General features: G+C 70.0%; 57 protein-coding genes, 4 pseudogenes and 1 other annotated feature (1 of these 62 running past the window's edge). Of the genes and pseudogenes, 33 read left to right on the top strand and 28 right to left on the bottom strand.

All coding sequences use genetic code 11. The features are described from left to right. The 7 genes from JN535_RS18790 to JN535_RS18820 form a co-directional block, all read right to left on the bottom strand. Positions 1-186: hypothetical protein (locus JN535_RS18790; RefSeq protein WP_205207339.1), on the bottom strand; the 186-nt coding region annotated here is incomplete at its 3' end. 134 nt (positions 187-320) lie between these two features. Then, entirely contained in the window at positions 321-2,270 is a 1,950-nt protein-coding gene (locus tag JN535_RS18795; protein ID WP_205207340.1) for an acyltransferase family protein, read from the bottom strand. Further along, positions 2,267-3,898, bottom strand: coding sequence for a glycan biosynthesis hexose transferase WsfD (wsfD, locus tag JN535_RS18800; protein ID WP_205207341.1), 1,632 nt, complete (start codon positions 3,896-3,898; stop codon positions 2,267-2,269). The genes JN535_RS18795 and wsfD overlap by 4 nt, the downstream gene beginning before the upstream one ends. Positions 3,899-3,961: 63 nt before the next feature. Further along, positions 3,962-5,311: a glycosyltransferase gene (locus JN535_RS18805; RefSeq protein WP_240201462.1), complete on the bottom strand. Its 1,350-nt coding sequence runs from the start codon at positions 5,309-5,311 to the stop codon at positions 3,962-3,964. After that, the gene (locus tag JN535_RS18810; RefSeq protein ID WP_205207342.1) at positions 5,311-5,913 is read right to left on the bottom strand and encodes an exosortase/archaeosortase family protein; all 603 of its coding nucleotides are present in this window, start codon (positions 5,911-5,913) and stop codon (positions 5,311-5,313) included. Before JN535_RS18810 ends, JN535_RS18805 begins: the two co-directional genes overlap by 1 nt. A gap of 3 nt (positions 5,914-5,916) precedes the next feature. Further along, positions 5,917-6,102: a hypothetical protein gene (locus tag JN535_RS18815; RefSeq protein ID WP_205207343.1), complete on the bottom strand. Its 186-nt coding sequence runs from the start codon at positions 6,100-6,102 to the stop codon at positions 5,917-5,919. Between the two features lie 531 nt (positions 6,103-6,633). After that, positions 6,634-7,410: a hypothetical protein gene (locus JN535_RS18820; protein WP_205207344.1), complete on the bottom strand. Its 777-nt coding sequence runs from the start codon at positions 7,408-7,410 to the stop codon at positions 6,634-6,636. A 295-nt stretch (positions 7,411-7,705) separates the two neighbouring features. Here JN535_RS18820 and JN535_RS18825 point away from each other — a divergent pair. After that, positions 7,706-8,707: pseudogene (locus JN535_RS18825) on the top strand (magnesium and cobalt transport protein CorA). 55 nt (positions 8,708-8,762) lie between these two features. Here the strand turns inward: JN535_RS18825 and JN535_RS21655 are convergent. Both JN535_RS21655 and JN535_RS18835 read right to left on the bottom strand, forming a co-directional pair. Next, a complete protein-coding gene (locus JN535_RS21655; protein ID WP_205207345.1) occupies positions 8,763-11,039 on the bottom strand; it encodes a LuxR C-terminal-related transcriptional regulator in 2,277 nt (758 codons plus the stop codon). Positions 11,040-11,650: 611 nt separating this feature from the next. Next, a pseudogene (locus JN535_RS18835) lies at positions 11,651-11,923 on the bottom strand (transposase); the annotation flags it as partial. A 70-nt stretch (positions 11,924-11,993) separates the two neighbouring features. Here JN535_RS18835 and JN535_RS18840 point away from each other — a divergent pair. Continuing rightward, a complete protein-coding gene (locus tag JN535_RS18840; protein WP_043657873.1) occupies positions 11,994-12,302 on the top strand; it encodes an IS3 family transposase in 309 nt (102 codons plus the stop codon). Between the two features lie 85 nt (positions 12,303-12,387). Here JN535_RS18840 and JN535_RS18845 read toward each other — a convergent pair. Then, positions 12,388-13,631, bottom strand: a protein-coding gene (locus tag JN535_RS18845) for an IS3 family transposase (RefSeq protein ID WP_445082672.1) whose coding sequence is annotated in 2 segments (ribosomal slippage) — positions 12,388-13,343 and positions 13,343-13,631 — 1,245 coding nt in all. Because the reading frame shifts where the segments join, the coding sequence is not laid out codon by codon here. Beyond that, positions 13,231-13,344, bottom strand: a sequence feature (AL1L pseudoknot). It overlaps the preceding gene by 114 nt. 47 nt (positions 13,632-13,678) lie before the next feature. Here JN535_RS18845 and JN535_RS18850 point away from each other — a divergent pair. After that, positions 13,679-14,479: pseudogene (locus JN535_RS18850) on the top strand (IS3 family transposase); the annotation flags it as partial. 147 nt (positions 14,480-14,626) lie between these two features. Here JN535_RS18850 and JN535_RS21660 read toward each other — a convergent pair. The 6 genes from JN535_RS21660 to JN535_RS18880 all read right to left on the bottom strand — a co-directional run bounded on the left by JN535_RS21660 (position 14,627) and on the right by JN535_RS18880 (position 20,651). After that, complete coding sequence (locus tag JN535_RS21660) at positions 14,627-16,522, bottom strand: GmrSD restriction endonuclease domain-containing protein (RefSeq protein WP_307868979.1); 1,896 nt, start codon at positions 16,520-16,522, stop codon at positions 14,627-14,629. Positions 16,523-16,757: 235 nt separating this feature from the next. Beyond that, the gene (locus tag JN535_RS18860; RefSeq protein WP_205207347.1) at positions 16,758-17,081 is read right to left on the bottom strand and encodes a hypothetical protein; all 324 of its coding nucleotides are present in this window, start codon (positions 17,079-17,081) and stop codon (positions 16,758-16,760) included. A gap of 71 nt (positions 17,082-17,152) precedes the next feature. Beyond that, complete coding sequence (locus tag JN535_RS18865) at positions 17,153-17,371, bottom strand: hypothetical protein (RefSeq protein WP_205207348.1); 219 nt, start codon at positions 17,369-17,371, stop codon at positions 17,153-17,155. Between the two features lie 106 nt (positions 17,372-17,477). Beyond that, positions 17,478-18,116, bottom strand: a complete 639-nt coding sequence (locus tag JN535_RS18870) for an Abi family protein (RefSeq protein WP_205207349.1) — start codon at positions 18,114-18,116, stop codon at positions 17,478-17,480. A gap of 245 nt (positions 18,117-18,361) precedes the next feature. After that, positions 18,362-19,897, bottom strand: a complete 1,536-nt coding sequence (locus JN535_RS21020) for an SOS response-associated peptidase (protein ID WP_240201455.1) — start codon at positions 19,895-19,897, stop codon at positions 18,362-18,364. A 412-nt stretch (positions 19,898-20,309) separates the two neighbouring features. Beyond that, entirely contained in the window at positions 20,310-20,651 is a 342-nt protein-coding gene (locus JN535_RS18880) for a hypothetical protein (protein ID WP_205207350.1), read from the bottom strand. A 256-nt stretch (positions 20,652-20,907) separates the two neighbouring features. Between JN535_RS18880 and JN535_RS18885 the strand changes: the two genes are divergently transcribed. The 7 genes from JN535_RS18885 (at position 20,908) to JN535_RS18915 (ending at position 28,247) form a co-directional block, all read left to right on the top strand. Then, complete coding sequence (locus JN535_RS18885) at positions 20,908-21,306, top strand: MobC family plasmid mobilization relaxosome protein (RefSeq protein ID WP_024841857.1); 399 nt, start codon at positions 20,908-20,910, stop codon at positions 21,304-21,306. Continuing rightward, positions 21,303-23,015, top strand: a complete 1,713-nt coding sequence (locus JN535_RS18890) for a relaxase/mobilization nuclease domain-containing protein (RefSeq protein ID WP_205207351.1) — start codon at positions 21,303-21,305, stop codon at positions 23,013-23,015. The genes JN535_RS18885 and JN535_RS18890 overlap by 4 nt, the downstream gene beginning before the upstream one ends. Positions 23,016-23,031: 16 nt before the next feature. Then, complete coding sequence (locus tag JN535_RS21025) at positions 23,032-24,099, top strand: hypothetical protein (protein WP_240201457.1); 1,068 nt, start codon at positions 23,032-23,034, stop codon at positions 24,097-24,099. An 87-nt stretch (positions 24,100-24,186) separates the two neighbouring features. After that, positions 24,187-25,755 carry a hypothetical protein gene (locus tag JN535_RS18900; RefSeq protein WP_205207352.1) on the top strand — a complete coding sequence of 523 codons (1,569 nt, stop codon included), beginning with the start codon at positions 24,187-24,189 and terminating at the stop codon, positions 25,753-25,755. 26 nt (positions 25,756-25,781) lie between these two features. Next, on the top strand, positions 25,782-26,663 hold the full coding sequence (locus tag JN535_RS18905) for an HIRAN domain-containing protein (protein ID WP_205207353.1): 882 nt from the start codon (positions 25,782-25,784) through the stop codon (positions 26,661-26,663). Between the two features lie 191 nt (positions 26,664-26,854). Further along, on the top strand, positions 26,855-27,376 hold the full coding sequence (locus JN535_RS18910; protein ID WP_205207354.1) for a hypothetical protein: 522 nt from the start codon (positions 26,855-26,857) through the stop codon (positions 27,374-27,376). A 103-nt stretch (positions 27,377-27,479) separates the two neighbouring features. Next, the gene (locus tag JN535_RS18915; protein WP_205207355.1) at positions 27,480-28,247 is read left to right on the top strand and encodes a hypothetical protein; all 768 of its coding nucleotides are present in this window, start codon (positions 27,480-27,482) and stop codon (positions 28,245-28,247) included. A gap of 58 nt (positions 28,248-28,305) precedes the next feature. Here the strand turns inward: JN535_RS18915 and JN535_RS18920 are convergent, their stop codons facing one another. From JN535_RS18920 to JN535_RS21665, 8 genes are read right to left on the bottom strand one after another with little or no spacing between them, the layout of a single operon-like run. After that, entirely contained in the window at positions 28,306-29,130 is an 825-nt protein-coding gene (locus JN535_RS18920) for a DUF4913 domain-containing protein (protein ID WP_307868983.1), read from the bottom strand. Further along, entirely contained in the window at positions 29,127-30,959 is a 1,833-nt protein-coding gene (locus JN535_RS18925; RefSeq protein WP_205207356.1) for a TraM recognition domain-containing protein, read from the bottom strand. Before JN535_RS18925 ends, JN535_RS18920 begins: the two co-directional genes overlap by 4 nt. Beyond that, positions 30,959-32,485 (bottom strand): ATP/GTP-binding protein, encoded by a 1,527-nt coding sequence (locus JN535_RS18930; RefSeq protein ID WP_307868986.1) that lies wholly within the window; start codon positions 32,483-32,485, stop codon positions 30,959-30,961. Before JN535_RS18930 ends, JN535_RS18925 begins: the two co-directional genes overlap by 1 nt. Continuing rightward, complete coding sequence (locus JN535_RS18935) at positions 32,482-33,990, bottom strand: SCO6880 family protein (RefSeq protein WP_205207357.1); 1,509 nt, start codon at positions 33,988-33,990, stop codon at positions 32,482-32,484. Before JN535_RS18935 ends, JN535_RS18930 begins: the two co-directional genes overlap by 4 nt. Further along, positions 33,977-35,599, bottom strand: a complete 1,623-nt coding sequence (locus JN535_RS18940) for a hypothetical protein (protein WP_240201458.1) — start codon at positions 35,597-35,599, stop codon at positions 33,977-33,979. The genes JN535_RS18935 and JN535_RS18940 overlap by 14 nt, the downstream gene beginning before the upstream one ends. A 3-nt stretch (positions 35,600-35,602) precedes the next feature. After that, positions 35,603-36,352, bottom strand: coding sequence for a hypothetical protein (locus tag JN535_RS18945; RefSeq protein ID WP_205207358.1), 750 nt, complete (start codon positions 36,350-36,352; stop codon positions 35,603-35,605). Between the two features lie 12 nt (positions 36,353-36,364). Next, positions 36,365-36,670, bottom strand: a complete 306-nt coding sequence (locus JN535_RS18950; protein ID WP_240201459.1) for a hypothetical protein — start codon at positions 36,668-36,670, stop codon at positions 36,365-36,367. Then, a complete protein-coding gene (locus JN535_RS21665) occupies positions 36,667-37,299 on the bottom strand; it encodes a DUF6668 family protein (protein ID WP_307868987.1) in 633 nt (210 codons plus the stop codon). The genes JN535_RS18950 and JN535_RS21665 overlap by 4 nt, the downstream gene beginning before the upstream one ends. A gap of 171 nt (positions 37,300-37,470) precedes the next feature. Here JN535_RS21665 and JN535_RS18955 point away from each other — a divergent pair, with 171 nt between their 5' ends. The 11 genes from JN535_RS18955 (at position 37,471) to JN535_RS19005 (ending at position 46,601) form a co-directional block, all read left to right on the top strand. Continuing rightward, a complete protein-coding gene (locus tag JN535_RS18955; RefSeq protein WP_307868988.1) occupies positions 37,471-37,719 on the top strand; it encodes a helix-turn-helix domain-containing protein in 249 nt (82 codons plus the stop codon). 23 nt (positions 37,720-37,742) lie between these two features. Beyond that, positions 37,743-38,285, top strand: a complete 543-nt coding sequence (locus JN535_RS18960) for a hypothetical protein (RefSeq protein WP_205207360.1) — start codon at positions 37,743-37,745, stop codon at positions 38,283-38,285. A 35-nt stretch (positions 38,286-38,320) separates the two neighbouring features. Then, on the top strand, positions 38,321-39,349 hold the full coding sequence (locus JN535_RS18965) for a M23 family metallopeptidase (protein ID WP_307868989.1): 1,029 nt from the start codon (positions 38,321-38,323) through the stop codon (positions 39,347-39,349). 15 nt (positions 39,350-39,364) lie between these two features. Further along, the gene (locus tag JN535_RS18970; RefSeq protein ID WP_205207362.1) at positions 39,365-40,744 is read left to right on the top strand and encodes an ATPase; all 1,380 of its coding nucleotides are present in this window, start codon (positions 39,365-39,367) and stop codon (positions 40,742-40,744) included. 1,046 nt (positions 40,745-41,790) lie between these two features. Next, positions 41,791-43,065: a MarR family transcriptional regulator gene (locus tag JN535_RS18975; RefSeq protein WP_205207363.1), complete on the top strand. Its 1,275-nt coding sequence runs from the start codon at positions 41,791-41,793 to the stop codon at positions 43,063-43,065. Between the two features lie 259 nt (positions 43,066-43,324). Beyond that, entirely contained in the window at positions 43,325-44,212 is an 888-nt protein-coding gene (locus JN535_RS18980) for a ParA family protein (RefSeq protein WP_205207364.1), read from the top strand. Continuing rightward, positions 44,212-44,688 (top strand): hypothetical protein, encoded by a 477-nt coding sequence (locus JN535_RS18985; RefSeq protein WP_205207365.1) that lies wholly within the window; start codon positions 44,212-44,214, stop codon positions 44,686-44,688. The genes JN535_RS18980 and JN535_RS18985 overlap by 1 nt, the downstream gene beginning before the upstream one ends. 26 nt (positions 44,689-44,714) lie before the next feature. Then, positions 44,715-44,876 carry a hypothetical protein gene (locus JN535_RS18990; protein ID WP_205207366.1) on the top strand — a complete coding sequence of 54 codons (162 nt, stop codon included), beginning with the start codon at positions 44,715-44,717 and terminating at the stop codon, positions 44,874-44,876. A gap of 455 nt (positions 44,877-45,331) precedes the next feature. Continuing rightward, positions 45,332-45,760, top strand: a complete 429-nt coding sequence (locus JN535_RS18995) for a DUF6573 family protein (RefSeq protein WP_205207367.1) — start codon at positions 45,332-45,334, stop codon at positions 45,758-45,760. Between the two features lie 100 nt (positions 45,761-45,860). Next, positions 45,861-46,184, top strand: a complete 324-nt coding sequence (locus JN535_RS19000; protein WP_205207368.1) for a hypothetical protein — start codon at positions 45,861-45,863, stop codon at positions 46,182-46,184. 111 nt (positions 46,185-46,295) lie between these two features. After that, a complete protein-coding gene (locus JN535_RS19005; protein WP_205207369.1) occupies positions 46,296-46,601 on the top strand; it encodes a hypothetical protein in 306 nt (101 codons plus the stop codon). Positions 46,602-46,632: 31 nt separating this feature from the next. On the opposite strand, the gene JN535_RS19010 is transcribed toward JN535_RS19005, so the two are convergent. Further along, complete coding sequence (locus JN535_RS19010) at positions 46,633-46,923, bottom strand: hypothetical protein (protein WP_205207370.1); 291 nt, start codon at positions 46,921-46,923, stop codon at positions 46,633-46,635. A gap of 80 nt (positions 46,924-47,003) precedes the next feature. On the opposite strand from JN535_RS19010, the gene JN535_RS19015 reads away from it, so the two are divergent. The 10 genes and pseudogenes from JN535_RS19015 (at position 47,004) to JN535_RS19060 (ending at position 53,720) form a co-directional block, all read left to right on the top strand. Beyond that, positions 47,004-48,038: a hypothetical protein gene (locus JN535_RS19015; protein ID WP_205207371.1), complete on the top strand. Its 1,035-nt coding sequence runs from the start codon at positions 47,004-47,006 to the stop codon at positions 48,036-48,038. Positions 48,039-48,063: 25 nt separating this feature from the next. Continuing rightward, positions 48,064-48,606 carry a hypothetical protein gene (locus JN535_RS19020; RefSeq protein WP_205207372.1) on the top strand — a complete coding sequence of 181 codons (543 nt, stop codon included), beginning with the start codon at positions 48,064-48,066 and terminating at the stop codon, positions 48,604-48,606. A 29-nt stretch (positions 48,607-48,635) separates the two neighbouring features. Further along, positions 48,636-48,986: a hypothetical protein gene (locus JN535_RS19025; protein ID WP_205207373.1), complete on the top strand. Its 351-nt coding sequence runs from the start codon at positions 48,636-48,638 to the stop codon at positions 48,984-48,986. Between the two features lie 445 nt (positions 48,987-49,431). After that, positions 49,432-49,682: pseudogene (gene nrdH, locus JN535_RS19030) on the top strand (glutaredoxin-like protein NrdH). Position 49,683: 1 nt separating this feature from the next. Further along, positions 49,684-50,709 (top strand): toprim domain-containing protein, encoded by a 1,026-nt coding sequence (locus JN535_RS19035; protein WP_205207374.1) that lies wholly within the window; start codon positions 49,684-49,686, stop codon positions 50,707-50,709. A gap of 53 nt (positions 50,710-50,762) precedes the next feature. Further along, on the top strand, positions 50,763-50,963 hold the full coding sequence (locus JN535_RS19040) for an antitoxin VbhA family protein (RefSeq protein WP_205207375.1): 201 nt from the start codon (positions 50,763-50,765) through the stop codon (positions 50,961-50,963). Continuing rightward, entirely contained in the window at positions 50,960-51,742 is a 783-nt protein-coding gene (locus JN535_RS19045; RefSeq protein ID WP_205207376.1) for a Fic/DOC family protein, read from the top strand. Before JN535_RS19040 ends, JN535_RS19045 begins: the two co-directional genes overlap by 4 nt. After that, positions 51,739-52,170 carry a DUF192 domain-containing protein gene (locus JN535_RS19050; protein ID WP_205207377.1) on the top strand — a complete coding sequence of 144 codons (432 nt, stop codon included), beginning with the start codon at positions 51,739-51,741 and terminating at the stop codon, positions 52,168-52,170. The genes JN535_RS19045 and JN535_RS19050 overlap by 4 nt, the downstream gene beginning before the upstream one ends. 60 nt (positions 52,171-52,230) lie before the next feature. Beyond that, the gene (locus tag JN535_RS19055; RefSeq protein WP_307868992.1) at positions 52,231-52,686 is read left to right on the top strand and encodes a hypothetical protein; all 456 of its coding nucleotides are present in this window, start codon (positions 52,231-52,233) and stop codon (positions 52,684-52,686) included. 17 nt (positions 52,687-52,703) lie between these two features. Further along, on the top strand, positions 52,704-53,720 hold the full coding sequence (locus JN535_RS19060) for a zeta toxin family protein (RefSeq protein ID WP_205207379.1): 1,017 nt from the start codon (positions 52,704-52,706) through the stop codon (positions 53,718-53,720). A 277-nt stretch (positions 53,721-53,997) separates the two neighbouring features. Here the strand turns inward: JN535_RS19060 and JN535_RS19065 are convergent, their stop codons facing one another. Genes JN535_RS19065 through JN535_RS19075 form a run of 3 tightly spaced genes read right to left on the bottom strand, consistent with a single transcriptional unit; the run spans position 53,998 to position 55,091 of the window. Continuing rightward, positions 53,998-54,249, bottom strand: coding sequence for a hypothetical protein (locus JN535_RS19065; protein WP_205207380.1), 252 nt, complete (start codon positions 54,247-54,249; stop codon positions 53,998-54,000). Next, on the bottom strand, positions 54,246-54,935 hold the full coding sequence (locus JN535_RS19070) for a DUF6338 family protein (RefSeq protein ID WP_205207381.1): 690 nt from the start codon (positions 54,933-54,935) through the stop codon (positions 54,246-54,248). Before JN535_RS19070 ends, JN535_RS19065 begins: the two co-directional genes overlap by 4 nt. A gap of 6 nt (positions 54,936-54,941) precedes the next feature. Beyond that, on the bottom strand, positions 54,942-55,091 hold the full coding sequence (locus JN535_RS19075; protein WP_205207382.1) for a hypothetical protein: 150 nt from the start codon (positions 55,089-55,091) through the stop codon (positions 54,942-54,944). 189 nt (positions 55,092-55,280) lie between these two features. On the opposite strand from JN535_RS19075, the gene JN535_RS19080 reads away from it, so the two are divergent. Both JN535_RS19080 and JN535_RS19085 read left to right on the top strand, forming a co-directional pair. Further along, positions 55,281-56,147 (top strand): SMODS domain-containing nucleotidyltransferase, encoded by an 867-nt coding sequence (locus tag JN535_RS19080; protein ID WP_205207383.1) that lies wholly within the window; start codon positions 55,281-55,283, stop codon positions 56,145-56,147. Beyond that, positions 56,141-56,558 carry the 5' portion of an SLATT domain-containing protein gene (locus JN535_RS19085; protein WP_205207384.1) on the top strand. 149 nt of this gene lie beyond the right edge of the window, so 418 of the gene's 567 nt are visible here — the first part of the coding sequence; it begins with the start codon at positions 56,141-56,143; its stop codon lies beyond the right edge, outside the window. The genes JN535_RS19080 and JN535_RS19085 overlap by 7 nt, the downstream gene beginning before the upstream one ends.

Genomic DNA, 56,558 nt, shown 5'->3' on the forward strand with positions numbered 1-56,558 from the left:
GCCACGCTCGGCGGTGACGGTGTCGGTCCAGGTGGTCCCGCCGTCGACGGAGTAGAGCAGGTTGGACTGGGTCTGGTCACCGGTCGCAGGCGCGGCGATGGCCATGGCGGACCCGGAGAGCGCGAGCCCTCCACACAGACCGGCGATCACGGCAGCGCGCGCCGTCCTTCGCAGTGTGGTTCTCATCGAGTTCTCTTCCTGTCAGGCCGGGAGCACCTCGCCCCCGACGCCGTGCAACCACCGTCGGAGACGGAGGTCACACCAACAGACGGGATGCCGACCCGCCGGTGACGGGGTGAGGCAGCGGGTGAGGCAGCGCGCTACGCGTCTCCGTCTCCCTGCTCTGCCGTCACCGCGTCGATCTCCGCCGCCACCCACGGTGCGATCCACGCCATGCCGGCGCGCGTGAAGTGCACCGTGTCCAAGTACACGGCGTCGCCCTCGGGCGTCTCCTGGATGCAGGCATCATCACGACACACCTGCTCGTCGAGCTCGAGCACGTGGACGTCGGCATGGTCCTCGGCGAAAGCACGGAGCTGGGCCGTGTGACACTCCGCCCACGCCGGCGTCACGACGTTGGTGTGCCGGCGGGACGAGGTGAAGAGCACCTGGCGACCGTCGCGCCCGGAGGTGAGGACCTCGTGCGCCGCCTCCAGCTGGCGGTCGTAGTGCGCGGCGTACTCCGCCGAGCACGCGTCCATCCACCGTCCGTCCAACTGCATGCGGGTCGCGTCCCAACCCAGGGTGACGACGACGACGTCGGGGTCGTGCTCGTCGACGGCCGCGGCCCACCGCGGCTCCCACGGGTTGCAGCCCGCTCCGGGATCCTGGTCCACGTCGCTCTCCGCCGACCGGCTCGTGTCCTGACCGAAGATGCCGCACCCGTCGAACGCGGCGTCCGTCACCGTGAACTGCCCGGGCGCGTACAGCACGAGCGCGTCCGCGACGTCGTGCCCGAGCGAGTCGCCCACGACAAGCACCCGGCGCGCGCCCTCGCCCTGCGTCGAGTCCACCAGTCTCGGCACCACCGCCACTCCACCGACCACCACCACGGCCAGAGCCGTGAACACCGTGACCCCCGCCCGGCTCCACCGGCGCAGACGGGCAGGCTCGCCGATGATGTGGTGGAGGAACGCCGCGAGCACGATCGACAACGGGAGCCCGACGATCAGCAGCACGATGGGCCGCGGGTCGGGCAGACTCTTCGAGAGCGCCCAGAGCACGGGGACGTGGACGAGGTACAACGAATAGGAGAACTTCCCGATGCCGACGAGCGGCGCCGCCCCGAGCGCACGCGCGACCACGGTGTCCTCGCGCGTGAGGGACAGGACGAGCAGACCCACCAGGAGCGCGACGACCGTCAGCCCACCCGACGCGTAGAGCCACGGCTCCCGATAGCTCGGTGTGAGGACCGAGACGACGACGAGGGCCGTGAGCAGCACCGCGGAGAGCAGACCCCCACACCAAGAGGGGATCCGCCGGCGACGGGTCCGGACCCCGGCCGCGCGCCGCGCACCATCGGCGACGAGCGCCGCCACCACGGCACCGACGGCGAGCGCTGACCCGTGCGTGTGCGTGCCGAGATAGAGGGCGTCGGCGTTCGTCCCGTCGTACAGGAGCGCGGCGGCGAAGCCCGTCACCACCGCGAGGGCTCCGGCGAGCGTCCCGACGACGACGGGAACCCGACGCCGCGCGGGGACCAGCAACAGGATCAGCACGAGGAGCGGGGGCCACACGAGGTAGAACTGCTCGGTGATCGACAGGGACCACATGTGCGCGAGGGGCCCGGGCACGCCTCCGGTCGCGTCCCAGTAGGCGTCACCGCGCAGGATCTGCTCCCAGTTGGCGACGTAGAGCAGCGAGGCGAGCCCTTGGCGCGCGAACACGTCTGCGTCCGTCGCGCGCCCGAGCTGGGCGACGGCGAGGGCCGACGCCCCGAGGACGACGAGCAGCGGCACGATGAGCCGCTTCGCGCGCCTGCGGTAGAAGGCACCAAGGCCGATCCGGCCGCGACGCGACCGCTCGCGCAGGAGCGTCAGCGTGATGAGGAACCCGGAGAGCACCATGAACACGTCGACGCCGAACAGCCCGGCCTCGTACAGCCCGGTGTGGTAGACGACGACGGAGAGCACCGCGACGCCACGCAGCCCGTCGATGGCGCGGTAGTACGTCGACGCCAGCGGGACGTCGTCGTGATGCCCGGCACTCCTGCTCGGGACGACGTCGACCTCACCCGCAGGAGCGCCGACCATGCTTCGCGTGACCGTCACCGGCGCGCGCCGTCCGACCCGCGCCGTGCCGGGCTCTCCCGCAGTGCCGCGCTCGCCCCCGAGAGTGCGGTCGCACCGCGCGACGCCGCCCAGCGCAAGCCCGCGACGACAGGGGACGGACCGCTCGGGCGGGACGCCACCAGCAGCACCCCCGCAAGCAGCCCGCTCAGGACGGCGGGCACCACCGCCCGGTCGGGTGCGACGCCGACGCCGAACGCGACCGTGGCCGTCCCGAGCATGGACCCGGCGAGCAGGACGAGGGACGCCCGTGCGGCGCTCCGCGTCGACGCGACGGTGTTCGTGGACCGTGCGCGCCGGAGCCCCACCAGCGCGACGAGCGCCCAGCCGGCACCGAGGACGATGAGCCCTCCGCCCGCGAACCATCCCGTGACCGACGAGACCACCACGACACGGTTCTCCTGCGCCTTCGGCGGCATCTGCGAATCGACGGGGTAGGAACCGAGACCTGCCGGTCGAGGAGTGAGGTAGTCGCGCGCGGCGTCGTCCAGCGCGCCGACGGCCCGTCCAGGATGGGCGAGGAGGAAGGACCACACGGTCGACGGCCTGAGCACGCCGGCGTTGGCCTCTCGCTCGTCGCTGCTCTCGAACGTCGTGGGCGACGTCGTCGCGAGGTCCACCGCGCCGGGCGTCAGCCCGGTGGAACGCAGCTCCGCGGACGCCGCCTCCGGATCGAGCAGACCGCGCTGCGTCAGCATCGCCCAGGTCTCCGCGACCCGTGCCCGCTCCGACTCTCCGGCGACGGCCCAGACGGCCGGTGCGACCAGTGCGAGGACGGCGGCCACGGCCACCCCGTGGTGCAAGAAGCGCGCCGCCCACCGTCGACGGTCAACGCGGCTCCCGCGTCGCCACCACACGATCGCCACGTAGATGGCCACCGGCACCGCCAGCACCGCGGTCGTCGACCGCGCCCCGGTGACCAGGGCTGACCCGAGCACGGCGACCACCAGCCCGACCCACGCCCGCGGACCCCGGGAGTCCACCAGGACGAGCCCGGCAGCGAGCAGGAGCACGCCCAGCACCGCCGTCGACTCGGCGTAGAGCGACCCCGCGAACCCGACGAACGCCGCGTCAGCCACCACGAGCAGCAGACCCGTCGCGACGACCACCTGGCGGCGCACCGAGCCGCCGATCACGAGCAGGACGAGGGCGACGAGAAGGCCGCAGAGCGCCGCGTAGAGCAGCGAGACGAGCCGCAGGTCGACGACATCCTGGCCGAGGAGCCCGGCCACCCACCGGAACGCTCCCGCGAGCCACGTCACGCTGCTCGCGTGCGAGGGGCACCCCTCGCTCCCGGTGGCCACCTCGCCGACGGACCAGCGCAGGATCGCGAAGTCGAAGAAGCGGGAGCCGCCCGCCGTCTCTGCCGTGAGCCCGGTCTGGCAGGCGTACCGGACGGCGCCACCGTCGTCGGCAAGCCCGATCGGGCCCGGCACGAGCGCGCGGACCGCGACGAGCAGCGACACGATCCCTCCGAGGAGGACCGCGAGGACCCGGGGGCGGGCGGCCTCGACGCCGGGATCGGTGCGGACGTGCCGCCGTGAGCTCTCTGTGGTCGGGTCGGTGCTGCGTGCCTCGTCAGGCTCGATGAGGCTCCAGGTCGTCGTCATGCCCCGACTGACGGAGCGCCCGGCCGGACGTGACGGGCGGTCCTGCTCGGGCATGCCAGGCGTTCAGCCCGCGGTCGCGACGACGGGCTGAGGGCTCGGCCCGTCGACGGCGGCTGCACCTTCGCGCACGCGGGCGGTCTTGTCCCAGGACGTCTCGCCACGCAGGATGCGGGCCAACGCCTTCCAGACGCACGCGAACGACAGGTAGTTCATGAGGATGAACGAGTTGCCCATGAGCAGGCTCTTGAGCACTCCCCACCGCTTGTCCCGCCGGTAGTACACCCATCCCGTCGCGAGAGCCGGCAGGAAGGCGAAGAGGTAGAACACCGTCGCCAGCACGATCACCGCGATACTGTCACCGCCCGCGACGACGGCGATCTGGTCCCAGTTCAGCCCGAGCATGAGGAGGCAGTAGTGGAAGAGGATCGACCACGGGAGGTCGAGCACCCACGGGACCAGGCAGTACGACGTGAGCTCGAGCGCCTTCGCGTTGCTCAGGTCACGGGCGCGCCAGATCTCCGGGACACGTTTGATCGCCATCATGTGCCCCTGGTACCAGCGGGTCCGCTGCTTGACGAGCAGGGGGAGCTTCTCCACCGCCTGCTGGTCGACCGAGGCGTGCGGCGTGGTCTGCAGCTCCCACCCCTTCAGTGCGAGCGTGATCGCGAGATCGAGGTCCTCGGTGAGCGAGGCGGACCACGGCCTCTCGCCCGCGTCGTCCAACGCCGACAACCGTGCGAACTGCCCGTTGCCGCCGAGGCTGACGGTGCCCGTCGCCTGGCGCCCGAACTGCGTAACCGCGGCGATACCCCAGAACTGGTAGTCCTGGTACCGGGTGAGGAAGGAACCCCGGTTGCGGATGCGCACCTGGAGCTGCACCCCCCCGACGTTCTCGTCCTCGAACAGCGGCAGGACATGGTCGAGAGCGTGGTCCGAGAGCCGCCCGTCAGCGTCCATGACGCAGACGACGACCTTCCCGGGGTCCAGGCCCCGCGCCGCCACGTCCTCGCGCACCCATGCGATCCCGTTGTTCAGCGCCTCGCCCTTGCCCTTGCGCGCCTCCGGGAGCACGCGTCGCAGGACTCGGACCCGATCTCCCCCGGCCTCCTCGGCGCAGCGGGCCGTGTCGTCGTCGGAGCCGTCGTCGATGACAAGGGTGGTCGTGCCGTCCAGGAGCGTCAACGCCGAGACGGTCTGCCCGATCACCGCGTCCTCGTTGAGGCAGGGGACGAGGAAGTAGACATCGAGGTGCTCGTGCGCCCGCGAGTCGCGCGACCCGTAGGTCGCCTGGCCCTGCACCCCGAGGCTCGCCCGCACGCGGCGCAGCTGCACGAGTCCCGAGCCCATCAGCAGGATGAAGTAGACCATCGAGATGCTGATGACGACCCGCGCGAGGATGTCGAGCACGACCATCACGGCTGCGCACCCTGCGCCCCGCGCGTCCTGCGACCGCGCCGACCGAAGAACCCAAGCCGGAAGAAGAGCACCAGCGCGACGGTGAGTCCGCCGAGCATGAGCGCCGAACCGAGCGTGTCGTGCACCCATTGGAACACCTCAGCCCCCCAGCGGACGATCGAGAGCACCATCACCTCGACACGCACGACGTTCAACAGCTCGAGGAAGACCCCCGCCCCCAGGGTCGCGAGCACAATCCTGACGACGCTCGAACGCCCTGTAGCAAGCACGAACGCCGCGATGAGAGCGAGCGGGACCAGGAAGTACAACGCGCTGCAGTCGGGGGTGATGCGCAGCGCGAACCACGTGCCGTCGTCACCCGCGACCCGTTCGAACGCAAGGACGGGCTCGTACGTCATGACCCGCACCTCGCGCGCAAAGACGAGGCCGGTGACCTCGCCCGCGAGTTGCGCCTCGAGCTGGCGGAACGCCTGCGCATGCAGGATCACCACCACCGAACCGACGACGAGCGCCGCGGCGAGCGTCCACCGCATCACCCGGTCGAAGACACGCGAGACGCTCCCCGGCACGAGCGGTACGGTCGCCTCCGCGGCGCTCACGGGTCAGGCCTCGACCCCTGCGACTGCCTCACGTCGGCGGCGCGAGGTCCGCAGCAGCAGCATGCCTCCCACCAGAAGCGCCATGGCGAGCGCGACGTAGGCGAACGTCGTGGCACCCGTCACTGCGAGCGCACCGGCGCCAGCGGTGGCCCCGCTGATCCCGGTGGTGATTCCAGGCGTGTTGTACATGGACTGCCCTTCCGTCGAGCCGGGCGAGATGCCCTGCGCGGATTCGTGTCACGGCAGGCGCAGAGCCCGTCGCTCGCAGGTACAGACGGTCCGCCGCGAAACCCGGTGATGGGGAGTTACTGTGATGTGCATCACACAAGGGCCGCCAGTCTCAGCCTCGTCTGTCTAGGCATGGCCGAGAAGAGCTCAACAGGTGAACCAACAGCTCCCTCGCGAGAGATCGTCGCCCCCTGGTCGTGGGGCAGTGGCCCACGAACCTTCGCACCACCCACCCACGTAGTGCTGCGCGCCATCCGCACCGGCGACTACGAGGAGCTGCGCACCTGGGACGCACCGGTCGTGACATGGAAGCCTCCGACGCCTCGGCGCCAGCGGCGGACCGCACGCCTCCTCGCCGCGCTCAGCGTGTGCTGTGTCCTCGGTGGTCTGCTCGTTCTGGTCCTGCTCGTCGTCACAGCCTGGTAGGCCGGCCTCTGTCGGGCGCAACGACATCACGCCAGGCGTAGGCCGGTTCTGGGCTGCCGCACTGGTCTACCCATCGAGCAGCCTCCGCACGAGCCGTCCGAGCCCACGCGAGTCGTCCGGGAGAGCCTCGACGCTGACACGGACAGGTGCCGGCAACGGGCCCGACGGCCGGTCCGTCCATCGTGCGAGCTCCTCGCGCACTCTGGTGGCCACGGCGGTCTGGATGGCGCCCAAGCCCTCCTGAGGAAGCCGCCAGGCGACGACGAGGGCGACACCGTCGACGTAGCACGTGGGCGAGGACGGGGGGAACACCCGTCGCAGCGACTCGCCGAGGGCGAGGTCGCGCTCCCATCTATCGAAGGGGCTGGACGGTCCGGCGCGGCCGTCGACCACCACGACGATCGGCACGTCGCCCGCCCGACCATGGCGATAGGAGGTGACGACCGCACCGCAACCGCTCAGGAAGTCGTCCACCGTCCCAAGACCGCTCAAGCTCGCATGGGGCGTCGCCCCGACCAGCATGCCCGACGTCCGCTCCCAGCCGTCAGCGAGAGCCGCGCCGACGGGCCCGGGAAGACCCACGCCGTGCAGGGAGTACAGGACCGCCAGGTCCCGGATGCCGTCGGCGATACCGACCCCCGCGTTCGCGCGCGCAATGCCGAGCATCCGCGCGGGCTCGGAGACATCCCGACCCTCCAAGTGGGCAGCCGCCGTGTACACGACCGCAGGAACCGCCCAATTCGCCAGCGCGCTCCAGCCTGCAGCGAGCGTCGCCGAATGCCACCGCTCACACAGTTCGTCGAGCGGCGTCCCTCCCCCTGTTCCCGTCGTGTTCGTTCTCATCGTGGAAAGGGACGCCCGAGACGCGGAATCATGACGGATCCACGACCACAACAATGCGACTCACCCGCCGAAGCACCCTCTGCCGGCACCACACGATCCTGTCCGACAACTTGGCGCCGACGGTTCAGGAGGATCGGTGCGCGGTGCCCGGCGCGGCTCAGTACAGAAGATCCCGGCGCGTGTGGTTCGCTGGTGCGTGTGCGTTCACCCGATAGCGTACTGGGGTGGAATCTCTTGGTATCCCTTCCGAGGTTTCCGTTACCTCTGGCGGCATATTCACGGACGGATCTGCCCGATGGCACTGATCGACAACGGCGTCTACGTCGCCGGTCGACGCGTCGAGACTCCGGCCAGCCTCGATGAGACGTATGAGTTGATGCGGAAGCACGGCGGGCTCGCCTGGATCGGCCTGTATCGCCCGAGCGAGCACGAGCTCGAGTCCGTCGCCGCCGAGTTTGACTTGCACCCGCTCGCCGTGGAAGACGCGCTCACGGGGCACCAACGCTCGAAAGTCGAGCGCTACGGCGACACGCTGTTCGTGGTGCTGCGCCCTGCCCACTACCGCGATGTCGAGGAGTCCGTCGAGTTCGGCGAACTGCACGTGTTCGTCGGCCCCGACTTCGTGATGACCATCCGCCACGCGGAGTCCGCCGACCTGGGCGCTGTCCGCCGACGCATGGAACATAACCCGGAACTGCTCGCCATGGGCCCCGAAGCGTGTTGTATGCCGTGCTCGATGAGGTCGTCGACGAGTACGAGCCCGTTGTCGCGGGCTTGGAGAACGACATCGACGAGATCGAGGATCAGCTGTTCGGCGACAGCGACGATGACGCGCTGTCCCGACGCATCTATGAGCTCTCGCGGGAGGTCATCCACTTTCAGCGCGCGGTCAAGCCACTGGCTGGCATCCTCGAGTTCTTGCAGCGCGGCTCCGTGAAATACAGCGTGGACCTTGAGCTGCAACGGTCCTTACGTGACGTGCTCGACCATGCGATCCGCATCGATGACCGAATCGCATCGTTTCGAGCGATTCTCGACAACGCGCTCGCCGTCCACTCCGCGCTAGTCTCCCGCCGCCACACCGAGGCCCAGCCTTGCCCAGAACGACGAGATCAAGAAGATCTCCTCCTGGGCGGCCATCATCTTCGCTCCGACCCTGGTGGGCACCGTGTACGGCATGAACTTCGATGTCATGCCCGAACTCGGCTGGCCACTGGGGTCCCCCTTCTCCCTCGGCCTGATGCTGCTGTTCGCGCTCACTCTCTACGTGATCTTCAAAGTCAAGAAGTGGCTCTAGTCAGTTGCCAGTACGTCAGCAGCTCCCCAGTGGCGAGACGTCCAGCCACGCCGGACTATGACGTTCGTCCTGTCCCAGATGGCGCCGCACCCTGAGCACGTCTCGGCGCACTTTGGGCCGACGAGACGAGCCCGAGTTGCTTCGCACGGAGCAGGGTCTCCGCCCGGGTGTGGGTCCCCAGGCGACGATAGATCTCACGAATCTGGGACTTCACCGTGTTGTGTGAGACGTACAGGCGGCGGGCAATCTCAGGACCACTCAACCCGTCGACGATGAGCTGGAGCACGAGAAGCTGACGCTCCGGTAGCAGGATCATCTCGTCCTCAGACGATGTCCTACATCCGAGCTGTGCTACCTGTTCCACGGCGGTCCGTTCCTCGCCCTCGAGCTCAAGGAGCAGGAGGTCCAACGCCTCCGACGAGGCCCACCGAAGCTCGAGCATCGCATTCGCCCGGCGCGCGAGGCCCAGCGCTCGCCGCATCTCTGCACGGGCCTGCTCCTTCTGCCCCATCGCGATGAGAGCGCTGGCCGCGACGGCGACGCCCTCGATGCGAGTTCTCGTCTGCAGGCGACGATGCCCGGCGAACTTTGCGACGTGACGGAACGCCTCGGCTGGCTTCCCGCTCGACGCCAGGGCGTGGGCATTGACGACGTCGCGGACGGGAGCAGACCGCGGCAGCGTGTCGATGACACGGATCGCAGCCGCGCCTCGGCCCGCCGCCAGGTGCAGGCGGGCGACGTCGTGCACAACGAGGAACGGCGCCCGCCGCTCGCTCGGATCGGGCTCGATACCCAAGCCTCTCCTCGCCGCCTCCGCCAGGAGGACATCGAGCGCAAGGTCGGGGGCGCCGCGAAGTTCGGCCATCACCGCGACAACGTGCATACGCAGGAACCACAAGTCACCTGTGGGCGTCATGATATTTCTCCCGAGCGTGGCCTTGGCCTCCTCCAGGCGGTGACCCTCCAAGTGAACCAGCGCACCAATGATCAGCGAGACGTCTCCCGCGCTCTCACGCCACCACGCCGGTGGGGCCAATAGGGACCGCGACTCGTGCACCCACTCTTGAGCGGCCACCAAGTCCCCGCCGGCCGCCTCCACGACCGCCATCAATTCACACGCCGCGGCAGCGACAGAGAGCGCGCCGGCTCGACTTGCCCGCTGCAAGGCCGACTCAGCATAAGTTGCCGCCGCGTGGCCCATACCCGCGCACAGCGCGCTCATCGACGCCTGCATCTCCAGCAGTGCCATGGCGACCGCTGTCCGGGGCAAGCGCTGCCCATCTTCATCGGCGCGAAGTTCCCTGAGCGCGCCCTGGGCCACCCGCACGGACTTCTCATACAGCCCCGCGCGGCGCAGTAGGGCCGCGCGGCAGAAAGCGTCCAGCGCCTGTGCGTCCGGTAACGCCGTCGCTGCCGAGAGGGTGTCCCCCGATTGCTCGTCGTGCTCTGTCAGCAACTCGACGCGCCCGCGGGTGGGTCGTACCGCCACCCGCAGGATGCGCAGCCTGCCCGAGATGCTCACCGGAGATCGTTCAACGGCGTGATTCCACAGTTCGTCAAAGCCAGGGCCGGGCCCTCCCGCCAGCAGATCAGTCCAGGCCATGACCAGCACCCGATCCACGACGCCTGGCTCCCGGGAGTCGAGCGCCCGCAAGAGCGCCTCCCACATGTCTCCGCGCGCGACATGCGCATCGACACGCCGTTGGAATCGCCGCACGTACCCCACAGGATCCAGGTAGTGCAGATGTGAGAGCAGACTCCGCCGCATCCGCGGCTCATACTCAAGGACGCCTACTGCCCCACCGACATGTTCGTGAAGGACCCCACCCTCCACGAGACGCCGTGCTGCCTCGCGCGCGTCGGGCGTGGCCGTCAGCTCCACGAGGTCATCTGCCCGGAAGAAAGGCTCTACGCAGGTATCGAAGAGGAACGGCATCAACTCAACAGGGACAAACGATCTGAGGGCACGGGTCATCTCCCGACGCACCACGGCCAGGACCTCCTGCTGAAGATCCTGTCGATACCCGCCCGAACCCAAGGCGGCCACGGCCATGACGATCGCCGCCGGGAAGCCAGCGAGGCCATCAGCGATGACTTCCGCTACTTGCTCCGTGAGCTCGGCCCCCTTGGACTGGGCAAAGCGCACCGTCTCGTGCGCGCTCCAGGCCAAAGCCGACGCGCCCACCTCGACAAGACTCCCGTCACGCACGGCTGCTGAAGGGCGTGCGGTGCTGAGCACCACCACCCTGGCCCCGATCTCGGCCGCCGCTGCAAGAACCCCGGAGATAAGCTCTTCACGGCCCGAATGAATCTCATCGACGACGAGCGTCACAGGGCCCAAGGCTCGCAACAGGGCTCCGAGCTCTCGTGGCCCCCCACGATCGAGTTCTGCCGCAGTTGTGGACCGAAGCACGTACCTCACCTGATCGAGCACACGGCCCACCACATCCCGGACCCCGCCCTCGCCCCCACCCCGAGCAGGATCGACCACCGCAGCCGAGACCCAGATGATCACCTGACCGCGGGTGAGTTCGCCCCGCGCCCACCGCGCGACAGACACCGTCTTTCCAAAGCCGTGCGGGGCATGCACCAGAACATGCCGGGAGGTGCTCGTGAGCACATCATCCAGGAGCGGGCGCTCGATCGCCATCGCGGTCATTGCCACTCGCGGCAGAAGACCGTCCAGAGCTGCGGTCAACTCGGCCCGTCGAGACGCAGGCAACACCCCCGTACCAGTCAACACTAGGCGCTACCTACGACAGGTCGCTGACCCTTCAGCCCTACGTTCCCCCACACCATCGGGTGCCGCCATCGTCGCATGAACCCTACTGACGCGAGACAACCACCCCCACGACGGGTGATCCGTGCAACCTTGTGAGTCGCCCCGGTGAGTCCGGGTCAAGTCCCAGGGAGTGGTGTAGCGGCTGGTGATCCTTCGCGGGGTTAGGCGGTGAGTTCGAGGACGGGGTCGGTGTCTACCTCCGTTGCGGTGTTGGTCACGGTGGTCAGGCGGCAGCGGGCCAGGACTTCGAGGCCGAGGTAGCGGCGGCCTTCGGCCCATTCGTCGGTCTGCTCGGCCAGGACGGCGCCCACGAGGCGGACGATGGCGTCGCGGCTGGGGAAGATGCCGACGGCGTCGGTGCGGCGGCGGATCTCCTTGTTCAGCCGTTCGGAGGGGTTGTTGGACCAGATCTGGGACCAGACGTCCTTCGGGAAGGGGGGCTGCTGCACGGATCTGTGACATCTCAGATCGCTTGCTCGCCGAGCAGGCTGGAAGGATGTTGCTGTGCCCAGGCCCTATCCCCGTGAGTTTCGTGAGGACGTCGTGCGGGTCGCCCGGAACCGTGGTCCCGGTGTGACGCTGGCACAGATCGCCCAGGACTTCGGGGTCCATGAGATGACGATCACGAAGTGGTTGCGTGCCGCCGATGTCGAGGACGGCGTGAAGCCCGGCGTCGCCTCGGAGCACGCACGGGAGTTGCGTGAGGCTCGACGTCGGATTCGGTTGCTGGAGCAGGAGAACGAGGTCCTGCGGCGGGCGGCGGCGTACCTGTCCCAGGCTCAGCTGCCGGGAAAAGGCTCTACCCGCTCGTGAGAGAGCTCGCCGCGGCCGGTGCCCCGATCAGGGTGCCGGTCGCGGTGGCGTGCCGGGTGCTCAAGCTCCATGTCTCGTGACGGGTTTAGCGGAGACTCCGAACTGACGCGGCGACGGTAGTCGGCGCGGGGTTGTGACGGTAGTGGTGACTTTCGAACTCGGCCGGTGGGACGAGTCCAGTCTCGCCGTGCAGGCGTCGGTGGTTGAACCAGTCGATGTACTCCGCGGTGGCGATCTCGAGGTCGTCGATGTCTCGCCAGGGTCCGCGGTTGCGGACGAGTTCGGCCTTGAACAGCGAGTTGAACGCCTCGGCCAGGGCATTGTCATATGAGTCGCCCGTGGATCCGACCGAGGCGACTGCGCCGGCCTCGGCCAGGCGCTGGGTGTAGCGGATGGCGACATATTGGACGCCTTTGTCGCTGTGGTGCGTCAGGCCGGTGACGTCGTGCCCGTCGCGGGTGCGGGTCCAGATCGCCATCTCCAGGGCGTCCAGCGCGAGGTCGGTGCGCAGAGACTTGGACAGCTGCCAGCCGACCACGCGGCGGGAGTAGACGTCGGTGACGAAGGCGGCGTACGCCCAGCCGGAGAACGTGCGGCAGTAGGTGATGTCGCAGACCCACAGCTGGTTCGGGCGACTCGCAGTGAACTTTCGTTCGACCAGGTCCGGACGGGTCTCGGGTCCGGTGCCCGGCACAGTGGTGCGGGGCCCCTTGGCGCGGCTGACGCCCCGCAGGCCGGCGCCGCGCATGAGGCGGTGCACGGTGCAGCGCGCCATACGGTGCCCCTGGCGGCGCAGCTCGGCGTGGACCTTCGTGACCCCGTAGACGCCGTAGTTGTCGGCGTGGACCTGCCGGATCGTCTCCAGCCTGGCCGCGTCACTGATCGAGCGGGCCGATGGTGGCCGGGCCCTGGCCGCGTAGTACGTGCTCGGAGCGACCTGCAGCTGGCTGCAGATCGGCTCGACCCCGAACTCGTCCCGATGGGCGTCGATGTAGTCCACGATCACCGTTGTGGGCGGTCGAGCTCCGCCGCGAAGAAAGCCGATGCGCTGCGCAAGATCGCGTTCGCCCGCCGCAACTCGCGGTTCTCCCGTTCCAGCTCGGCCAGGCGCTGGGCATCGCTGGTCGTGGTGCCGGGCCGGTCACCGGCGTCGATCTCGGCCTGCGTGACCCAGTTGCGCAGCGTCTCAGGATTGATCCCGAGCTGCTCACCGACCCGCGCCAGTGCTCCCTTGCGGGTCGCCGGGTCACGCCGCAGATCGACCGCCATCCGGATCGCCCGCTCCCGGAGCTCGTCCGGGTACTTCCTCGGTGCTGCCATGACTCTCATCCTTCCGGGGAATGAGAGCCTCCAACAGACCCGTCACGAGACACCACCGCCAGCACTACTACGCCTGGCTCGCCCAGCCGGTCACCGGCGGCGAGCTCGAGGAGGCGTATCTCGCGAACGCGGTCTTCGATGCCCACCGTGAGGACCCCGAGTTCGGCTACCGGCTGCTGTTCGACGAGGTGAACGCGGCCGGGCACACGGTCAGTGAGCTCACGGTGTGGAAGATCTGCTCGGCGAACCAGTGGTGGTGCGTGTTCGGCAAGAAGCGCCGCGGGAAGAATGGGCGGCCCGGCGCGCCCGCGCACGATGACCTGGTGCGTCGCGAATTCACGGCGCCTGGCCCGAACCGGTTGTGGTTGACGGACATCACCGAGCATCCCACCGGCGAAGGCAAGGTCTACCTGTGTGCGGTCAAGGACGTGTGGTCGAACCGGATCGTGGGGTACTCCATCGCAGACCGCATGACGTCCCAGCTGGCCGTCGACGCCCTGGAATCGGCGGTTTCGCGCCGCGGGGTGCGCGTGGCCGGCTGCACCCTGCACTCGGACCGCGGCGGCCAGTTTCGAAGCCGAAAGCTGCAGCAGTCCCTCTGGCGCCACCAGATGCGCGGATCCATGGGCCAGGTCGGATCAGCCGGTGACAACGTCGCCATGGAGAGCTTCTTCAGCCTGCTTCAGCGCAACGTCCTGGACCGGCAGAGATGGACCACCCGAGAGGAGCTGCGGATCGCGATCGTGACCTGGATCGAACGGACCTACCACCGTCGCCGACGCCAGGCCAGACTCGCACGATTGACCCCGATCGAGTTCGAGATCATCATGAGCCAGGCCGCCGACCAAGCTGCCTAACCAACTGTCACGGAATCGTGCAGCAGCCCCCAGCTGTGGTCACGACATGAGTGTGCGGCTCGTATCGCCGTCAGTCGAACTGGCATGGGCAGGCGTCTCAACTTGCTCTCTCTGCTGTCGCGCGCTCAGGAACGCACCTAACGTGCGCTACTCGCATCCCACGCCGTCGCCGTCACGGTCGAGCTTGCGGGAGTATCCGGGCTGGCCTTCGTAGATGGGTGCGGCACCGGCGGCGCGCACGGCGTCGCAGTTCTTGTAGAACACGGGTGCGGGTTCTGGTTCGGGCTGCGGTGCAGGTGCTGGTGGCGGTGCCGGGGCCGGGTCGGGGACGACGACTGGTGCGGGCTCGGGTTCGGGCACGACCACCGGGTCGGGGGCGGGTGCCGGTTCGGGTGCTGGCGGCTCGGCGCTGGCCTCGGCCTGGACGTATGAGCCGACGGCGCCGTCCGGGGCGGGTAGGAGCTGGTCGGGGCAGGTGGTGAGGATGCGGGCGATGGCGTCGTGCTCGGCCTGGGTGACCCACAGCTTGTAGGTGGCCTTGACCGCGACCTGGCGGGCGACGTACTCGCACCGGAACGCCTTGTTCGGCGGCAGCCAGGTCGCGGCGTCCCCGTCGCCCTTGGCCTGGTTCGTGGGGCCGTCGACTGCGAGCAGGTTCAGCGGGTCGTTCGCGAACGCCTGGCGGGTGTCGGCGTCGAGCTGTTGGGCGCCCTTCTGCCACGCGTCCGACAGGGCGACGACGTGGTCGATCTGGACCGCGCTGGACGTGGCGTTGCCTCGCTGGAACGCGATCGTGGTCGCGGTGTACGGGTCGTCCAGCGTCCCGGTCATGACAACGCAGTCACGGGTGCCGGGCTTGAACGTCTCGGCCTCCAGGTCGCGGGCGAGGATGTCGTTGCGGGTGTCGCATCCGTTGCGGTCCACGTCCGCCCACGCCGGCCCGAACGCCTCCCGGTCGTACCCGGTCTTGGGGGCGCGGCCCTTGACCTCGAGCGTGCCCAGCGCCGCCAGGGCCGTGCTCTGCCCCGCGGTCGTGATCGCGGAGTCGAGCTCGGCAGCCTCCACGGGCTCCGCGGTCGCGGCGTCCGTGGCGGGGACCGCGGCCTCGTCGGTGTCCACCATGGCTTCGTCCACCGACCCGCCCGAATCCTCGGCCACGTCGCTGCCCAGGTTCACGCCGACCACACCAGTGGGTGCGGGCGGTGCCGCGCTGATCCCAACCGCGACCGCACCCGTCGACACCAGTGCGGTGGCCGCAACCGCGGCCACCGCCGTGCCGAGCACGCGCCGCGGCAGCGGCTTCGGACCCGCGGGCTGGGCGTGGGCCCGCGCCTGGGCAGTGGCCGCCGTGGTACGCAGCGTCTGCGCGATCTGCCCCAGCTCGTCCGGGCCGGCGCCCTGCGCCGAGCGGGTAGACCACACCAGCGCCGCGTGACCGGCCGCGTCCATCCCCGCCGGGAACGAGACACCGCAGTCCTTCACCCGCGTCGACACCGGCAGGTTCACGAACCCGGCACCAGTCTCGATGCGATTGACCGACGCCCACTTCCACACACAGGTGCGCCCGTCCGTCCCGGCGAACCGGGCCGCCTTATCCGTGAGCAGCAAAGTCCCCGTGGACACCACCGTCGGGGTCTTGGCCCCGACGCGACCGCGCGGTTCGACCAGGCGCACGTCCGAGAACCCGCCGCGGACCTTCTCCGAACCAGGCACCCGCGGGTCGGAGAACGGGGTGGTGCGCCCGTCCATCATCGACAGGACCTGTGCGGTGGCGTCATGGTCGAAGGGCGGCAACGCGTCCGGGGTCCGGTACCGCACCCACAACCACCGCACCCCTACCCCGGCGAGCACCCCGAGATAGAGGATCTCGAAGATCCACGCCAGCACCGAACGCTGGATCGAGGGCAGCCCGGCGCCCATCTCGACCGCGATCCAGGCCCCGAGCTGGTAGGGCCACGCGATCACGTAGTACGCCACCGCCACCGCGATCACCACGGCGACGATCGCACCGAACCCGCCCCCACCGCTCGACCTCTTCGCCACGCTGCGTCCTCTGCTTCTCCCCCGCGCACCGGCACCCTCCGGCACGCTCGACCTCGATCTGCGCGCTCACCGTAATGGACCGCACACCCGACGAATCAGAGGCCTACGTCCCAACCGGGAAGAAACGGCAGAATCTGGCCGATCCTCACCACGTGAACAGGGGAACTTCACCCCCTGGGGCAGACGCTCGTGGCTCCCGCCACGAGACGTGCGGGCGACGTCGCCGTAGCGACCCTCACTCGTTCGCTGCCTGTGGAGGTTTGGGTGCGCGGCCGGCGTAGATGCCGAAAGCTCCGGGCGCGATCAGCAAGACGATGCCGAGCGCGATGGCGATTACTCCCATAACGGGGTTCGCCGGACACACCTGGTCGGCGTCGGGAGAGAAGCACTGATTGTCGAAGGCGCCGGCGGCGAAGAAGAGCGATGCGAAGGCCAGCGGGAAGGCAGGTACGTACAAGAAGATCGCCACGAGCAGCCCGAACACCCCGCGACGGACGGCTTGCCCCACCGTGGGCGCGGGGCTGCCCGTCGACTGGCCGGTCGCGCCGCTTGGCTCCATGGCGACAGAGCGTAGGTCTGGTCCGAGGAGAAGCGGTGTACCGCGCGCACAGATACGGGGCCCTCCCGGGCTCAGCCGACCAGGCGCAGCGGCCCGCGCCACCTCGACATCGCCAGCCACGCCCGCCCCGCGACCGGGTCGACCAGGAGGCTGCTCGGCGTCGGGAGCGTGAGCGTCCAACGCTCCGTGACGCCGCGGGCGGTGCGGGCGACGTCGAGCTCGCACCGCCGGAGATAGTTGTCGCCAGCATCGGAGCCGGCCCGCCGGTGCGCGACAACGTCGAGTCGCACCGCATCGCAGCGCACGCGCCGACGGCGACCAGGCCGGAAACCTGCTCGCGCGCGGGCGAGCAAACGCCGGCGCTCTGACGCCTGGAAGGCCCAGCGAGTCGGCGTTCTACGGGCGCCGGGCGAGAACTGATGACAGCGAACTTGTCGCATCTATCCACCACGCGAGGCGTGGGGAGATGTACTCTGCGGTCGCCAGGATGTTGGCGTACTCAGCCTCGAGGTCGTGGTTGATGAGGGGCTCGTGGTGCGCGACTCGGTTGCGCAGCTTGCGGATCTCGTCGATCGCGTCATGCAACTTCCGGACGCGCGCGTTCTGGAATCCGTCGCGCAGTGCCGGCGCCCAGAGCGTGTTGTCGTAGCCGTCGGCGAGCAGAGACCACCAGAAGCCCAGCGTGAGTTCCGCAACGACGTGCCCGTGAGTCACCGCGTGCCCGGCTTCACTGACGAAGTGCTTGGCCGTGCTGATCTTCTTGTGCGCCTTGCTCGTCAGACCGATGTCTGTTCGGTCGAACCATGACTGGCCGGCGGAGCCGAACACTTTGGTCAGGCGCGCGTCCATCGTGTTGCGCAGCGCGACCTCGAAGTAGTGAATCGAGGGGAAGAGCGCGCCCGAGACCTCGAGATTCCACTGGTAGAGCTCGACGGCGCGCTTGATGTCACCGCCGCAGGCTGCGGTGTACGTCGACAGGCGCGGGGCGGAGAGGAGGCGGATCATCTCGTCCCGCACCGGCTGGTAGAGCGACATGGGGCATCCTCTCTGGTCAGGCGTACGGTACTCGACCGACGCTTCCGCGCGGGTCGCTGTAGACGCGACACGACGTGCTGGACCTATCAGCAGGTGTAGTGCTGAACACGTCACCCGGGGTAGACTCGTGCCACACAGAGAGCCCTGGGACTAAACGGCGTACCCACCACGGTGAGGAAAACCGCCCAGGGCCTTGTGCTGTCCGGAGTCACGGCACAGGTTACGCAAGGACGCGTGCCGCCCGTTCAGGACTTCTGCGAGAGGCCTTGCCAAGGCTTGTTGAGGGGTCCACCGAAGATGTCTTCCAGGGAGGCATCGTGGGGAGACATCGGCTTCTCTGGCTTGGCCACGACGGGTACAGCGGCGAGGTCGGCGAGGCGTGAGAGGTTGAGGCGGTAGGTGTTGCGCAGGCGTCGGAAGTCGAACGCCGTGCGCGAGGCGGAGCGGCGGCGGGCGGTGATGAGCTCGACGGCGCGCAATTCGCGCAGGCCCTTGCTGCAGGTGTCGTCGCTGAGGCCGTAGAGCTCGGTGGCTCGGTCGGGGCTGAGCCACAGGTCGGTGCTCTCTGCCGGTCGCCCAGCGAGGTTCGTCAGGAGGACCAGGAGCATCGCGAGGCCTGCCCCGGAGAGGGTGGCGAGCCACCCGGAGGTCCACAGGGTGTCCGGGAGCTGGATGTACCGGTGGGGGTTGTCCAAGCCGCGTGGCCGGGAGGCGTTGTAGACGTTGCCGGGCGGGGTGTACGGCTCGATGTTCCCGCTCTCGTTGAGGAGCAGGATCCGCCCCGGCTGCCCAGGCCGGTTCTCGACGGTCACGAGGTTGTTCGCTTCGAGAGACTTGATCGCCTGACGCACGCGACGTGCACCGCGGCCCTCGGGGTCCTCGAGATCGAGAAGCGTGGCCCAGGCGCGCGCCGGGTACGTCAGGTCATGAGGCGGGCTCACCGCGAACCACAGGAAGCTCAGCTCCAGCTTGAGCCGCACCTCTCCCCCACGTCCGCCGCGCAAGAGCCTCGCGAGCGGAGGCGCCGCACCCTGCGCACCATCGCGCTGCTCGACGAAGAGCGCGCGCACGGGCGCGGTCTCGCGGCGGCCCACCCTGGCCTTCACCACCTGCGCAGCCTCGATCGCGGCGTCGCTGGGGCGGCGCAGCTGCCCCGGGTCGTCTACACGGGGGTCCACGGTGATCGTGATGATGGTCAGTGACCACAGCCACCGGTCGGGATCGTCGGCGCCCTTGGAGGGGTCGCGCCACAGCTCGTACAAGCCGGCAGCCGCCAGCGGCGCACCGTCGGGGTCGGTGAGGTAGTAGGGCGTCTTGCGGCCCTTTCCCGACCCCGGCACCTGCCACTTGTAGTAACCGTCCATCGGGACGATGAGCCGCCGCTTCGCCGCGGCGCGGCGAAAGGCCGGCTTCTCGGTGATCGTCTCGACCCGGGCGTTGATCATGCGCGAACCGATCTTCGAGTCCTTCGCCCACGACGGCACCAGGCCCCAGCGCAGCGTGTGCAACTGGCGTACCGGATGGTCGGCCTCGACGCGCTCGAGGACCCCTCGCACGTCCTGCGTCGGGGCGACGTTCCAGGAGGGTCCGAGTTCGTCGCCTACGAGCTCGGAGACGTGGAAGCGGTGCGCGAGCTCGTCGTCGCGTCGGGCGCTGGCGTATCGTCCACACATGCGCTCAGCGTGCCCGCTCAGCGCGACCCCCGCGACCACACGCGCGGCCGTGCATTGAGTCGGCCGCGGGGATGCGGACGCTACTCGCCCTTGCGGCAGGTGCGGCATCGCCGTCGACCGTCGGAGGGGTACACGATCGTGTTCTCGGGCGAGTACTCGTGTCCTCGTGGGCAGTGGGTCTTGGCAGCTTGCCAGCCGCCGGCGCCGACACCCTCAGGAGTCCCCGACCGGTACCACCGGTCGTAGTGCATCTTGCAGAGACGACGCGCCTTCGCGCTCCGGTCGCACCCGTCAACTTCGCACGGCTGGCCGTACGACGTGCGGGCGCGGGCGGTGTCCACGAAGCGAGCGCGCACGCGATCCGCTGCCTCTAAGTCCAGCCGCCATCGACCGTCTGGGGGCGTTGGGAACGCCGCGCGGAGCCAGGCGTACACGGCGGCACGTGAGACACCGATCTCCCGTGCCAACTCGGTCGGAGTCGTGTACTCGATGTCGCTCCGCGCGGCCGTCATCGATGTCGTCAGTCGTCGCTCGTCGGGCTCTGCGCCGGGACTTCGCGCTTGGCCGCGCGGCGCCGGGTGCGGACCTTCTTATCCGGCTCGGGGAAGCCGATCTTGCGAAGTTCGTCGACGGTCCATCCGGCGCTGAGTGCTGCGTTGAACGCGCGCACATCCTCGCGCTCGGCGGTCGCGACACGCTCGGCGATCCGGCGCTGGAACTCGGCAAGTTCCCGATCGGTCTCCTCGCGGACGTCGGTGACGCTCTGCCGCGCCTCCGCGACGGCGCGAATGGCCCCCATTCGTGCTTCCTGCGCGCGCTGTGCGCGCTCCAGTGCCTCATCCACGCTCAGTGTCTTTGCCATGGTCCGAGCGTACGAGAACCACGCCCAACGAGGAACCCCAACGCGCCGGCCACGGCGCCCCTCGCGGCTCGTCGCGAGGACGCACGTCACGCGAGGCGGGATAAGGGCCAAAGGCGTCCCAGACGGAGCAAGCTATACACTTAGCACGGCTAAGTGGCTCGCCCAGTGGACGGCGTTGCCGGTCCCTGGCACACTGGGCGTGTGGTCCCCGCACGGGGCGGGGTCGCTGCGCTGGGCCGAAGGGCGGGTGGAACGCATGAGCGACGAGGCTCCTCGTCCGCGGCAGCTCGCCCGACGTCGGCGTGCCAATGTCGAGGGCGGTCGCCAGCACCGCCACGAGGTCAAGGTCACGCCCGAGGAAGAGGGCATGCTGCTCCGCCTCGCGCACGAACAGCGGGTGACTGTGCCGCGTCTTCTCGTGGAGTCGGCTCTTGCGTCGGGGACGCCGGAGACGCCGACCGAGCGGCGCAACGCGATGGCTCAGCTCTTCGGGCTGCACCGGCTCCTGGCCGCGGTGTCGAACAACGTCAATCAGATGGCGAAGGCGACCAACGCGACCGGCGAGGTGCAGGACGAGATGGTCGAGACCCTGCGGGCTGTGCGCCGTCTCGCCGAGCGGATCGACGCCACGATTGACGGGCTGAGCCGACCGTGATGCCCAATGTCGTCCGGGGTGACCGCATGGCCGGACTGATGACCTACCTCGTGGGGCCGGGACGCTCCAACGAGCACACCGAGCCGCACCTGGTCGCGGGTGACGCCGCGCTGATGGCGTGGCACAACGACGACGAGCTCGGACGCGACGCGGCCCTGCGCATCGCGCACCACCTCGACCAGCCGCGCACGGCCTACGACGTCCAGGTGCCTGGCGGTCACGTGTGGCACTGCTCCCTGTCGCTGCGCGCCGATGAGGGCGCGCTGACGGACGAGCAGTGGAATGCGATCGCGAACGACTTCGTGCGCGCGATGGGGTTCGACGACCACGAGGGCACGAAGGCGCCGTGCCGGTGGGTCGCCGTCCGTCACGGTGTCTCGGCGAACGGCAACGATCACATCCACCTAGCCGTGAACTTGGTGCGGGAGGACGGCACCAAGGCGTCGGTACACAACGACTTCCGCCGCGCCCAGACCGCGGTGCGCGCGCTCGAGGTGAAGCACGGTCTGGAGCAGCTGGAGTCGGTACGGGCCGAGCGCTCGACCCGCGGGTACGACCCCGCCGAGCGCGAGGCGCAAGCGCGTGCACGAGCGCAGGCCAAGTACGAGCGCGCGAGCCGACTCGAGGATGGTCGTGCACCAGCCTGGGCTGCTCTGCCGGGGGCGGACCGCCAGGCCCGCATTGCGGCCGAGCTGCGCACCGATCAGCCCCGCTACCTCCTCGCGCTCAAGGTGCGCGGGTGCGCCAGCGCCAGCCAGGACGAAGCCGAGTTCGTGCGACGCATGCGCCGCGCCGGACTCCTGGTTCGCGCCCGGTTCGCGGACGGGCGCACGGACGTCGTGACGGGCTACTCGGTGGCCGAGCGACCCGAGGCCGGCGAGCGACCGATCTGGTACGGCGGCGGCCACCTCGCCCGCGACCTGTCCCTGCCCCGGCTGCGTGACGGGTGGCCCGACACACCGACCGGTGCCAGCGACGCGGCGGCCGAGTGGAACGCCGCCAAGCGCGGCCGACGGGTCGTGTCCGCGGGCCGCGAGACGGCCGAGCCGGACCCCGAGGTCTGGGCCAAGCAGCACGATGAGCTGCGTGCGCTCGTCGACCGGTTGCGGTCGGTCCCGGTCGAGGACCGGGACACATGGGCGACTGTCGCGCGCCAGACCGCGGGCGCGTTCGCCGCCTGGTCGAACGCGACCGAGGAGACGCCCGGGGACCTCGCCGCGGCCGCCGACGCGCTGTCACGCTCGGCTCAGACGCACCGGCGCACCGTGCGCCCGGACAAGGCCGGCACGGTCGCCATCTCGGGTGCGGCGATGCTCCTGGCGAGCGCGGCCCGCGGCGGGCAAGGAACCGTCGCACAGGCCGCGATGATCCGCCAGCTGCTCCGGCTCACCCAGGCGGTGCACGGGGCCGCCGTCGCGGCCCAGCAGGAGCGTCATGCGCGCCTGCTCGCCGAGGACACCCGTGCACGGCTGGTGCGCGTGCGCGAGGCCCTGCCCAGCCTGACGCCGAGCGGCGGCGGCACAGCGACGGCCACCACGCCGGCGGCGACAACGACAGTGCTCGATCGGGACGCGCAGGCCGTGCTCGACCGGCTCAACGCGGGTCACACGGACGCGAGCACGCCGGCGTCGCCGCTGCCAGCCGACCTCGAGGCGGCACGCCGACGGCACACGGTCCAGCCGGGCGCAGAGCGTGGCCCGGAGCGATAGGAGGGGGCGAAGAGTCATGGCTGAGGAGAGCGACGGCATCGAGGAGGCGTTCGAGGGCCAACTGCGCGTGCTGGTCACCGCCGCCGGACAGGTCGGAGAACGCATCGCACGGATGCGCGAGGAGGCGCTGCGCCGCTCGCAGGCCCGCAACGAGCAGCAGGCCCGCGAGCTCCAGTCCCGGTTCGAGGCGGAGCGACGCGCCGCGCGCGCCGAGCTCGGCAACGTGTACCGGTCGGACTGGTGGGACCGGGCGTCCGTGGATGAGGTCGCCCAGATGTATCAGGTCGCCAGGGCGTGGGCCCGTGAGGACCCAGACGCGGTGCGTGCCGAGCAGCAAATGCGCACCGAGATGCGCACGCGCTACGGGCTGGACCCCGACGGCCTCGCAGAGCGGGCGCAGGCGGAGCGCGACGCCCGCACGCCCGGACCGTGGTTCGAGGCCCGTGACGAGCTCGATGGCTCGCAGCCGGTCCGCGAGCTCACGAAGGACGACGCGCTGGAGATGATCGACCGCCTGCCGGCCGACGCTGACCTCGGACCGATCGGACGCGGCGGACTACGTGACGTGCAGGCCTGGAAGGGCAAGGACCCCGACGTCGATCTCGCGATCGCGTCGAAGTTCCCGCACCTGATGAGCCGGGCGGAGCTCGTTGCCCTCGCTGCCGCCGAGAAGGAGCGCCACCGCGCAGCAGCGGAGCACGCCGAGACCCAACGGCTCATGCAGCAGGCCGACCGCGAGGACCGGCTGGCGGACCGAGCACGGAGCGCCGCGGAGCACGAACCAGACCCCGACGAACGCGCGCGTGCGGCTGCCGAGGCTGTGCAGCGCGACGCGCTCGGTGCCCGGACACGCGAGGACGGGCGTGCCACGTACGACAGCGCCGAACGTCGCGACGCCACCGCGAGCGAGTTGCGCGCCAAGGGCATTGCGAGCGACGTCGTCGGCACCCGGATGCGTGCCGACGTGAGCCAGGCCCGGCCGGCAACGGAGGCCGTGGTGGCTAGGACCGCGGGCCGCAGCCCGACGGCCCGCAAGTCCCACGGGCGCGGGGCCCAGGCTCAGCGCGCGGGGCTCGACCGCTGAACTCGATGGCGCGCCGACGGCCGACCGCGGGACTTGAACGGGCTCTCGTGTGCCACCATCAGCGCACACGTTCTCGAGGAGGCGCGCATGCAGACCGTCTACGCTACACACCTGGACCTGCCGCGCGGATCGGCCGGGACCGAACCGGAGAATGCGATCGCCGTACTGACTCGATGGGTCGACCGTCGGTTTCGGATCGAGGTGTCGGGCGAGGACGGGCACGATGAGCGCCACGGGACCAGCGTCACCTGGAACGTTCTGGCAGACGAGGGAACTCGGGTGTTCGGCCTGTGGGTCGACCAGCCGGACGCTTCGGGGCCAGCTTGGCGTTGGCGGACCTACGCAGATGTGGGCGTCGAGGACGGCACCTCCTGGTTCCGTGTACGGGTCGCGCTCTATGGAACGCGCCAGGGCACGGTGGCATTGCCTGCGGTACAGATTGGGCGGCCCGGGGTGGTCCGCGACGTCATCAACGACTTCGGCGTCGTCGTCGACGACCGGCGCATCGCCGACGTGATGCGTGTCGGGGTCGACGAGGCGGACGACCTGATCGCGTTCTTGGAGCACCCCGGACGTCGCCTTCCGGTGGTTGTCGTCTCCCAAGACGATCAGGGCGAGACGTTCCTGGATCCCGCCTTCGCACTGGACAGGATGCTCGGGCTGGCCCACGTCGCCGTAGTAGACAAGGCTGCCGCCTGGCGCCTCACCTCTGCGTTTACCAAGCAGCTCAGCTGCTTCGGCGGTGCAGTGCGGGTCTACTGGCCCGGCTTTTCGCGCTCCGATGACCGGCTCCGCCACCGCCTCTACATCGGTGGTGCGCTCGAGTTCCACGGCCCGATCGGGCTCGTGCACGAGATTACCGAGACCCTCGGCCGGGTCGCTGGGCTCAGCATCGACGAGCCGCCCGTGCGCCGCGAACTGAACCTTCGCCGGCGCGAGCTCGAGATCGAGCAACGCATCGAGGCGCGTTCGGCAGCGACAGCACGCGTGAACGAGGCGGCGGATTCCGCCGAGTTTGTGGACGCCGCGGAGTTCGCCGCCTTTGCAGCGGAGTACGACCAGATGGAGCGCGACCTGGCGGACATCGAGCAGGACGCCTTCGTGCTCGAGCGCGAGATCGACATTGTCCGTGCGGAACGCGACTCCGCCCGCGCGCAGGTCGCCCGGCTCGTCGAATCGAGCGGGACCCAGGACCACGCCGCGCGTCAGATTGCGGCGCTGCCGCAGTCGGTGCTGAGCGCCGTCGAGATCGCGATGGCCGAGGCGACCCACACCGTGTTCCTTGAATCGGCGCTGAAGTCGGCCGCGGCGAGCGAGTATGGCGACCCCGGCCGAGTGCTCGACGACCTGCGGCTGATCGAGCAGGTGGCGCGTGACTGGGACGCAGGCGACCTCGCGACAGGCCCGTCCGACGCGTTCAAGGAGCGCGCGAGCCACTTTCGACGCGGCATTTCTAGTACCGCCTCCACCACCTACGCGAGCGACTATCGGATCACGTGGAACGACAAGAAGGTGCTGATGGGGCCGCACCTGCGGCGAGGGGTCGGGTCGGTGGCTGCGATCCTGCGGATCTACATGTACTTCGACATGGAATCGCAGCGCGTCGTCGTGGGTCACGTCGGGCGCAAGCTGCGCGACGGCACCAACAAGAACTGACGGCACCCAGCGGAGAGGAGAAGGATGTGGGGTTCCTGTCGCGAGTCCGTAAGGCCCTGCGGCCGGCGGCGGTGCCCTCAGATGGGCAGCTGCCGACCCCGGCCCACGAACCCAGATTCCGGCTCCAGGTCCCAGCGGGCGGCAGCCCGCTCGTCGCCCTCGCCGGCACGACGACCTTAGGGCGTGACGCGATCGACGCGCTGCTCGTCCGCAGGGCTGCTCGATTGCCTGCGTACCTCGAGCTCGAAGCCGTTCTCGAGCGCGAGCCCGATAACCCCGTGGACTCGTACGCGATCGCCGTCTTGGTCGAGGGCGACCGCATTGGCTACCTCCCGGGATACCTCGCCAAGCAGGTCGATTTTCCTGTGGGCTCGAGCCTGCCGCTGCTCGTCCAGCTGTTTGCGAAGGAGCAGGACGGTCGGACCCGCGCGCTCGCGTGGGCGTGGCTGGACGAGACTCCGCCCCGGTGGGAGCACGGCCCCGACGACTGGCCGGCGATCACCCGCGAGGAGAAGCGCGCAGCGGACCACATCCGAAGCCGGACGATGGTCGCGGACGCGATCAGTGACGGTGGTCGTCGCGCGGCTCAGTTTCGCCCCGGGATGGTCGACGGCGTGCACTTCCTCGAGCTCGTCGAACCGATCAAGCAGCTCAAGCGTGAAGGGCGCAACGAGGAGGCGCTGCAACTTTGCTACGTCGCGATCGCCGGCGTCGAAGGCGAGCACGCTTCTGAGGGATTGACTCCCCCACCGTGGTACACCGAGCAGGCGGCGATCGTCCTGCGCAAGCTCAAGCGCCGCGACGAGGAGATCGCCGTCCTGCGCCGGTACCTCGCACTTCTTCCGCCGAAGTCGCGCGACGGCTCCTCGCTCGCGCAACGGCTCAGCAAGATCGAGGGCAACGCGTAGTTCCCGTGACGCGGGCCGGCGAACGCGATTAGGAGCCCTCCCCTCCCTATCAAACTGCGCTGACCATCGCCTAGCTGGCCGATGTCTGTTGGCGTAGCCGACACCGACCGATCGCGCCTGCGGCCAGACCGCAACGCGGATGCAGGCCCAGCCCAGGGGGCCAGTCTGCGAGATCCCAATATGCTCGCGGCATGACATCCGAGATACGCGTGACCGCGGACGAGTGGAGCCCCCTGCTAGGTTCGATTCCTGAGGCCGTCGAACCGGACAAGATCTACGTGATCCCGACGCGTAGGGCAGAGACGAACGGAGAGGGGACCGGTGGAGAGCTGTGCTACACGGACAGTGTGCGCTTCTTCCCGAAGACCGCCCGGGCCGCGAACCTTCCAGTTGAGTTTTCGGTTCCGGAGGGATCGCGCAAGTACCTCTCCGAGTTCAGCGTCGATCCCGAGACGTGGGCACTGGCTTTGGCGTGCCTCACCATGGCAAACGACTGGCTGATCCAAACGGTGTCGCTCTTCATCAGCCACCGCGCGGAGGAGCAGGGGTGGACGCCAGAGGAGGCAAAGAGGCTGCCGCTGAGAGTACAGGTCGCGGAGACGGAGACCGGTCGCAATTATCAGATCGAGGGTGAGGGTGCAGATGTACTCGATGCCTTGCGCGAACTGAACGGGTCAGCCGGGAACGACGGGAACGACCTTGAACGTGGCTGATGGCAGTTTCAGGTTCAAGTCGGTCTTGATGCAGTGGGGACCGGTCCCGCCATCTGGCGGGCCGCACCGAGAGCAGTACCTCGACCATCACGGACGAGAGTCCATGCAGAAGTACTCAGACCAGTACGACGCGGTGCTGGCAATCCTTGGCGATCGTGCGAGGGAGATGCCTGCGCTGGACTTTCAGCTAGTCGAAGAGGACGACGACCGTGCGCGCGCGATACAACTTGCCAAACTTGGCGAATGGAGGCATTTCCGCGCGACCATCGACCAGGCTGAACTTGATGCGATAGAGCCCCACATCAAGGAAGCAACCACGTCGGCGGTGGCGGCACTAAACTACCTCGAAGATCACCCGCTGAAGGAAGAAGCGCACCTGGCTATCCACCGAGCCGCGTTTGTGAAACGAGGCCTCTTTGGTTGCCCCATCGCCTTACGCGACGGTCTATTCTGGACCGATTGCCCGATCACAATCTCGCACTGGCGCCGAGGGTTGTCCGTCGGCATGGTGAGTGATTTCGCGTGCTCGATTTGTGCGCGCTTGGTGGAAGACTGCGACCACCAGATGGGCTCACCGTACCCAAAGACCGCCGAGCGCAACGGCGGAGTATGCACCATCTGTGATACCGCCAAGTGCGAACACGTTGTGGGCGAGCCCTATCTCGTTGTCGCCCATGCGCGTGCAGTCAACGCTGAATTGCAAGAGGCGTCCCTCGTGGCGCGACCTCGATATCCGCAAGCACGCATCGTCGAGAGAACATTGGACCTCGGAGCATTCGGCAACCTCGCCGAAATCCGCACCTGGGCCGAGCGAGGCGTTCTAAATTGCGACGAGGACCTCGGTCCTTGCGGCGGCTTCGTTGAGCCGTAGCGCATAGGTCTTCGAGCGCGCTTGAAGTTCCGGTTTCGGTGCGCTCTTAAAATCGCGGCTATTGACGGACGTCCGGGAACATTCCTTCGGGGGGCGGGGCGTAGGGCAGGGGGGCGCTGGGGGTGTTGCGGTCATGTTCGCCGTCGACGGGGCCGAATGGGCCGTTTTGCGGGTCGAGCAGGACGGCCATGTGGTGGTCGGCATGGTCCCGCCACCACACGCTCATGCCGGTGGCGGGGTCTTGGCGCAGGTGCTCCCAGGCGCGCCAGAGCGCTTCGAGGCGGATCACGGCCTCGTCGTACTTCCACCACTCGGCGGCCCAGACCCGGTGCTCGCCTCGGCCGGCGATGTGGCGCCGGTAGACGTTGCGCAGGTACTCCCGCACGAACTCGTCGACCGACCCGTAGTAGAGCGCCGGCGCGCCGTCCTCGTCGCCGGCGTGCTCGACGGCGGGCCGCGCCTGGTCGATGGCGTCGGAGAGGTCCTGGTCGGCGTGATGGACCACGGCGGCAGCGTCCTCGAGCTCGCGTTCCCGGGCGCTGACCGCGGCGGTACGCCGGGCGAGGACCCGGCGCGCTTTCTCGACGTCCTCGGCCGCCGCGACACGTTGCCACGTCGCCTTCGTCTCGTCGTCCTCGTAGTCGGTGACCTTGGCCTCGGCGACGCGCAAGGCGCCCTCGGCGTCCGCGAGGGCGTCGCGCGCGTCGTCGAGCTGGGTCGTCGCGCGAGCGTGCGCCGCCAGCGCGCGATCGAGCGCGGCCCGCGCCTCGACGACCTCGGGCGGCTCGACGGCCGCCCGGCCACCGAAGGTCTGCGCGTCACCGACGTCGACCGCCTGGGCCTCGATCATCGGCTCGTAGACGTCCTCGCCCCAGTCGCTCACGGAGCCTCCTCGAGCGGAGTAGCGGCCGCGACGGTCGCCATCTCGTCGTGGGCCTCGCGCAGGGTGCGCTTGGCTTGCGGGTCGTTCGCCGCGATCGACGCCTCCACGGCCTCACGGTGCGGGCCGGCCATCCACGGGACCGTCCGAATGAGCGTCGGTCGAGCCCCGGAGGCCAGCACGACGGCACGGCCCTTGGGCAGGGCCGCGAGGTCCGCCACGTCCATGATGCGTTCGCGATGCAGCTGCTGGGAGACCGTGCGCTGCCCGTGCCCCGTCGACGTCGACGACGAGAGCCGGTCGTAGTCCCCGATCATGCGCGAGAGGTCCTCGAGGAAGTTCGCTTCGCTCACTCCCCCGCCGTAGACCTTGACGTTGGACGCGCTCCACAGCTTCTTCATGCCGGACTCGCCCCAGACCTCCACGCCCTGGGACCAGCTCTGCAGCACGGTGTCCAGGACGATCCCGCGCGAGCCGTAGTGCGAGTAGAGGTTCGGCAGCTCGCGCCAGCGGCACACGTTCGCGGCCTCGTCGAGCACGCCGACGAGCGGGTTCGCCAGGCGCCCGCCCGCGGACTGCGCGGCCAGCTCCTCGGCCGCTTCCACGACGGCGACGGTGAGTGCGGTGACGAGCGGTCCGGCCGTGCCGCGCCCTTCCTTGGACAGCGAGTACAGGGTGCCGGGCTTCGTCGGCGCCGACTCCCCCGGCGCGGACGGCAGTCCGGCGCGCACGAACTCCTCCGGGCTGAACTGGGGCCGGGTGTCGGCGGGTCCCTGCGGGGTGATCCAGGCCGCGACCTGCCGGTTGGTGAGGCAGGACGCCATCTGCTGCGCGGTGCCGTACACGCCGCCGCGCTGCTTCTCGGGTGCGGCGATGACACCGGCGACCTGGTCGGCGGTCAGCGTGTAGCCGTGCTCGGTGAGGATCGTGACGGGGGCTTGGTTCGTGGGGCGGGTGAGCCAGGTGTAGACGTCGGTGATCGGCCGGGCGTCGAGCGCCGCGGCGAGCAGGAGACCGGCCAGGAGGTCCTGGCCGGCCGGGTCGAAGTAGGCGTCCGTGCGCGCGCCGGGGTCGCGCGAGCCGGACGCGAAGTGCTCGGCCAGCTTGGCGGCGCGCACCTCGTCGGTGACGTAGCTCAGCGGGTTCCACCACCAGGTGGTCTCCTCGCCGGCGATGCCCTGCGGGTCGAACACCCACACCGGCCCGACGGCCGCGCGCGGCCCGCGGGTCTGGTCGACGACGTCGCGCTTGTTCGACGTCGACAGGACCGAGCCGGGTGCGTCCAGGATCTCCGGGACGACCATCGACGTCGTCTTGCCGGTGCGGGGCCCGGCGATCGTCATGCGCATGTCCTCCCACGAGCTGAGCAGTCGCTGCCCCGTGGACACCGTGACCCCGATCGGCAGACCGGGCGCGGCCTGCACACCGAGGCGCTGCGCGGTGCGGCTCACGTGCTTGCGCGAGAGCCCTTCGACGTCGCGGCCGCGACCCATGTACGCGGCCGCACGGTCCACGCGGGTACGACGGGCGCTCCTGCGCGCCAGGGCGATGCCCACCAGCGTGCTCAGAGCGAGGACGATCAGAGTCAGACCGGCCAGCACCCACCAGCCGGGTGCGCCCGGCCACGCGAGGTCGCCACCGAACAGCCCGAACGCTACGGCGAACGGGTCGGTCGGCGCCACGACGCCGGTGCCGGCGATCTTGTGGCCCAGGTGCATCGCGGCGTAGATCGATCCGACGCCGAGCACGACGACGACGATCCCGACCCACAGCAGCACGACCTCTCCGGAGAGGCCGCCGGGGTCGCGACGTCGGTTGTTCGGCACGCTCATCACGCCGCCCCCTCGTCCAGCAGGCCCGTGCGCGAGCGGTCGGCCCAGCGCACCGCGCTCATGTGTAGCGACTTCTCGGACTCGGTGAGCACCAGGTCGATCGGGATGCCTGGGCGGCCACCGACCTTGACGAGAAACTTGCCGCGTCCAGGGGGCGGCGTCTCGCGCCCTTCCTTGGGGTCCCATGCGGGCGGGTCCTGCCAGCCGGCGAGCAGTTCCTGCTCGCCGCGCGAGAGCGCGACGACGGACGTCAGCAGCGGCATCTCGCTCAGCGGCAGACCGCCGCACACGACCAGGCCGGACCGCTCGATGAAGCCCATGGCTTTCTGCCGGTCCTCCTCGAGCGGAAGGGAACGCAGGTCCTTGAGCGTGTGCGTGATCATCGCCAGCCCCACCCCGACGGTGCGGTTGAGGCGGGTGAGGTAGTCGACGCGGTCGACGAGCCCCGGCCCGGCCTTGAGGGCCTGGTGGAGCTCGTCGAGGATCACGAAGTAGTGCCGCCGGTTCTCCAGGCCGACGTCGGCGAGGGTCTGGGCGATGTTGACCACGGCGAAGCCTGCGGACCAGGAGGCGAGCAGCGCGACCGCGCGCAGGTCGCCGTCGGACTGAGGGATCGCGGAGACGTCGTAGACGACGGCGCGGTCTCGGCGCATGGGGTGCGTGGTCGGCTTGGCGAACACGTCACCGAACTTCCCGCCCGGGCTGAGCGCCACGAGCGAGGCTTCCAGCTCCTCGGTGACTTCCTGGTAGCGGTGGTCGGTGCCGCGGTCCAGCGCTGCCTCGCGCAGCTCGGGCGGTGCCGAGCGGATCACGCGCAGCAGGTCGGGGATCAGCGGGACTCCGTCGTGGTGCTCGTCGAGCCAGGCGATACCGCGCGCGAGGATCGTCTCCTCGCGCGCGGTCGGGGCGCTCTTGCGCAGCACGGTGATGAGCGCGACCAGCATGTTCAGCCGCAGGCCCTGGGCATCGGCCAGGACTTCCTCAGCGGCCTGGCGGTACCCGGCGGCGCGCAGCCGGCGCGCGGCGTCGGGAGCCTCGCCCGGGTCCAGGACGTTCAGCGACCCGCGGTTGCGCCCGAGCGGGATCACCTGGCCGCCCAGCTTCTCGACCATGCGGACGTAGTCCGGGCGGGTGTCCCCCAGCACGAGCGGGATGACGCCCTGCCCGGACAGGCCGACGGCCATGCGCATGACCGCGGACGTCTTGCCGAGCCCGGGCCGGCCGAGGAAGAACACCGAGGGGTTGCCGATGAGGTTGGCGCGCTGGTACCAGCTGATGGGGTCGCAGCACAGCGTGGCGCCGGTGAGGATGTGTCGGCCGAACGGCACCCCCACCATGGGGGTGCCGGCGCCGATCGCGAACGGCCACATGCCGCACACCTGCACGGTGGTGCCGCGCCACTCGTCGGCCTGCTGGACGTAGTTGGACTGGCCGCGGCCGCGGCCCAGCCATCCGCGCATCGGCGGGCGCTGGGGACGCAGCTCGCGCTGCTTGGGTGCCTTCTTCGCGCGTGCTCGGGTGCTCACAGCTTCTCCCTCAGCTCGGCCGGGACCTTGATGTGCTTCGGGAGCACCAGGCCCAGCGGAAGGGCTGCGGCGAATGCGGAGTCCTGCGACCCGTACACGGGCCGCAGCCGCAGCCGCGCCGTCGCGGCGAGGTTGTCGATCGCGGCTCTCGCGTCGGCCTCGCGGCTGGTGTCGGTCACCGTGGCGGTGACGAGCATGCCGAACTGCACCAGGCCAGCACCGCTGGCCTCTTCCTGCGCCGTCGCGGCCGCCGCCCGCATCGCGAGGGTCTCGCGAGCAGCGGGCTTGCTGGTGGAGGTGACCCGGAACTCTGCGGCCCGCAGGTCGGACTCGACGATCGCCGCGGCGCGCGCCGCGTCGATCGGCCGGTACAACAGCGTCACCCGCTTACGCGCGATCTCGCGGTGTGGGGCCAGCAGCCGGGCCAGGACGCCCGACTGGACGTTGCCGCGCGGGGCCGACGTCATCGCCCACGTGCACGAGTACGCCGAGTCGTGGCGGTAGCCGCCCCAGGACGCTTCGGCAGCAGACGGGCCGACGTCGGGCCAGGACAGCTCGACAGGATCGCCCACCGCGTGCGCCTCGTCGATGAGCGCCGCGGCCGCGGGGTCGTAGGCAACGCGGATCGCCTCGCACAAGTCCTGCGCAGACAGCGGGTGCGCCGCACCCGCACCGGTCGCCTGAAGGCTGGCGGTGAGGCTGGGCAGGCGCGCGGCGAGCTCGCGGCCCATCTCCTCAGGCTTGCGCTTCTTGCCACCCACCCGGCTCGCCGCGGTGAACGTGATCGCGACGTACGCCTTCACCGTCGAGGACCCGGCCGGGTAGCGGTCCACGACCTCCAGGAGCATCGCTCGTGCGAACTCGGGTGCGCCGTCGTCCAGGTTCGTCTCGACCTCACGACGAAGGCGCGCCCCGGAGTCGGGGGCAGTCTCGATCGTGACCGAGGCGGCCTCCACGCCCGGCTCGTCCCCGAGGTTCGCCAGCCAGTGGCCCCAGTCGGCCACCCAGACGTCGATCTGGTCCTGGTCGACGAGCGCGGCGCCGTCGGGCTCGGTGCCGATGACCACGGAGTAGGACCCGGTCGCCGGCGTGTAGAGCAGCGCGAACGGGCGACCGTAGGAGTCGGTGTGCTCGCTCAGTCGGGTGGGGGCGGCCAGGCCCGGGAGCTGGTACGTGCCCCACAGCGCGCGGCCCAGGGGCCCTGAGCGGTACAGGTGCGTGCCGCGCGAGCGCGCCGACCACCACGCTGCGCGAGCACCGCCGCGACTGATGACGTTCTTGCCGTGGGCGTCCTTCGTCAGTACGGCGAGCATCACGGCCCCGAGCACACCGGCGAGGATCACGGCCTCGAGCAGCCCGGCGACCATCACGGTGATGACCACCGCGATGAGCCCCGCCAGGAGCATCCCCGTGCCCACGGACCCGAGTCCGAGGATTCCGGGCGACGTCGGACGTCGCCAGTTCCCGTAGGTCCGAGGACCCCTGTTCACCTCAACGGCTGCCATCAGGACCGCCCCCTTCACCAGTCGACTGCTCACCAAGACTCTTCGCTGCACCTGCTGCGACCTGGCCCGCCTTTGACGCGGTATCCAGAGCCGCGCCGGCCGCTATGCCGACCGGGCCGCCCGCGGCACCGGCCGCGGCTGCCCCACCACCTGCTGCGGCACCCGTACCCGCACCCGCACCCGCGCCCGCTCCGGCACCGGCGCGAGCTCCAGCGGCACCCGCTCCGGCGCCGCTTCCTGCGCTTGCGCCGCTCTGTTGCGGGTTCGGCGGCGCGCTGGGGGTCGGCGCGGTGTTGCCTCCCCCACCGCCACCCGACGGGCCCTGGCTCCCGCTCTCGCCGTTGCTGCCCGGATGCGCGTTGCTCGTCGTCGACGAGTTGGACCCGCCGGAGGCGAGACGCCCGATCGCGGCCGCGCCGCTCGGCAGCGCCGCGAGGGCGCCCGCCGCCAGCGCGGCGCCACCGGCGCCGCTCGCCATTGCACCCACCATCGGGGTCACGAACCGCATCAGCGCCGGCATCGCGAACAGCGCGATCACCATCAACATCAGACCCGTCAGGACAGCCAGGAGCCCCGACCCGTCGTCAGAGAAGACGTCCGTGCCGACGAGCTGGAACGCGGCCGCGTAGATGATCGCCGCGGCGGGCTTGTAGAGGATGAACGCCACCAGCCACGCGATGCACTTGCGGAACCAGGTCTTACCCATCTCCGTACTCGTGAACGACGCCGACAGGGGCAGGATCCCGGTCAGGACCACGAGCATCCCGCCACGGGCGACCATGAGAACGATCTGGAACGCCGCCGCGAGGATCGCGATGATCCCGAGAATGATGATGAGTAGGGACCCAAGGCCCCCTGCCGCGGGATTCGTCGTCAGAGCGAGCAAGGTGAGCATGCTCTCTCCGAAGCACGCCGACCCGGCGGCCGTCACGTCGCACTGGAGCGAGCCGTTCAAGACCCAGACCGAGAACGAGTCGGCGGCCGCCACAAGAAGCCCCACGATCGTGACTCCGGCACCGGCGACCACGACGAGCGTCAGCAGGCTCTTGACCGTCTCCTTCCCGGGCTCGGCACGCTGCTCCCACGCCATGCGCGCGCCGCCGATGATCACCGAGACGATCGCCGCGGCACCCATGTACCACCACAGGCTCGATTGCAGGAAGAGCACCGCACCGCCGGCGTTGCTTGGCCCCGCGGGCAGGAGCCCTGTGACGAGCGCGCTCGCGCCGGAGATGAGCACCACAGCGCCCAGGACCAGGCCGACCTTTCCGACGGCGGCGATCCCCTCGCCAGCGCGCATACGTGTCGCGATGAGCGCGCCGAGGATCACGAGTGAGATGATCGCGACGACGAGGCTGATCCATGTCACGTAGCCCAAGACGGTCGTGATGTTCCCCGCGCTCGGTGCCGAGCTTCCGGCACTGATCGCAGACCGGCCGCCCGATCCGGTGAGGTTCGGAGTGCCGATGTGAACCCAGATGGTGCCGAGCGAGGCAACCGCCTTGCCGAACGCCTCGAGGACCGCGTTGGCCATGTTCTCGATCGCGTCACCGACGATCGCGGAGACCCCATCGCCGACGCATGAACCGATGTTGGCGATTGAGCACATAGGTCACGCTCCCCAGGTGGTGTAGCCCGCCAGGTTCGGGATGGTGGCGAAGTCGAAGGACTTAGCCGTCTCGGTGTTGGCCTTCCAATCGCCGTCCTGCCAGATCAGCTCATAGACGGCCGAAAAGTAGATCGAGCCTGCTGAGGTCGATCCTTCGCCCGCGAGGTCGATCCGAGCCGTCTCGCCGTCGTACGACAGGATGCGGAAGCCGGCGACCCGCAGGCGCGTGCCTGCGGTCGATGCGCTGCCTTCGGTCTCGGCCAGCAACTCCTCCCGATGGGGGCCCTCAGCGGCGAAGTACTTGATCCATGCAGGCGCGACAACGGGGTCGCTACCCAGCGCGAGCGCGTTCGAGGCCGCGAACAACGCCCCGGTGGGCGAATGCTGGAAGCAGAACCGCACCCCCTCGGCTGTGGTCTCCCCCGGCCCGAACTCGGCCGACGTCGGGTACGCGGTAGTTCCCTGGAACGCCCAGTCCGCGGCCGGAGCGGTCGACAACGTCCCGGACAGCGACTCTCCCTCCAGGCCGCACACGCTGGCGCTGCCCGCGGCGTCCGGAGGCTCGGACGTCGGGGCGGCGCTTGTCGTGGGCGACGGGGACGACGCTTCGGGTGCGGTGGCAGGCTCGTTAGAGCGCGTCGCGTTGACGATCGCGATCACGATACCGAGTACCACGACGAGGGCGACGAGGACCGCGGCCGCGATGAAGCCGGGCCGGGTGAATGGGTTCTGCTCGTTGTCGTCGGTAGCCATGCCGGACTCCGCTCAGGCTCCGGAGATGAAGCCGACGAGCGCGACGGCGGCGGAGATGACGATGACGCCACCGAGGGCCATGCCGATCTTGCCGACGTGCTCCCCGCCCTCGCCGCGACGGGACTGGACCGCCATGAGGGTGCCGGCGGCGATGAGGCCGAGGATGCAGACCACGAGGCCGACCCACTTGGCCCAACCGAGGATGGTGGTGACCGCTTCGGTGCCCGGAGGCTGTGTCGGCGCGGGGTCGGGAAGCTGCGCCGGCATCACGGTGGCGAGGTCGCTCGCCGCCGTGAGGACGCTGTGCAGGCTGGTCATCGGGTTTCCTTTCGGTTGACGGTGCCGGCGGCACCAGGTCGGACGACAGCGGCGAGGTCGTCGACGAGTCGACGGACTTCGCGCGGGGCGTCTGAGAGTGCCGGCGGCTCCCCCAAGCGCCATGCCTCGATCCACGGCAGAGTCCACGTGCGCGGGACCCCGCCGCCGACGATCTGTGAGAACTCACGTAGCGGACGCGGGAGCCGGCCCGGTGCGTCAGCGACGATCACCAGGCCCACGACCTCGACGTGCGGGACCAGGCCTGACGCCCACTGCGTGGCCGCGACCTGTGCGGCGCGCAGCCCGCGCATGTTCGACCGAGCGGTCAGCACGACGCGGACGCCACTGGCTCCGGGTATCTGGGGCCAGGCGTGCTCGGCAGCGGGCCAGTCGGGCACCAGAGCGGCGAGCGACGTCTCCCCCGCTCCGCCGTGCACCCCGAGCCACCACAGGGGCGCGGCCTGATGCCGGGAGCGGGTCGGGAGCTGGTCGGCGAGGACCGGTGCCGGGACGCCGCGCTGAGGCGCGTGGGGACCGGTAAACGGGGGTTCGGAGTGCTCCGCTGGGGTCGCCGTGACGGGAGTCGCTGGAATTTGAGCGCGCGACACCCATGGGTTGGTATCGGACATTTGCCCAGAGCCCCCTGATAATTGGACGCAGTCGTCGATGCGCCGACCCTAGCGCGCGGCACCAACGGAAGGCAATAGCATGCCGTATACATCTATAGACCTATACAGAGTCAACTTGGCTCGTGTAGCGTCTAGTGTGTTCGCATGCGTTCGTGGGTGCAGGTGTCTGCCGTGACGTCGGCTCTGGACGCGTTGTTTGAGGGCCGTAGCGCGACGCTGACGGTGCCGGAGGTCGCGGAGATCTTGGGCATGACGAAGCCGGGTGTCTACAAGTGGCTCAAGGACGGCGTGATCCCCGGCTACAAGGTCGGAGCGACGTGGTTCATCCTGCGCGACGAGCTCAAGGCGACGCTGCAGGCGGGCTCCAACGTCCGCCCTGTACTGCGTGAGGACGGTCAGGAGACGCGTCCGAGCGACTGAGCACGATCAGCAGGGGGCTGAGTATGGCACGACGGGTCGCGTGGGCGGCCGGGATGTTCGCGGTCGCGGCCGCCCTGGCAGGCTGCGCCAGCGCACCGGCGACGACGGAACCTGCCCAGGGTGCGCCCGCGCCGACGGTTACTGCGCCCGGAGACGCTGGCGGGTATTCCGGGGCGCCCGACGGTGTGGTCGACGAGGACACCGGCGAGGTCATCACCGCCCGGCCCGTGCCCACCTGGGACGCGGCCTCACGTGAGGGCGCCCTCGAGGCTGCCCGGGCGGCAATGACCGCGTTCGCGCGCCCAGAACTGGACCACGACGCGTGGTGGGCCGGGCTCGAACCGCTGCTGACCCAGCAGGCTGCACTCGACTACGCCTACGTCGATCCCGCGAACGTGCCCGCGACCGCGTTGACCGGGCCTGCCACGGTGGTCGAAGAGACCAGCGCGTACGTCACCACAGTTGAGGTCCCTACCGACGCGGGCCCCTACGCGATCATCCTGACCCGCCAGGATGCTGCCGCGCCGTGGCTCACCGCACGCATCACCCCGGCCGAGGGCCAGTAGTGGCCGCCTCGCGGACCACGGGGGCGATCGCGGTCGTGGCCAGCGTGCCCGTGCTCGCGCTGGGAACCGTGTTCAGCCTGCTCCTGCTCGGCTCGCCCTCCGAGGCCGCCACGTGCAGCCCTGCCTCGGGTTCGAGCTCGGCGGTCACAATCGACCCGGCCAGCGTGTCGGACACCACGATCGCGGGCTACGACCACGAGCAGCTGGTCAACGCCGCGCAAATCATCGCCGCCGGCAAGGCCCTGGGCCTCGGGGTCCGAGACCAGACCATCGGCGTCATGACCGCTATGGGTGAGTCCAGCCTGCGCGTCATCGACCACGGCGACGCCGCAGGGCCCGACAGCCGCGGCCTGTTCCAGCAGCGCGCCAACGGGGCCTGGGGCTCATACGAGGACCGCATGGACCCGTACATCAGCGCCACGAACTTCTTCACCGCGATGATCACCAACGTCCCGGGCCGCGAGTCGCTGGAGCCGACGATCGTCGCGCACCGGACCCAGCGCAACGCGGACCCCTTCCACTACACGAGGTACTGGGACGGCGCGGTCGCGGTCGTCGAAGGCCTCTCCGGCGTCGACACCGGCCTGAGCCCCGGTACCGGGGACCAGGTCTGCACCGGTGGCACCGCCATCGGTGGCGAGGTCGCCGGGACCGGGTGGGCCACGCCCGCCGCCGGTCCGATCGTCAGCAGGTATGGGATGCGGCTTCACCCCATCGACAAGGTTTGGCGCCTGCACTCCGGGGTCGATCTCAACGGCGGCGGGTGTGAGGGACCGATCTGGGCCGCGCAAGACGGGGTGGTGACGTTCACCGGGTTCGACCGCAACGGCAACGGCACGATCACCATCGACCACGGCGGCGGGGTCCAGACCTCCTACTTGCACCAGTACGCCTCAGGGATCCTCGTGCGCGCCGGCGACCAGGTGAACGCCGGCGACCAGATCGGGCGTGTCGGGTCCTCCGGGCAGTCCACCGGCTGCCACCTGCACTTCTCAGTCCTCGTCGACGGCTCCCCGACCGACCCGGTGCCGTTCATGAACGACATGGGCATCCAGCTCGGCTAACGCAAGGAGAACACCATGAGCACGACCACCGAAGCAGCGACCTGGCCTCGCGTCGAGGCGATGCTCAACGGCGACGGCACCGCAGAGGTCTCCATCGGCGGGACCCTGCACCCCATCGCCGCCCCCAGCGTCGAGGAAGCACGAGTCCAGGTCGTCGCCCTCCTCGCGGACAAGGCCACCCAGCTCGGACGGCCGCTTCGCGCCCTCACCCGCGACCCTGACGGCCAGTGGCCCCTGATCATCCACGGCGACGGCACCGTCGAAGAAGACACCACCACCGAACCCCAGACCCGCAGCCGCACCACGCGCGCCAGACAGCGCAGCGCCGACATTGACGTCGAACCCGCTCCCCCAACCACCGACACCACGCCGACCACCGACGATCCCGAGGCCACGCAGGCACCCGTCACGGCGCCGCAGACATGGGTCCGCTCCGCCCACGACCAGGCCGTCGCCAGCGCCACGACGACCCGGCGCGAACGCCGTGAGTCGTTCCTCACCATCGAGCAGACCGAAGAACCCGCGACCGAAGGCCTGCGCGGTCTCCTGACCCGTGTCGGTATCCGGGTGGCGCCCAGCGAAACCGAGCGTGAGCTGCGCGAGCACATCCGCCTCGTCTCCCAGCACTGGCCCGGGCCCCGCACGACTGCGATCGTCAACGGCAAGGGCGGCGCGTCCAAGACCCCCACCACAGCGTTCCTCGCGGCCGTGTTCGCCCGCTACGGCGGCGCCGGGGTCGTAACTCACGACAACAACCAGACCCGGGGCACCCTCGGCTGGCGCACCGAGCAAGGTCCGCACGACGCGACCTTCCTCGAGCTCCTGCCCGAGGTCGACCGACTCCTCGGCACCGCAGCCCAGTCAGCAGATCTGGCGCGCTTCGTGCACCACCAGACCCAAGACAAGTACGACGTGCTGCGCTCCCAGCCCATGATCCTGGCCGACGAGCAGCGCCTCGGCGTGTCCCAGTTCGACGCGATCCACTCCGTCCTGCGCAAGTACTACCGGCTCATCTTCATGGACTCTGGCAACGACGAATCCGACTCCCTGTGGCTGCGCATGGTCGAGAACGCCGACCAGCTCGTCGTGGCGACCACCACCCGCGGAGACATTGCCGAAGCTGGCGCCCTACTCCTCGAAGCCCTCGCCGACCGCGACGAGCGAAGCGCCGCACTCGCGCGCAACGCCGTCGTCGTGGTCAACCAAGCCAAGAAAGACGGCACCCTCGCCGAAGCGGAGCAAGTCGCCGCAGCGTTCCGACCACTCGCCCGCGAAGCTGTCGCCATCCCCTATGACCCATCCATCGTCGAAGGCACCCTGCGCTACGGCTCCCTGCGCCCCAGCACCCAGCGCGCATGGCTCGCTGCTGCCGCCGCCGTCGCCCGCGGGTTGTAGCAAAGATGCCAACGCTCCGCGTGTCGCCCCCACCTCCTGCTAGCACTAGCACTAAGTTCGACGGCATGACCAGCAGCGTGACGTCCAGGGCTCGCCGCCCTCGAGGGTCGCTCGACCCCCGCACGACGGCAGCGCTTTACGCGCGCGTCGATGAGGGCACGAAGGCTGTGTTCGATCAGATAGCAGACGCGGCAGGGGAATCGCTCGGTGTCGTACTCGAGCGGGTCGCGCGTCACATTGAGCTTGATGACTCCGGGCTGCCGGCATGGTGGCCCGAGCAGCCGAGCCAGCAGGAGGAGCTGCCTCTCAAGACTGCATAACCGCATAACGCAGAGCGGCCCGCCCCCGAAGGGGCGGGCCACGATACGAAGCTCATCACCCTCAAGCTTGGCGGCGACGGAGGTGATGGGCCCCGATTGACGCACCCTCAGGTGTGTCGCTGTCTGGAGACCATCATAAGCACCCATCGGGCCCTCGCACACGAATTCGGGGGCGACACACCGAGCGGCGGCGACCTGCCCGCGCCCGATTCTGGACGAACGTCCGGTGCGTCCTCTGACGTCGCGACGGCAGAGTGGGCCGCCTGCGCTCCCCTGCTCGCGGGCGCTCCGCGGGTCCGGCTCGGATCACGGCGCGCCGGCGGGGTCCAGTACCGGGACCGCGACGAGCGCCCCCTGACCGCTGCCCTGCCCTCGGCGCCGGCGGCCGTGCGCGTGTACGGCGACGACGGCACCTGCCGTGCCCTGTGCTTCGACCTCGACTCCTCACGGGGTGGCGCAGCGCGCGTCCTCGCCGATGCGACACGGCTCGTGCGCGAGCTCGAGTCGGCCGGCGCTCGGGTGATCACCGACGTGTCCCCCAACGGCGGCCGCCACGTCTACGTCCCGCTCGCCGAGCGCCTGGACTACACCAGCGCCCGCGAGCTCGTCGAGGCGATCGCCACCGCCTACCCCACGATGGACCCCGGCCCGCACCAGTCGCTGCGCACCGGCTGCATCCGCGTCCCCGGCGCCGCCCACGCGACGGGCGGCCACCAGGCGCTCACGATGAGCCTCAACATCGCCGTCGACGTTTTGCACCGGCCCAGCCCGGCCGCAGCGGTCGCCGCGCTTCAGGACGCCTACCGGGCCCAGATCGACGCCCTGCGGGCCGCACAGGCCCCTCTCCAGGCCTCTGAGCCCGCTACGTACCCCCACAGTTCGGCCGCCCGCGGCCGGGCCCTCTCGGCCCGGCTGACGCGCATCGCCCGCGACGGCGTGTACGACACCGGCCGCTACCTCTCGCCGTCCGAGGCACGGCAAGCCGTCATCGCCGGCGCGGCCGCCGCAGGCTGGCGCCTCGCCGACGTCGCCGCCCGCCTCACCGACGGACGCTGGCCCGGCCTGGCAGCGCTCTACGCCCGCTACTCCCCCACCCAACGCCACGGTGCCCTCGCACGCGACTGGCACAACGCCCAGCGCCACGTCACCCAGCACACCGACCCGCCCGCAACGGCCGGAAATCACACTGTGCACAGATCCAACACAAGCGCCCAAGAGTCACAGGGGGGCACCCCAGACCTCGGTGACGAGCACGCGTTCATCCGCACCTGGCGCGCCTGCCTCCGCATCACAGAGCAACACCGGTTCCCAGGACGGAAGTGGTACGGCGCCCGGTTCCTCCTACGAGCTCTTGGAGAAGCAGCCCACAAGACCGGGAGCCGGTACGTCTCGTTCGGCACCCGTTCCCTGGCCGTCGCGACAGGGATGGACCACTCAACCGTCTCCGTCCTGCTGCACGAGCTCGCGAAGGCCGGCTGGATCGACCGACTCGAGCAGGGTCGTGGCGAGCGCGCCGACCTTTACGCACTCACACTCCCGTCGGACCTGGTAGACCGCGCGCCGGACCTGCGATGGGACCGCGGGCAGGTGCACGCGCTGCGCCCGGTCTTCCGCGAACTCGGCCACGTGGCCGCGCTCGTCTTCGAGGCCGTCGAGAACGGCCGGGCAGAGACCATCACCCAGCTGGTGGACGCGACCGGTATCTCCCGCCGGGCGGTCCACGAGGCCGTCGATCTGCTGAGCTCGTGGGGACTCCTCGACCGGACCGCGGGTACTCTCCTCCCCCGCTCCGACGCCCTGCTCCGCGTCGCCGAGCACCTCGGGGTCCTCGAGGGCGTCGCAGACCAGCTGCGCCTCTACGCCGCACAGCGCCGCGCATGGCGCGCCTACCTCACGCGACACGAAGCCGCCGAACCCGCAGACCCGGCCGAGTCCTGGTGGTGGCCCCCGGACGACGCGCAGGCGAGCGAGTGGACGTTGGTCGACGGCCTCGCCTCGTAGGCCCCGTGGCAACAATATGCTTGTAATACTTGCAAGCAACGCAAGATGTGCAAGGATTACAAGCATTACATGGCTTGCTATGCACACTATGCTTGCTATGCTTGCTATGCTTGCTATGCTTGCTATGCTTGCTATGCACACTATGCTTGCTATGCTTGCTATGCTTGCTATGCTTGCTATGCTTGCTCGGTGCGCCACGGCGCGTCCAGTAACGAAAGCAAGCATTGCAATGCTTGCCTTGCACCAGGAGGTGCCAACGATGCCCGTCACGATCCTCTTCGCCAACAACAAGGGCGGAGTCCAGAAGACCGGATGCACGGTCCAGACCGCAGCCGGTCTCGCACGTCAGGGGCTCAACGTCCTAGTCGTCGACATGGACCCGCAAGCGAACGCGACCCGACGCCTTGGGATCGAGTGGGACCCCGCGCACCCGATCCCCAGTGTCTCGGAGGCCATCGCCGCGAACACCGAGGGCGCGGGGGAAGGCGCCGTCGTCGAGTGCGGGTGGAAGAACGCAGCAGGGGATCCTACGGCCGAGGCCAAGCACATAGACGTCATTCCCGCCCGGTTCGACCTCATCAACAGAGAGGCCGAAGCTGGCACGGTTGGAGCGTTCCGCCGACTCCGCAAGGCGCTGACGGGCTGGACCGACGACTACGACGTCGTCCTGATCGATTCTCGACCCGACCTGGGCCACCTGGTCCAGATGTCGATGAGCGCAGCCGACGTCGTCATCATCCCCTCGGACACCGGCTACGACTCCGTCGAGGCCGCGATCCGCGTCAGCGACTTCGTGACCCAGCACGCCGTCGACCTCGCGAACCCCGAGCTGCGAGTCGGGGGCGTCCTTGTCACACGACGCCGCCAGACAGCCGAGGGCGACTTCCAGATCGAAGGCTTGCGGGAACGCTTCGGGGACCTCGTGTGGGACCTGCGCACCATCAAGATCATTCCCGGCGACGTCGAAGTCGAGCTCACACCGCCCTACGTCCCGGAATGGACGAGATTCGCCGAGGCCGACGCCGCCGGGGTCTCCCTGACCGCCTGGAACGACGAGCGTGGGCGCACCACGGTCCGCATCTTCGACGAGGTCGCCCAGCGCATCATCGACCGTATTCTGCCCGCGTACGCAGAGAGGATCGCCTGATGGTCGAGCGCAAGCGACCCAGCGGAACCAGCCCGATTTCCCTGACGCCCCGCGTCGAGCCGATCGCGACACCTGCGGTGCCCGCGCCAGTAGTCCAGCCGCCTGCCGAACCCGCAGCTCCGGCGGCGCCGTCGGAGCAGCCGAACATCCGGACCGAGGCTCCGCCCGCGGCCACGACGCGGCGACGTGCCCCGGCGCAGCGCCCGCGCGCGACCGAGCCCGAACCTCTGGCGCAGGCCGCCGTGAGCACAGCCATGATCTCCCGGACCTTCCGATTCCAAGAGACCCTGATCCGTCGCGCCGAGACAGCCGTCCTGCGCACCGCTGGCCTTGACGGCGGCCACGTTTCCATGACCGCCCTGCTCAACACCGCGCTCGAGCGCGAACTGGCCCGCCTCGAGGACGAGCTCAACGCCGGCGAACCGTTCCCCGCGAACCGCGGAGAGTTCCGCAGGGGCCGGCCCATCGGGACCTGATCGCTACCGACTTGACGGAGCAGCGCATGACGATCGACCTCTCACACCCCCACACGGTCACGGTGACGATGCCTCCGGCACGTGCGGACGCCGAAGGGAGCCTGCTCAGGCTGCTGGCAGATGGTCCGAGCGGGCTCGTCGTGGGAGACCTGATCTGGCCGAACGTCCCGGCCCTGGACCAGTTCTAGCAACTCTGTCCACCGCCCCGGTGACCCCTCGGATGAGGGACACCGGGGCGGTGTCGTTCCCAGACCCGGCCGGTGGCCGGTGGGGGAGCGTGGTGGTTGGCCGGGCGGGGTGAGCTCGCCGACGTGGGTGGTGTTTCCGGCCGGTGGCCGGAACCTGGTTCGTGGCCGCTGTCTGCCGCTGTCTGCCGCGCTGCGCGCGGTGTTGTTTGCCCCCTCCTGGCGCTCCATCATCACCCGCGCACCCCGTGCCGCAACCCGCTCGCCTTCGGCGCCGTCCCGCCGTCGAAACCGGCTCGCGCGGACGAAAAGGCGTGTCCGCGCAAACCGGCCCCGCCGTCGGGCCGGACCGCGGGTTGCGGCCCGGGGGCCCCGCGCGGGTGGTGATTACGGCGCCAGGAGGGCGCGAAAAACGGTCCCGGCCCCGGGACGGCGCACCTTCTGGCGGAGAGGTCACCATGACCACGACGAACGACACCACGGCGGACTGGCTGACCGAGTTCTTCGGCGAGCCGATCCACGTTTACACCCGCGCCCAGGCCCTCGCGGACGGCGTCCTCATCGACGCCGGACCGCTCGCCCGAGAGGCCGGGTTCGTCTGGCCCGTCGCGTACACCGCCGCCGCGCACGCCGCCACGATCACGTGGGACACGGCCAACGGCGCCCTCCAGGACGAGACCGGGCGCGCCTGGAACGTGCTGTGGATGGCGAAGTTCGCCGTCCGCGCCGTCGCGGACCTCCGGGCCGACCGGGTGCCGTTCGGCGTCTACGTCGTCCCGAACCGCCCCGGCTACGAGGAGGCCCAGTTGGTCTCCCTGGACCTCGTGGCCGGACCCGGCGACCAGGGCGAGCCCGTCCTGACCATCTGCCTGCGCGGCGAGGACTGACACCGACCGGCCGGGCGGCCACGCGCCGCCCGGCCACCGGCCACCCCCTGGCCGGTCAACGCCGACCGGCCACCACAGACCACCGAACGGAGAACCGACCATGACCCAGCGACTGCCCCTGACCGGCGCCGCGCTCGACGCCGTCAGCAACGCCGACCACCCCAACCACGCCATCGCGTGCGCGGCCGCCGTCATCAACCCGGCCACCGGCCAGGCCGTCACCTACGCGGCCACCTTCAAGGAGTGGCTGGACGCCGTCGACCGCCACCTCGTGACGCAGATCGGCCTGACCCACCAGTGCCTCACGGACATGACGTGGCGCGACTGGTACGACGACGACCTCAGCCCCGACGAGGCCGCCGGGCTCGCGATCGACACCGAGAAGGCCGAACTCAGCGGTCTGATCGCCGCCTTCGGCGCGTAGCCCGCACCCCGGGTACGCCCCGCGCCCGACGGCGCGGGGCGCACCCGGTGGGGGCTTGCCGCCCCCTACACCCCCGCCTCAGCAGCCACGAGCGAAGGAGCAGACCTCACCATGACCACCACCGCATCGATCGCGCTCACTGCGCTCGAGCGCGCCGAACAGCTCGCGCTCGTGCTCACCCTGGCCGGCGTGCCCGGGAACCCGCGCGTCACGACCACGGGCGGGCTGAACCTCGCCGTCGCGCTCACCCGGGAGGACGGCAATGACCTCGTCGTCGTCGCCATCGAGGTCTGGGCAGACGGTCCGGTGTACTACGTCACCCGGTACGACGCCGACGACGAGGCCGCCGAGCACCACGAGGCACACGACCAGGCGGGCGCCGTCGCGGCCGTCCGCGACATGCTCACCCGCACCTGACCGTCAAGCGCGCGGTGTCCAGCCGGTCGGCTCAGTCCGCCGCGCGCGCGGCGGCTGGCCGGTCGGCCGGCGGCCGCCCCGGCGGTCGGCGCCGATCCTCGATCCCTTCGAGGTCGGCCGCGCGCCACACCGGGCCGCCGTTGAGGATCCCGACCGGCTCCGGCAGCCATGGCACCCCGCGCAAGCGCGAGTTGCGCAGCGACGACGTCGCGATGCCCAGCCGGGCGGCTAGCCGGGCGGCGTCGTACAGGCCGGCCGGCCCCGGCCCCGGATCGGCCGGCGCGGCCGGCCGGTCTGCCGGGGGCTCCTTGAACTCGCTCATCAATCCACCGTAACAGCATCGCTTCCGCCCTAGTTTTCTGATAAACTGAGGCGCGAGCGCGTCAATACTGAGGAGGCGTCATGACGACCACCGGCCACCCGGCCACCGGGACCGACCGGACGACCGAGGGTGCGGCCGACCGTGGACGCAAGGGCAGGGCCAAGGGCTACCCCCGGTGGCCGGTGATCCTGCTCGCGGGGTCCGCGTTCGTCGCGATCTGGGGAGGGTGGGTCGAGCTCGGCCGCATGAGCGGCTTCGGGCCGGTGAACCTGCTGCCCGGGATCACCGAGCTGTACGTCGACCTCTCCATCACGCTCCCGCTCGGCATGGAGGTCTACGCGGCCTACGCGCTCGGGGCCTGGCTCACGCGCCGCGAGATCCCCGACGACGCGCGCAGCTTCGCCCGGTGGTCCGCGCTCGTCTCCCTCGTCGTCGGTGCCGGAGGCCAGATCGCCTACCACCTGCTCGCGGCCGCGGGCGTCGAGCGGGCGCCCTGGCCGGTCCTCGTCATCGTCTCTTGCATCCCCGTCGCCGTTCTCGGCATGGCCTCCGCACTCGCGCACCGGCTCCGCACCGGCGTCCGCCGCGACGCTGCCCCGACGCCCGCCGAGTCCAGCCCCGTCCCGGCCGCCGCGGCGCACAACTCGGCCGACCAGCCGACCGGCGCGGACCCGGAGCCCGCACACGGCGAAGCGATCCCCGCCCCGGCCGGGACCTCGGCCACCGAGACGCCCGCGCCGGTCGACCGGCCGGTGGAGGTCCCGCCGCTACAGCTGCCCGCGGCCGCGCTGGCCGAGCAGACGCCCACGCCGACCGAGGCGCCGACCACCAGCCCGGCGGACCGGCCGGCCGACCGACCGGCCCTCGCGCCCGTCCTGGTCGAGCGTCGGGTCAGGCCGGCCGGACCCGTGACCGACGACGAGCGCGAGCTCATCCTGAGCCTGGCCGCGAACCCCGACGTCTCCGAGCGCGAGATCGCACGCCGCACCGGCCGCTCCCGCGACACCATCAAGCGCACGATCGACAACCACCGCCCGGCCGCCAGCCGCCAGGGCCGGCCGACCGGCCGACCGGCCGCCCGGCCGACCACCGGCTTCACCGTGCCCGCCACGTGAACGCCCGAACGAGGAGACAGACCCGATGCCGACCAGACCCGCGCCCCTGCCGGACGAGTGGTCCGAGCCGATGAACGCGCTCGTCGACGCTGTGCGCGACGCCGCGACGACCGACCTGCCGGTCGCCGAGCGCGTCGCCCGCCAGGACCTAGTCCCGCGGGCCACCACCGGGTACAAGGCGCCACGCCTGACGCGCCTGGCCGGCATGTACGCCGCGGCTGCCGTCCGTGCACAGCTGGAGCGCGTCGACGTCGACGCGCGCACCGTCTGGGACGCCGCGATCCTCGAGCACGTCACACCCGAGGTCATCACCGGGTGGGACCTCGACGCGCGCCTGACCGCCGCGCTCGCGCTGCGCGCGACGTTCAAGGACCTCGACAACCCCGAGCTCGAGCAGACGGCGACCATCCGCCGCCTCGCGTCCTGGCTCCTACAGACCTCGGGCCCCGAACTCCCGCGCGTCACCGCGCGCCTGTGCCAGCACGTACTGGACACCGGAAGCCACACGGCCGCGCTGCCGTCCCTGTGGTCCGCCGTCCACGAGCCCGCTCCGCCCGCCCTCGACTGATCGGGAAGACGATGAACAACCTGCACCCCGTGGACCAGCTGATCCGAGACACCCTGCACCGCGCCGGGATCCGCGACACGAGCGACACCGTCGTGACGGAGGTCCTCGCCGACCTCGCGCGGGAGGACATCTCGCCCGACACCTTCGTCACGATGCCCGTCCCGCAGCTCTACGCGCTCGTGCACGCGATGAAGTGGGACCGCCGCTTCGCCACCAACCACGATCCCGACTCCGTCGCGATCGCGCTCGGGCAGACGCCGTGGTCCGAGCGCCGCGGGCAGATGCTTCGGCTCGCCGTGGCAGCCGCTGTGTCGATCGGGGTTCTCTGGCTCCTGCTCGCAGGGAAGTTCGACGACGTCGTCGCCTTCCTCGTCGGATAGTTGGCACGAGGGACCGACATCCGCGACGGTCGCGCTCCCGACCTACACAGGCTTGCACGACAGAGCGGGTTCGGGCGGGGGACGGTGAAACCGACCGACCCGTGGGCGTCGTGACCACGGTGCCCTGCGACAGAGCGCCGGACACGACCGGACGCGTCCCTGCGGGTCGCGGCTGCACGAGCGCTTCTTGTTTCGGTCCGTCCCTGGCTCCGAGTGTGTCCGGCCGTCCCCGGGCGCAAGTCGGCTCCGCTGCGCTCCGGCCCGCCCGCTCGCGAACTTCTCGGCTGCACTCGCTGCGCTCGTTGAGCCCGCCGAGAACTTCGCGACCAGCCGGGCGGCCCGACTCGCTCACGTTGCTCGCGCCCTTCGGGTGCGTCCGGGGACGGCTACCGGCCAGACGCTCCGCTTGCAGGGACGGTCCGAAAAACGACGTGGGGGAGGCATCATGACCAGCCAGCAGGTCAAGGTCGCCGTGTACATCAAGCCGGCGTGCGTCCAGTGCGACGCGACCTACCGGGCGCTCGACAAGAAGGGATCGAGTACACCGTGGTCGACATCACCGCCGACGCCCGTGCGCTCGAGCAGGTGCGCGCGCTCGGGTACCTCCAGGCCCCGGTCGTTGTCGCCGGCGAGCAGTCCTGGGCCGGCTTCCGGCCCGACCAGATCAACGGCCTCGCGGCCCGCCAGGAGGCCTGACATGACCGTCGAGCTCACCCGTGAGCGGGCCGTGGCGATCAACGCCGCGGCGTGGGAGTTCTGGCGCTTCCACGCGAACAGCACGGACGACTGGACGCGGGCCTGCCTCGCGCGGCGCGGGCTTCGCGGCCTGCAGGCCGGGTACGCGCCCGGGGGTTGGGCTCGGCTCGTGGGGCGCATGCGCGGCCGCGGGTACGGCGCGGACGAGCTCGTGGCCACAGGTCTCGCGTTCCGCACCGAGGCTGGGGGAGTGGGGGACGTGTTCCGGGACCGCCTGGTCCTGCCCTACCGCGACGAGACGGGCGCGATCATCGGGTTCACTGCCCGACGCAACCCCGCGACCGACGACGTCGACGACGCCCCCGCGAAGTACCTCAACACCACCAGCACGCCGGCGTTCGACAAGTCCCGGGACCTGTACGGCATCGACCCGGCCGCGGTGCGCCGGATCCGGGCCGGCGCGCGGGTCGTGTTCGTCGAGGGGGCCCTGGACGTCGAGGCCATTCGCCGCACCGGGTCGCCCGTCGTGCCGCTGTCCGGGTGCGGCACCGCGCTCACCGCGACTCACCTCGAGCACGTGCGCGCAATCCACCCGGGCGCCGTCGCGTTGGCGGTGTTCGCGTTCGACGCCGACGCGGCCGGCCAGGCGGCCGCCGTGCGTGCGTGGGACCTGCTCACCGATGACGAGGCCGGCACCGCCGGTGCCCTGGTCCTGCCCGACGGGACCGACCCCGCCCAGCTCATCCAGGACGGCCACGGCCAGGCCCTCGCCGAGCGCCTGGCCCACCCGCAGACCCTGGTGTCCGTCGTCATCGACGCCGTCCTCGCTCGTCACGACCTGACGACCGTCGAGGGCCGCGTCAACGCGCTCCGGGCCGCGGGCGCCCTCGTCGCGCGCATCCCGGACGTGCCGCTGTCCCGAGTCGGTGCGCAGCTGCACGCCCGCCTGGCCCCGCACACCGACCTCGGGCTGATCGCCGGCGAGCTCGCGATCGCCGCGGCCGCCGCGCGCGGCACCACCACCTGAGCCGGTATCTGGGCCCGGCTAGGTTGGCATGCGCCAGGACCGGGAGGAAGAGCATGCCGATCAGCGACGAGGAGCGCGCCCAGCGCGCCGACGATGCCCAGCGCATCCGACACAGCACCCAGCTCGAGGGCGGACGCACCAGCGACGCCGCCCGCGCGATCCAGGACGAGTACGTCCGCGGCGAGATCGACGCCGAGGAACTGATGCGACAGACGATCGCGCTCGACAGCGACCAGGACGGAGCCAGCCCTTGACCGAACGCCCCTGGGAGAGCGGCGACGAGCACGCCCGCTGGGACGGGTACCTACTCGCCGACGGGCGCACCCTGCGCAACCGCGTCGGCGCCACCACACCCGAGATGCTGCGCGAGCGCGAGGACCGGCGCGTCGAGGCCCGGGCGCTGACCCTGCGCGAGCACGGGCTGCCCGCGACGTACGATCTCGCCGGGCTGCGGGCGATCCACCGGCACCTGTTCCAGGACGTGTACGACTGGGCTGGGGACGTGCGCACGGTGTCGATCCGCAAGAGCCGAGACGGCTGGTTCGCGCCGCTGGACCGGATCGAGGACGCGATGGACGCCGTCGCGACCTACCTGCGCGACACCGACAACCTGCGCACCCTCGACCCGAGCGACGTGCCGGGCGCGCTCGCCAGCGTCTACGACGTCGTCAACCAGACCCACCCCTTCCGGGAGGGCAACGGGCGCGTCCAGCGCGAGTTCATCACCGCCCTGGCTCGCGAGTCCGGCCACCGCATGGACTGGACCAAGGTGACGCTCGGCCGGCCCGGGTACGAGTCCGAGAACGACCAGGCCTCCCGCCTGGCCCGCACGGGAGACCGCGGCCCGCTGCGCGCCATGTTCGCGCGCATCACCACCAAGGCCGGCGCGATCGACGACCACGTGAACGACGCCCTGCGCCTGGTCGCTGCCTCCCGACCCCCGTCCACCGCCCGGCCGCCCGCCGACGTGTCGGCCGTCGCGCGCGTCAGCCGTCCCGCACCCGGAGCACCCGGCATGGACTACGGCAGATGAACCCGCGCTGCGCCCTCGCGGTCCTGGCCGTCGTCGTCGTCGCCGCGTGCAGCTCGCCGCGGCCCGAGGCCACGGTCGAGGTCGGGGGAGAGGCGTTCGCCGTCGAGCTCGCGGACACCGCCAACGAGCAGAAGGAAGGTCTGGCCGGCCGCGAGGAGATCCCTGCTGGCACCGGGATGCTGTTCCCGTTCGCAGAGCGGGCCGAGCACCAGATGTGGATGGCCGGCATGCAGGTCCCGATCGACGTCGCCTGGATCGACGACGACCGCGTGATCGGCGTCGCGACCCTCGACCCGTGCACCGAAGTCGACCAGACAACCTGCCCGCGCTCGACGGCACCGGGCCCGGCGACCGCGCTGCTCGAGGTAGCGGCTGGAGCCCTGGCCGACGTCGCCGCCGGCGACGCCGTGGAGACCCGGGACACGTGACGTGCCCCATGCTCGTCAGCACAGAGCGTATATCCTTGGTTATAGATGGAGGTGGTTCCAGTGACGACAGCCCCGAGCGTGGATGTCAAGACCGTGGTGCGACTGCGGCACCGGCAGGTCGTCGACCGGCTCGACGAGCTGCGCCTGGTGCGCAAGCTCGCGGCCCAGATGTCCCAGAGCGAGATCGCGAGGTTGCTCGCGATCAGCCAGCCCGCGGTCCACAAGGCCCTCAAGGCGGCCGAGCGCGTGCCCGAGGTGGCCGACGGATTCAGCGGAGCGAGCCCGTACGAGATCGCCGAGCGCTACGCCGCCGGCCAGATCGACCGCGCCCGCGTCATCGACGAGCTCGCACGGTGGCCCTACACGAGCACCCCGAAGACCGACGGAGTGGACTGGCTGGTCGAGGACGCGACCGGCACGTTCGAGGAGGTCGGCCGCGCGCTGGACGACGGCCTGCTCGACGCCGACACCTACGACGCGGTGCTCGCCGCGAAGAGTGGACGCTCCGCGGGCTGACCGATTTACTCACCTGCGTGAGCGACGACCACGACCGGCACGCGGCCCACCGCGAGACCGTCCGCGAGTTCTCCCGCGCCGGGGGACCGCTGGACAAGGACGGGCCGCACTCCACGCTGAACAACCCGGCGTGGTTTATCGACGGGAAAGTCGACCAACCCACGGCCCGCCGGCGTGCCCTGTGGCGCCGTCTGCGCGATGAGGCACGCCCCGAGGCTCCCGGCGCGCGTCAGGACGGCAAGGCGATCGTGCTCGCTGGCCCGCCCGGGGCCGGGAAGGGCCACGTCCAGAGCAACGTGCTCGGGCTCGACAAGGACGCCTGGCTCGTCGTCGACGCCGACAAGTTCAAAGACAAGCTGCTGCGCGAAGCCATGAACGACGGCAGCTACGAGACCTTCCTCAAGCCCGACGCCGTGCGGGAGCGCGAGGCCGCAGGGGAGCCGTTCTTTCCCCTCGAGCTCGCGGCCCTCGTGCACGAGGAGTCGTCCCACCTCGCACGCCTGCTCCGCGACGAGGCACTGCGCGAGGGCACTAACGTCGTCATCGACTCCGTGCTGTCCAACCCCCGCGCAGCCGTCGCGCTCGGAAACCAGCTTTCAGCCGACGGCTACGAGGTCGAGGTCGTCGACGTCGAGGTCCCCTACGAACTCTCCCAGGCACGCATCGCCCAACGCTGGCGCGAGTCCTACGAGGGAGCCGTCGTCACGGGGGAGGGGCTCGGAGGTCGTTGGGTTCCCAGCGTCTACGCCCGTGAGGTCTTCAACGGACCCGGCGGACGTGCGCGATCCCAGGAATCGGCCGCAGCCCTCGCGAGGGCTTGCGCAGCCGTGCTGCGCTACCGGCGCTTCTGGACCCGGGCAGCCGAATCGCCGATGCGGGTCGAGACCGACATGGGGCGCTTCCAGCGCGGAGGAGAGCTCGTGGACTACTCGCTCATCGCTACGCGAGCGAGGAGTGTGGCCAGTAGCCCTACGGTGAGCCGTCGCGGGTCCCACCCCCGGGCGCCGGGTACCCCCGAGCTCGCGCGGGACTAGCGTGACGGCGCTGCCGAATGGCTCCGGCAGTGAGAGAGGGTGGGGGTTCCTTTCGCCCACGCTCAGGCCGCGTTGCGCAGGGGCGTAGGCGAGGTCGGCCGCGTCGGTGTCGATGCGGAGGTCGTATTGGGTGAGGTCGACGCCCTCGCTCATGCGCGCGCGCCCGCTCGGGAGGTCGACGACCGTGATCACCGCCTTGAGGTAGAGCTGGGGTTCGCCCGCTGGAATAGGTGGCAGGAGCACCATGTCCATTCTCCGTGGTCGTGGACTCCTTGCCTCAGTACTTGACCCTGACGATCTCGTGCATGCCGTCCGGGCGGGTCTCGGCGAACGAAGGCCGGAGCGCCACGCCGAGACCAGCGATGCTGACGACCGCCATTCGACCTCGATCGGCGTGCAGGCTGACCACCGCGGCGCGGTCTTCTTCACTTTCTGGCGAGGTGCGTGAAGCGCGCGCCACCTTCGTCTCGGTCACGCTAGCCACCGCAGCCTCGATCGTGGACCCGTCGCGCTGAACGAGGCGGCTCATGTCGGCTGAACGGTACCTGCGGGCTGCTGCGCTGTTGAAGCCGCAGCAGAGTTCGTCGGGAGATAGAAGACCTGGATGGATTTAATCTGCGACTCCGGGAGGATGACCATCCGCCAGGGGTCGTCCAAGTGGTCGAACTCCTTCCCACCGTCTCGCTTGCGCCGGACAGGTGGGCCGATCAGGAGACTTCGTTGTGCGTCCTCAGGGTCGGAGTCGAAGCCGAGTAGCTCGCCTCTCCACACGGTGTTGTCGAGTAGTACTACGGTCAGGTATGTGACCTTCGCGTTGGATGGCCGTAGGTCGATGAATGCCTGGCTCCAGATGCGCCCCTCGTTGATCGGGGCTCGGCCTGGCCACTTTGCGAGCGACACGAACAGCACCAGACCGCATGCGAGCAGTGAGGTAGCGACGACTCCCGCGAGGTAGGGCACCGACGCGACCGGTGAAGGTGAGCTGCTGTCGCTGGCCGTGTCGGCATAGCGGTAGAGCGGCAACCAGACCCACCAACTCAGGAGAGTGGCGGCCGTCCCAGTCGCGGCCAGGGACGCGAGCACGACGCGTGACACCTCGATCAGCGCGCTCTCCTTGACCGTCGGCCGGTAGCGCGCCCGCTGCAACTGCCACACGATCCCCGGGGCGAGCAGAAGGAGGAACGAGACCAGGGCAGCCAGACTGTCCGGAACCACGACTGGTTAGTCGTTGTTGTCGTTGGCGATGTCCACCACGTCGTTCGCGCTGACCTTGCCCGTGTCGATCGTGGTGTAGGCAGACCCGAGGAGGCCCTTCTCCTCCAACTGGGTCAGATCCACGGTCGTGCGGCGGTCGTCCTGCGGCTCGCTCATTTCAACTCCTTTTGGGTAGGTACTTGTCCGTTTCGGCAGGTGCTTCGACAGTCTCCCATTGCCTTGAGACAGCGGCGCCGGCCGCGCGGGCGAACTTTGCGTCGTCGCGTGCCTGCGGACCGCCTGCCGTGTCCCGTCTGGCCTCCGCGTGCCTCTACTAGGGTGTGCGGCACGAGGAGGGAGAGGTCGATGGCGAGTGGCCTGGTCGATCAGTACGTCACGACCTTGATCCCAAGCGCCTACGACCGGTCGGTCGTGTCCGAGCGGCGTGCGGCGATCGAGAAGGCTCTCGACAACTGCGCGCTGGATGCGGGGTTGATGTTCGAGAGTGGGTCCTGGTCCCACGGGACCGCGCTGGCCGGGCACAGCGACGTCGACCTCATGGCCTGGGCGAGCGGGCTCCAACCCACGCGCCCGAGCAGTGCATTGGCGGCGATGAAGTCGGCCCTGCAGGGCTCGCATTGGGCAATCGCTAACCTGCGGGTGTCGAGCCCGACGGTGCAGGTCCGGTTCTTGGGGCCACCGCACTTCGAGGTCGTGCCTGCGTGGCTGCACGCGAACAACGACGGCGAGAGCCGCGTGTTCCAGATCCCTGGGCCGGGGGACCGGTGGACCGAGTCCGCCCCGAGGCCGCACCTGCGGTTCGTCACCCAGCAGAACGAACGCCTGAACAAGCGGGTCAAGCCTCTCGCCCGGCTCCTCAAGCAGTGGAAGGCGCACACCGGGGCACCGGTGTCGAGCTTCTACCTCGAGATGCGCACGGCGGCGTACGCCAAGACGCAGTCCTCGATCTTCTACCACCTCGATCTGACGATCCTGATCGATGACCTGATCACGAGCGGGCTGCCCGACATGAACGACCCCACCGGGTACGTCTCACGGATCCACGCGGTCTCCTCCGAGGAGAACCGCCGCACGACCCTGCAACTGCTGCGCGAAGCCAAGCACCACCTGGACGAGGCGTACGAGCTCGACGGGCGCGCGGACACCAAGACGACGTACTGGCTGGCCATGGCCGACGTGTTCGGCAACGACTTCCCCTACCCGCCGTGGTGAGCGCTGAACCGGCGTCGGGCCGGTACCGGGCCAAGATCGTCCGCGAGCTGCAGGCACTCGAGGAAGACCTGCTGTGGACGGAGAAGGCACACTTCGCCACGGCCACGCACTATGCGCGTCTGCACCTCCTACTCGGACTGATGGCCACTATCGCCGCCACCGTCGCGGCCGCGACCGTCGTCGCCGAGGTCACGCCCGCCGTCCCGGGAATCGCGGCATTGGGCGCAGCCCTGGCCTCCGGGCTGGTCACCTTCCTCAAGCCTCAGGACACCGAACGGCGACACCTGGACGCGGGACGCCGGCTCGGCACGCTCCGGGTGCGCACTCGTCAGGCGATCGACCTCGACCTCGACCCCGACCACGGGCTCGCCCTTGACGCCTGGCGCAAGCTCGCCGCCTCGATCGCCCAGG

Origin of the sequence: Cellulosimicrobium cellulans, from assembly GCF_016921195.1 — a bacterium.
Classification (GTDB): domain Bacteria; phylum Actinomycetota; class Actinomycetes; order Actinomycetales; family Cellulomonadaceae; genus Cellulosimicrobium; species Cellulosimicrobium cellulans_F.

Excerpts from the sequence above, each read along its gene's own strand:
- wsfD (WP_205207341.1), bottom strand. The coding sequence starts at position 3,898 with ATGACGACGACCTGGAGCCTCATCGAGCCTGACGAGGCACGCAGCACC.
- JN535_RS18805 (WP_240201462.1), bottom strand. The coding sequence starts at position 5,311 with ATGGTCGTGCTCGACATCCTCGCGCGGGTCGTCATCAGCATCTCGATG.
- JN535_RS18815 (WP_205207343.1), bottom strand. The coding sequence starts at position 6,102 with ATGTACAACACGCCTGGAATCACCACCGGGATCAGCGGGGCCACCGCT.
- JN535_RS18820 (WP_205207344.1), bottom strand. The coding sequence starts at position 7,410 with ATGAGAACGAACACGACGGGAACAGGGGGAGGGACGCCGCTCGACGAA.
- JN535_RS18860 (WP_205207347.1), bottom strand. The coding sequence starts at position 17,081 with ATGGAGCCAAGCGGCGCGACCGGCCAGTCGACGGGCAGCCCCGCGCCC.
- JN535_RS18870 (WP_205207349.1), bottom strand. The coding sequence starts at position 18,116 with ATGTCGCTCTACCAGCCGGTGCGGGACGAGATGATCCGCCTCCTCTCC.
- JN535_RS21020 (WP_240201455.1), bottom strand. The coding sequence starts at position 19,897 with ATGCCGCACCTGCCGCAAGGGCGAGTAGCGTCCGCATCCCCGCGGCCG.
- JN535_RS18880 (WP_205207350.1), bottom strand. The coding sequence starts at position 20,651 with ATGGCAAAGACACTGAGCGTGGATGAGGCACTGGAGCGCGCACAGCGC.
- JN535_RS18885 (WP_024841857.1), top strand. The coding sequence starts at position 20,908 with ATGAGCGACGAGGCTCCTCGTCCGCGGCAGCTCGCCCGACGTCGGCGT.
- JN535_RS21025 (WP_240201457.1), top strand. The coding sequence starts at position 23,032 with ATGGCTGAGGAGAGCGACGGCATCGAGGAGGCGTTCGAGGGCCAACTG.
- JN535_RS18900 (WP_205207352.1), top strand. The coding sequence starts at position 24,187 with ATGCAGACCGTCTACGCTACACACCTGGACCTGCCGCGCGGATCGGCC.
- JN535_RS18910 (WP_205207354.1), top strand. The coding sequence starts at position 26,855 with ATGACATCCGAGATACGCGTGACCGCGGACGAGTGGAGCCCCCTGCTA.
- JN535_RS18915 (WP_205207355.1), top strand. The coding sequence starts at position 27,480 with ATGCAGAAGTACTCAGACCAGTACGACGCGGTGCTGGCAATCCTTGGC.
- JN535_RS18925 (WP_205207356.1), bottom strand. The coding sequence starts at position 30,959 with ATGAGCGTGCCGAACAACCGACGTCGCGACCCCGGCGGCCTCTCCGGA.
- JN535_RS18935 (WP_205207357.1), bottom strand. The coding sequence starts at position 33,990 with ATGGCAGCCGTTGAGGTGAACAGGGGTCCTCGGACCTACGGGAACTGG.
- JN535_RS18940 (WP_240201458.1), bottom strand. The coding sequence starts at position 35,599 with ATGTGCTCAATCGCCAACATCGGTTCATGCGTCGGCGATGGGGTCTCC.
- JN535_RS18945 (WP_205207358.1), bottom strand. The coding sequence starts at position 36,352 with ATGGCTACCGACGACAACGAGCAGAACCCATTCACCCGGCCCGGCTTC.
- JN535_RS18950 (WP_240201459.1), bottom strand. The coding sequence starts at position 36,670 with ATGACCAGCCTGCACAGCGTCCTCACGGCGGCGAGCGACCTCGCCACC.
- JN535_RS21665 (WP_307868987.1), bottom strand. The coding sequence starts at position 37,299 with ATGTCCGATACCAACCCATGGGTGTCGCGCGCTCAAATTCCAGCGACT.
- JN535_RS18960 (WP_205207360.1), top strand. The coding sequence starts at position 37,743 with ATGGCACGACGGGTCGCGTGGGCGGCCGGGATGTTCGCGGTCGCGGCC.
- JN535_RS18970 (WP_205207362.1), top strand. The coding sequence starts at position 39,365 with ATGAGCACGACCACCGAAGCAGCGACCTGGCCTCGCGTCGAGGCGATG.
- JN535_RS18975 (WP_205207363.1), top strand. The coding sequence starts at position 41,791 with ATGAGCCTCAACATCGCCGTCGACGTTTTGCACCGGCCCAGCCCGGCC.
- JN535_RS18980 (WP_205207364.1), top strand. The coding sequence starts at position 43,325 with ATGCCCGTCACGATCCTCTTCGCCAACAACAAGGGCGGAGTCCAGAAG.
- JN535_RS18985 (WP_205207365.1), top strand. The coding sequence starts at position 44,212 with ATGGTCGAGCGCAAGCGACCCAGCGGAACCAGCCCGATTTCCCTGACG.
- JN535_RS18990 (WP_205207366.1), top strand. The coding sequence starts at position 44,715 with ATGACGATCGACCTCTCACACCCCCACACGGTCACGGTGACGATGCCT.
- JN535_RS18995 (WP_205207367.1), top strand. The coding sequence starts at position 45,332 with ATGACCACGACGAACGACACCACGGCGGACTGGCTGACCGAGTTCTTC.
- JN535_RS19000 (WP_205207368.1), top strand. The coding sequence starts at position 45,861 with ATGACCCAGCGACTGCCCCTGACCGGCGCCGCGCTCGACGCCGTCAGC.
- JN535_RS19005 (WP_205207369.1), top strand. The coding sequence starts at position 46,296 with ATGACCACCACCGCATCGATCGCGCTCACTGCGCTCGAGCGCGCCGAA.
- JN535_RS19010 (WP_205207370.1), bottom strand. The coding sequence starts at position 46,923 with ATGAGCGAGTTCAAGGAGCCCCCGGCAGACCGGCCGGCCGCGCCGGCC.
- JN535_RS19015 (WP_205207371.1), top strand. The coding sequence starts at position 47,004 with ATGACGACCACCGGCCACCCGGCCACCGGGACCGACCGGACGACCGAG.
- JN535_RS19020 (WP_205207372.1), top strand. The coding sequence starts at position 48,064 with ATGCCGACCAGACCCGCGCCCCTGCCGGACGAGTGGTCCGAGCCGATG.
- JN535_RS19035 (WP_205207374.1), top strand. The coding sequence starts at position 49,684 with ATGACCGTCGAGCTCACCCGTGAGCGGGCCGTGGCGATCAACGCCGCG.
- JN535_RS19040 (WP_205207375.1), top strand. The coding sequence starts at position 50,763 with ATGCCGATCAGCGACGAGGAGCGCGCCCAGCGCGCCGACGATGCCCAG.
- JN535_RS19050 (WP_205207377.1), top strand. The coding sequence starts at position 51,739 with ATGAACCCGCGCTGCGCCCTCGCGGTCCTGGCCGTCGTCGTCGTCGCC.
- JN535_RS19065 (WP_205207380.1), bottom strand. The coding sequence starts at position 54,249 with ATGAGCCGCCTCGTTCAGCGCGACGGGTCCACGATCGAGGCTGCGGTG.
- JN535_RS19075 (WP_205207382.1), bottom strand. The coding sequence starts at position 55,091 with ATGAGCGAGCCGCAGGACGACCGCCGCACGACCGTGGATCTGACCCAG.
- JN535_RS19080 (WP_205207383.1), top strand. The coding sequence starts at position 55,281 with ATGGCGAGTGGCCTGGTCGATCAGTACGTCACGACCTTGATCCCAAGC.